The organism is Accumulibacter sp. (assembly GCF_036625275.1).
In the GTDB taxonomy this organism is placed as follows: Bacteria; Pseudomonadota; Gammaproteobacteria; order Burkholderiales; family Rhodocyclaceae; genus Accumulibacter.
In genome coordinates, this window is sequence record NZ_JAZKUD010000005.1 from 57,672 (window position 1) to 114,506 (window position 56,835).

Annotated in this window: 58 protein-coding genes, 1 tRNA gene and 1 other RNA gene (2 of these 60 running past the window's edge); 25 read left to right on the plus strand and 35 right to left on the minus strand. The window is 60.9% G+C overall.

Annotated features, from left to right (window positions below):
* Positions 1–1,693: the 3' portion of a hypothetical protein gene (locus V5B39_RS04080; RefSeq protein WP_332341650.1), read on the plus strand. 479 nt of this gene lie to the left of the window's left edge; only the last 1,693 of its 2,172 coding nucleotides appear in the window; its start codon lies beyond the left edge, outside the window; it ends in the stop codon at positions 1,691–1,693.
* 252 nt (positions 1,694–1,945) lie between these two features.
* On the opposite strand, the gene V5B39_RS04085 is transcribed toward V5B39_RS04080, so the two are convergent.
* The 3 genes from V5B39_RS04085 to V5B39_RS04095 all read right to left on the minus strand — a co-directional run bounded on the left by V5B39_RS04085 (position 1,946) and on the right by V5B39_RS04095 (position 5,570).
* On the minus strand, positions 1,946–2,881 hold the full coding sequence (locus V5B39_RS04085; protein WP_332341651.1) for an ADP-ribosylglycohydrolase family protein: 936 nt from the start codon (positions 2,879–2,881) through the stop codon (positions 1,946–1,948).
* Between the two features lie 150 nt (positions 2,882–3,031).
* Entirely contained in the window at positions 3,032–3,667 is a 636-nt protein-coding gene (locus V5B39_RS04090) for an indolepyruvate oxidoreductase subunit beta (RefSeq protein WP_332341652.1), read from the minus strand.
* Positions 3,660–5,570: a thiamine pyrophosphate-dependent enzyme gene (locus V5B39_RS04095; RefSeq protein WP_332341653.1), complete on the minus strand. Its 1,911-nt coding sequence runs from the start codon at positions 5,568–5,570 to the stop codon at positions 3,660–3,662. Before V5B39_RS04095 ends, V5B39_RS04090 begins: the two co-directional genes overlap by 8 nt.
* A gap of 321 nt (positions 5,571–5,891) precedes the next feature.
* On the opposite strand from V5B39_RS04095, the gene V5B39_RS04100 reads away from it, so the two are divergent.
* Positions 5,892–5,966, plus strand: a tRNA-Val gene (locus tag V5B39_RS04100).
* A 67-nt stretch (positions 5,967–6,033) separates the two neighbouring features.
* On the opposite strand, the gene V5B39_RS04105 is transcribed toward V5B39_RS04100, so the two are convergent.
* The 12 genes from V5B39_RS04105 to ylqF form a co-directional block, all read right to left on the minus strand.
* The gene (locus tag V5B39_RS04105) at positions 6,034–7,485 is read right to left on the minus strand and encodes a metallophosphoesterase (protein ID WP_332341720.1); all 1,452 of its coding nucleotides are present in this window, start codon (positions 7,483–7,485) and stop codon (positions 6,034–6,036) included.
* A 5-nt stretch (positions 7,486–7,490) separates the two neighbouring features.
* The gene (locus V5B39_RS04110; protein WP_332341654.1) at positions 7,491–8,105 is read right to left on the minus strand and encodes a serine/threonine protein phosphatase; all 615 of its coding nucleotides are present in this window, start codon (positions 8,103–8,105) and stop codon (positions 7,491–7,493) included.
* Positions 8,106–8,176: 71 nt separating this feature from the next.
* Entirely contained in the window at positions 8,177–9,439 is a 1,263-nt protein-coding gene (locus V5B39_RS04115; protein WP_332341655.1) for an inorganic phosphate transporter, read from the minus strand.
* 125 nt (positions 9,440–9,564) lie between these two features.
* Complete coding sequence (locus V5B39_RS04120; protein ID WP_332341656.1) at positions 9,565–10,248, minus strand: TIGR00153 family protein; 684 nt, start codon at positions 10,246–10,248, stop codon at positions 9,565–9,567.
* 267 nt (positions 10,249–10,515) lie between these two features.
* On the minus strand, positions 10,516–11,151 hold the full coding sequence (locus tag V5B39_RS04125) for a DUF47 domain-containing protein (RefSeq protein WP_332341657.1): 636 nt from the start codon (positions 11,149–11,151) through the stop codon (positions 10,516–10,518).
* A gap of 83 nt (positions 11,152–11,234) precedes the next feature.
* A complete protein-coding gene (locus V5B39_RS04130) occupies positions 11,235–12,248 on the minus strand; it encodes an inorganic phosphate transporter (RefSeq protein ID WP_332341658.1) in 1,014 nt (337 codons plus the stop codon).
* A 13-nt stretch (positions 12,249–12,261) separates the two neighbouring features.
* Entirely contained in the window at positions 12,262–12,900 is a 639-nt protein-coding gene (locus V5B39_RS04135; RefSeq protein WP_332341659.1) for a DUF47 domain-containing protein, read from the minus strand.
* Positions 12,901–13,064: 164 nt separating this feature from the next.
* Positions 13,065–13,724: a hypothetical protein gene (locus tag V5B39_RS04140; RefSeq protein ID WP_332341660.1), complete on the minus strand. Its 660-nt coding sequence runs from the start codon at positions 13,722–13,724 to the stop codon at positions 13,065–13,067.
* Positions 13,724–14,389: an AAA family ATPase gene (locus tag V5B39_RS04145; RefSeq protein ID WP_332341661.1), complete on the minus strand. Its 666-nt coding sequence runs from the start codon at positions 14,387–14,389 to the stop codon at positions 13,724–13,726. Before V5B39_RS04145 ends, V5B39_RS04140 begins: the two co-directional genes overlap by 1 nt.
* A 233-nt stretch (positions 14,390–14,622) precedes the next feature.
* Complete coding sequence (locus V5B39_RS04150) at positions 14,623–17,316, minus strand: LuxR C-terminal-related transcriptional regulator (RefSeq protein WP_332341662.1); 2,694 nt, start codon at positions 17,314–17,316, stop codon at positions 14,623–14,625.
* A 131-nt stretch (positions 17,317–17,447) separates the two neighbouring features.
* Positions 17,448–18,344: an acyltransferase gene (locus V5B39_RS04155; protein ID WP_332341663.1), complete on the minus strand. Its 897-nt coding sequence runs from the start codon at positions 18,342–18,344 to the stop codon at positions 17,448–17,450.
* Positions 18,345–18,347: 3 nt separating this feature from the next.
* Positions 18,348–19,277, minus strand: a complete 930-nt coding sequence (gene ylqF, locus V5B39_RS04160; protein WP_332341721.1) for a ribosome biogenesis GTPase YlqF — start codon at positions 19,275–19,277, stop codon at positions 18,348–18,350.
* Between the two features lie 117 nt (positions 19,278–19,394).
* On the opposite strand from ylqF, the gene V5B39_RS04165 reads away from it, so the two are divergent.
* The 4 genes from V5B39_RS04165 to nadB all read left to right on the plus strand — a co-directional run bounded on the left by V5B39_RS04165 (position 19,395) and on the right by nadB (position 23,314).
* Positions 19,395–20,216 carry a class I SAM-dependent methyltransferase gene (locus V5B39_RS04165; RefSeq protein WP_332341664.1) on the plus strand — a complete coding sequence of 274 codons (822 nt, stop codon included), beginning with the start codon at positions 19,395–19,397 and terminating at the stop codon, positions 20,214–20,216.
* A gap of 76 nt (positions 20,217–20,292) precedes the next feature.
* On the plus strand, positions 20,293–20,610 hold the full coding sequence (locus V5B39_RS04170; protein ID WP_332341665.1) for a hypothetical protein: 318 nt from the start codon (positions 20,293–20,295) through the stop codon (positions 20,608–20,610).
* Positions 20,611–20,743: 133 nt separating this feature from the next.
* A complete protein-coding gene (gene galU, locus V5B39_RS04175) occupies positions 20,744–21,652 on the plus strand; it encodes a UTP--glucose-1-phosphate uridylyltransferase GalU (RefSeq protein ID WP_332341666.1) in 909 nt (302 codons plus the stop codon).
* 72 nt (positions 21,653–21,724) lie between these two features.
* Positions 21,725–23,314 (plus strand): L-aspartate oxidase, encoded by a 1,590-nt coding sequence (gene nadB / locus V5B39_RS04180; RefSeq protein ID WP_332341667.1) that lies wholly within the window; start codon positions 21,725–21,727, stop codon positions 23,312–23,314.
* Here the strand turns inward: nadB and V5B39_RS04185 are convergent.
* From V5B39_RS04185 to V5B39_RS04225, 9 genes are all read right to left on the minus strand, one after another.
* Complete coding sequence (locus V5B39_RS04185; protein ID WP_332341668.1) at positions 23,280–23,720, minus strand: protein YgfX; 441 nt, start codon at positions 23,718–23,720, stop codon at positions 23,280–23,282. The genes nadB and V5B39_RS04185 overlap by 35 nt on opposite strands.
* A gap of 79 nt (positions 23,721–23,799) precedes the next feature.
* A complete protein-coding gene (fabF, locus tag V5B39_RS04190; protein ID WP_332341669.1) occupies positions 23,800–25,038 on the minus strand; it encodes a beta-ketoacyl-ACP synthase II in 1,239 nt (412 codons plus the stop codon).
* A gap of 108 nt (positions 25,039–25,146) precedes the next feature.
* Entirely contained in the window at positions 25,147–25,383 is a 237-nt protein-coding gene (gene acpP / locus V5B39_RS04195) for an acyl carrier protein (RefSeq protein ID WP_034899680.1), read from the minus strand.
* Between the two features lie 118 nt (positions 25,384–25,501).
* Positions 25,502–26,242, minus strand: a complete 741-nt coding sequence (gene fabG, locus V5B39_RS04200) for a 3-oxoacyl-ACP reductase FabG (protein ID WP_332341670.1) — start codon at positions 26,240–26,242, stop codon at positions 25,502–25,504.
* Between the two features lie 5 nt (positions 26,243–26,247).
* Positions 26,248–27,189 (minus strand): ACP S-malonyltransferase, encoded by a 942-nt coding sequence (fabD, locus tag V5B39_RS04205; RefSeq protein ID WP_332341671.1) that lies wholly within the window; start codon positions 27,187–27,189, stop codon positions 26,248–26,250.
* A 99-nt stretch (positions 27,190–27,288) separates the two neighbouring features.
* The gene (locus V5B39_RS04210) at positions 27,289–28,248 is read right to left on the minus strand and encodes a beta-ketoacyl-ACP synthase III (protein WP_332341672.1); all 960 of its coding nucleotides are present in this window, start codon (positions 28,246–28,248) and stop codon (positions 27,289–27,291) included.
* A gap of 1 nt (position 28,249) precedes the next feature.
* Positions 28,250–29,263 (minus strand): phosphate acyltransferase PlsX, encoded by a 1,014-nt coding sequence (plsX, locus tag V5B39_RS04215; protein WP_332341673.1) that lies wholly within the window; start codon positions 29,261–29,263, stop codon positions 28,250–28,252.
* 63 nt (positions 29,264–29,326) lie between these two features.
* Positions 29,327–29,506: a 50S ribosomal protein L32 gene (gene rpmF, locus V5B39_RS04220; protein ID WP_332341674.1), complete on the minus strand. Its 180-nt coding sequence runs from the start codon at positions 29,504–29,506 to the stop codon at positions 29,327–29,329.
* A gap of 21 nt (positions 29,507–29,527) precedes the next feature.
* The gene (locus V5B39_RS04225) at positions 29,528–30,031 is read right to left on the minus strand and encodes a YceD family protein (RefSeq protein WP_332341675.1); all 504 of its coding nucleotides are present in this window, start codon (positions 30,029–30,031) and stop codon (positions 29,528–29,530) included.
* A gap of 116 nt (positions 30,032–30,147) precedes the next feature.
* On the opposite strand from V5B39_RS04225, the gene V5B39_RS04230 reads away from it, so the two are divergent.
* A complete protein-coding gene (locus V5B39_RS04230) occupies positions 30,148–30,732 on the plus strand; it encodes a Maf family protein (RefSeq protein ID WP_332341676.1) in 585 nt (194 codons plus the stop codon).
* A 30-nt stretch (positions 30,733–30,762) separates the two neighbouring features.
* Entirely contained in the window at positions 30,763–31,473 is a 711-nt protein-coding gene (locus V5B39_RS04235) for an SAM-dependent methyltransferase (RefSeq protein WP_332341677.1), read from the plus strand.
* An 86-nt stretch (positions 31,474–31,559) separates the two neighbouring features.
* Here the strand turns inward: V5B39_RS04235 and V5B39_RS04240 are convergent, their stop codons facing one another.
* From V5B39_RS04240 to V5B39_RS04250, 3 genes are read right to left on the minus strand one after another with little or no spacing between them, the layout of a single operon-like run.
* Entirely contained in the window at positions 31,560–32,513 is a 954-nt protein-coding gene (locus V5B39_RS04240) for a S49 family peptidase (RefSeq protein ID WP_332341678.1), read from the minus strand.
* Positions 32,510–32,875, minus strand: coding sequence for a Rieske (2Fe-2S) protein (locus V5B39_RS04245; protein ID WP_332341679.1), 366 nt, complete (start codon positions 32,873–32,875; stop codon positions 32,510–32,512). The genes V5B39_RS04240 and V5B39_RS04245 overlap by 4 nt, the downstream gene beginning before the upstream one ends.
* Entirely contained in the window at positions 32,872–33,882 is a 1,011-nt protein-coding gene (locus V5B39_RS04250; RefSeq protein ID WP_332341680.1) for an RluA family pseudouridine synthase, read from the minus strand. Before V5B39_RS04250 ends, V5B39_RS04245 begins: the two co-directional genes overlap by 4 nt.
* 401 nt (positions 33,883–34,283) lie before the next feature.
* Here V5B39_RS04250 and V5B39_RS04255 point away from each other — a divergent pair, with 401 nt between their 5' ends.
* Positions 34,284–37,115, plus strand: coding sequence for a ribonuclease E/G (locus tag V5B39_RS04255; RefSeq protein WP_332341681.1), 2,832 nt, complete (start codon positions 34,284–34,286; stop codon positions 37,113–37,115).
* 145 nt (positions 37,116–37,260) lie between these two features.
* Here V5B39_RS04255 and V5B39_RS04260 read toward each other — a convergent pair whose 3' ends face one another.
* From V5B39_RS04260 to V5B39_RS04270, 3 genes are all read right to left on the minus strand, one after another.
* Positions 37,261–38,229, minus strand: coding sequence for a hydrolase 1, exosortase A system-associated (locus V5B39_RS04260; protein WP_332341682.1), 969 nt, complete (start codon positions 38,227–38,229; stop codon positions 37,261–37,263).
* Positions 38,226–39,035 carry a hydrolase 2, exosortase A system-associated gene (locus V5B39_RS04265; protein ID WP_332341683.1) on the minus strand — a complete coding sequence of 270 codons (810 nt, stop codon included), beginning with the start codon at positions 39,033–39,035 and terminating at the stop codon, positions 38,226–38,228. The genes V5B39_RS04260 and V5B39_RS04265 overlap by 4 nt, the downstream gene beginning before the upstream one ends.
* 112 nt (positions 39,036–39,147) lie before the next feature.
* Positions 39,148–39,843 (minus strand): GNAT family N-acetyltransferase, encoded by a 696-nt coding sequence (locus V5B39_RS04270; protein WP_332341684.1) that lies wholly within the window; start codon positions 39,841–39,843, stop codon positions 39,148–39,150.
* 298 nt (positions 39,844–40,141) lie between these two features.
* Here V5B39_RS04270 and V5B39_RS04275 point away from each other — a divergent pair, with 298 nt between their 5' ends.
* The 14 genes from V5B39_RS04275 (at position 40,142) to V5B39_RS04340 (ending at position 50,924) form a co-directional block, all read left to right on the plus strand.
* On the plus strand, positions 40,142–40,615 hold the full coding sequence (locus tag V5B39_RS04275) for a 4Fe-4S dicluster domain-containing protein (protein WP_332341685.1): 474 nt from the start codon (positions 40,142–40,144) through the stop codon (positions 40,613–40,615).
* A gap of 12 nt (positions 40,616–40,627) precedes the next feature.
* Positions 40,628–42,475 (plus strand): aldehyde ferredoxin oxidoreductase family protein, encoded by a 1,848-nt coding sequence (locus tag V5B39_RS04280; protein WP_332341686.1) that lies wholly within the window; start codon positions 40,628–40,630, stop codon positions 42,473–42,475.
* 1 nt (position 42,476) lies between these two features.
* A complete protein-coding gene (locus V5B39_RS04285; protein WP_332341687.1) occupies positions 42,477–43,727 on the plus strand; it encodes an NAD(P)/FAD-dependent oxidoreductase in 1,251 nt (416 codons plus the stop codon).
* Complete coding sequence (thiS, locus tag V5B39_RS04290) at positions 43,727–43,981, plus strand: sulfur carrier protein ThiS (protein ID WP_332341688.1); 255 nt, start codon at positions 43,727–43,729, stop codon at positions 43,979–43,981. Before V5B39_RS04285 ends, thiS begins: the two co-directional genes overlap by 1 nt.
* Before the next feature lie 3 nt (positions 43,982–43,984).
* Positions 43,985–44,260 carry a hypothetical protein gene (locus tag V5B39_RS04295; RefSeq protein WP_332341689.1) on the plus strand — a complete coding sequence of 92 codons (276 nt, stop codon included), beginning with the start codon at positions 43,985–43,987 and terminating at the stop codon, positions 44,258–44,260.
* An 18-nt stretch (positions 44,261–44,278) separates the two neighbouring features.
* Positions 44,279–44,377: signal recognition particle sRNA small type (gene ffs, locus V5B39_RS04300), an RNA gene on the plus strand.
* 104 nt (positions 44,378–44,481) lie between these two features.
* A complete protein-coding gene (gene dnaX / locus V5B39_RS04305; protein WP_332341690.1) occupies positions 44,482–46,053 on the plus strand; it encodes a DNA polymerase III subunit gamma/tau in 1,572 nt (523 codons plus the stop codon).
* Positions 46,054–46,076: 23 nt separating this feature from the next.
* The gene (locus V5B39_RS04310; protein ID WP_332341691.1) at positions 46,077–46,400 is read left to right on the plus strand and encodes a YbaB/EbfC family nucleoid-associated protein; all 324 of its coding nucleotides are present in this window, start codon (positions 46,077–46,079) and stop codon (positions 46,398–46,400) included.
* Positions 46,400–47,002: a recombination mediator RecR gene (gene recR / locus V5B39_RS04315; protein WP_332341692.1), complete on the plus strand. Its 603-nt coding sequence runs from the start codon at positions 46,400–46,402 to the stop codon at positions 47,000–47,002. Before V5B39_RS04310 ends, recR begins: the two co-directional genes overlap by 1 nt.
* Before the next feature lie 100 nt (positions 47,003–47,102).
* Positions 47,103–47,699: a ubiquinol-cytochrome c reductase iron-sulfur subunit gene (gene petA / locus V5B39_RS04320; protein WP_332341693.1), complete on the plus strand. Its 597-nt coding sequence runs from the start codon at positions 47,103–47,105 to the stop codon at positions 47,697–47,699.
* A gap of 3 nt (positions 47,700–47,702) precedes the next feature.
* Complete coding sequence (locus tag V5B39_RS04325; RefSeq protein WP_332341694.1) at positions 47,703–49,022, plus strand: cytochrome b; 1,320 nt, start codon at positions 47,703–47,705, stop codon at positions 49,020–49,022.
* 13 nt (positions 49,023–49,035) lie between these two features.
* On the plus strand, positions 49,036–49,746 hold the full coding sequence (locus V5B39_RS04330) for a cytochrome c1 (protein WP_332341695.1): 711 nt from the start codon (positions 49,036–49,038) through the stop codon (positions 49,744–49,746).
* Between the two features lie 95 nt (positions 49,747–49,841).
* Positions 49,842–50,438 carry a glutathione S-transferase N-terminal domain-containing protein gene (locus V5B39_RS04335; RefSeq protein WP_332341696.1) on the plus strand — a complete coding sequence of 199 codons (597 nt, stop codon included), beginning with the start codon at positions 49,842–49,844 and terminating at the stop codon, positions 50,436–50,438.
* Positions 50,439–50,507: 69 nt separating this feature from the next.
* Complete coding sequence (locus tag V5B39_RS04340) at positions 50,508–50,924, plus strand: ClpXP protease specificity-enhancing factor (RefSeq protein WP_332341697.1); 417 nt, start codon at positions 50,508–50,510, stop codon at positions 50,922–50,924.
* Between the two features lie 142 nt (positions 50,925–51,066).
* Here V5B39_RS04340 and V5B39_RS04345 read toward each other — a convergent pair whose 3' ends face one another.
* Together V5B39_RS04345 and V5B39_RS04350 are read right to left on the minus strand one after the other, a co-directional pair.
* Entirely contained in the window at positions 51,067–51,597 is a 531-nt protein-coding gene (locus tag V5B39_RS04345) for a DUF2062 domain-containing protein (RefSeq protein ID WP_332341698.1), read from the minus strand.
* A 62-nt stretch (positions 51,598–51,659) separates the two neighbouring features.
* Positions 51,660–52,916, minus strand: a complete 1,257-nt coding sequence (locus tag V5B39_RS04350) for a glutamate-5-semialdehyde dehydrogenase (RefSeq protein ID WP_332341699.1) — start codon at positions 52,914–52,916, stop codon at positions 51,660–51,662.
* Between the two features lie 222 nt (positions 52,917–53,138).
* Between V5B39_RS04350 and chrA the strand changes: the two genes are divergently transcribed.
* Both chrA and V5B39_RS04360 read left to right on the plus strand, forming a co-directional pair.
* On the plus strand, positions 53,139–54,344 hold the full coding sequence (gene chrA, locus V5B39_RS04355) for a chromate efflux transporter (RefSeq protein WP_332341700.1): 1,206 nt from the start codon (positions 53,139–53,141) through the stop codon (positions 54,342–54,344).
* 233 nt (positions 54,345–54,577) lie between these two features.
* Positions 54,578–54,829: a hypothetical protein gene (locus V5B39_RS04360; protein WP_332341701.1), complete on the plus strand. Its 252-nt coding sequence runs from the start codon at positions 54,578–54,580 to the stop codon at positions 54,827–54,829.
* A 19-nt stretch (positions 54,830–54,848) separates the two neighbouring features.
* On the opposite strand, the gene holA is transcribed toward V5B39_RS04360, so the two are convergent.
* The 3 genes in view from holA to V5B39_RS04375 are tightly spaced (at most 19 nt apart) and all read right to left on the minus strand, a layout consistent with a single transcriptional unit that may run on beyond the window.
* Complete coding sequence (gene holA, locus V5B39_RS04365; RefSeq protein ID WP_332341702.1) at positions 54,849–55,853, minus strand: DNA polymerase III subunit delta; 1,005 nt, start codon at positions 55,851–55,853, stop codon at positions 54,849–54,851.
* A 9-nt stretch (positions 55,854–55,862) separates the two neighbouring features.
* Positions 55,863–56,375 (minus strand): LPS assembly lipoprotein LptE, encoded by a 513-nt coding sequence (gene lptE, locus V5B39_RS04370; RefSeq protein WP_332341703.1) that lies wholly within the window; start codon positions 56,373–56,375, stop codon positions 55,863–55,865.
* A gap of 19 nt (positions 56,376–56,394) precedes the next feature.
* Positions 56,395–56,835: the 3' end of a leucine--tRNA ligase gene (locus V5B39_RS04375; RefSeq protein WP_332341704.1), read on the minus strand. Its footprint extends 2,265 nt past the window's final position; only the last 441 of its 2,706 coding nucleotides appear in the window; the start codon falls outside the window, past its right edge — the gene reads right to left on this strand; it ends in the stop codon at positions 56,395–56,397.

The window sequence follows — 56,835 nt, forward strand, 5'->3', positions numbered from 1 at the left end:
CGACTTGCGGGAATTGACCTCGGATCGAGCGATCAACCTGAGCAGAGTGACGGGTTTCGAGATTGCCATCGTCCGTTGCGCCGGCTGCGAAGTCGCGGACAATCCGTCGAATGACCCAGGTACCGAAGAGCATGCCGGAACCCTCTACCTCGACGAGTTTGCGGCTGTCGACCTGAAACCGGGTGGGGCCCACCGTTTGCCCGCCGCCAGCGGTTTTGCGACGGTCTCTCGGAACGCGGCGGTGCGCAGCAAAGCCGCCAATGCGCTGCTGGCGCAGGTTGCGCCGTCCGCAGCGGGCAAGGATCTGCTGCCCGCGTGGTTTCCCGAGACGACCCCCAACTTCAACAGCTACGCCCAGGCCGAAGCGCTCCTGGTATTCGTTTACGAGTATCAGTACACGGGCAAGACGGCTTTCCTCGAAGCCGCGAGAAAACTGGCGGCCCGGCTGATCGCCTTGCAGATTCCCGCCGGCAGGGTGCAGGCAGGGGCCTGGTACTCGATGTATGTTTCGCAGACCGGCGTGCTCAGGGGGCCCGATCGCGCGTCGCAACCGATTCCCTGCGATGGCCATGAAACGCTGATACAGGACATCGATACCTGTGAATGGGCCGGCAACGTCGGATGGGTGCTGATTGCGCTCAACAAACTGCGCAACAGTGGTCTGTACGCGGATACCGTCGCGCTCGACAACGCGATCGATCGCGGGGCCGCGTGGCTGATCGGCCAATTTGGCCGCCATCCGGCGTATCCGAACCTGATTTCGTTGGGTGTCGAAGGAAACATCTCGGCTTACTTCGGCCTGCTCGCCGCAGGACGTTCGCAGGAAGCAGCGCGGCTTGGCAGTGCCATTTTCCAGTTCGGCTGGGATGCCGTCCAGCGACGCATGAAACCCGGCGTTCTGCCGGCTGATGCGGCCAGCGCGATCGACGTCAGCGGCAGTTGGGGAGCGACCTTTCTGCGCGCGATCGGCAAGACCGAGGAAGCCCTGGACTCGCAGGCTTACGCCGCTTCGATCCTGCGCGTCAGTTCGTTCGACGCAACGCACCATGGGTACGGCGACATCGCCGGACCCTATACGCCTGCCGTCGAGTTTTCCGCACAGGCCGTGGCTGCCGGCATCCCCGATGCGGATTTCGTCCTGCAGCAGCTTTCCTCGCTGCAGATTCCGTCCACGGCCAGCTACGCGGGCGCCTTCCCAGGCGCGCAGGATCATTGGTATGGCGGTCCCTTGACGCCATGGAATACGACGATGGCCGGTGTTTCGCCAACCGCGTGGGTGTATTTCGCACAGTATCGCGATCCCCTCATCGATCTGCTGCAGCCGGCTCTGTCGCTGTCGGTCAGTCCTGCGACGGTGGGCGCCGGAGCCACGGTCACGCTATCGGCGCGCGTGACTCCGGGGACGACATCGGCCAGCGGCGACGTTTATATCGCGCTGCAAGTCCCTGGAGGGTGCTCAGCGACTTTCTGCAAGACGCTATTCTGGCTGGGGGAGTCGAACTTCGTCACGACTGTGCAGCCGCTGCTGCGCAGTTGGCCGATCAGTCCGTTTGCTGGACCGATCTTCAGTTACACTTTCAACGGCAGCGAACCGGCCGGCACCTACCGCTGGCTGGGCGCCTTCGTCGAACCGGGGACGCCGCTCAAACCGATCTCCGACATCACGCAACCGTCATTCGAGTTTCGACCCTGAGGGTGCTTTGACAAAGATGCGCGTCTCCTGCAACAGGCCAGCAGTAAAGATCCACCCTCTACGCAGTTGCCGGGATGGCGGGATGGCGGGATGGCGGGGAAAGCGGGAAGTTCGAGGCCCTTGCGGGCAGCTTCGATGACGGTGCCGAGATAGCGCCAGGCGCATGCCTCGCGGCGGCGGCAGGTTTATCAGACCTTCCCTCTCCGGCATTGCGTCGGTTCGTTGTTGAGTCGCCACATTATGACATAAAAATTACTGCTGGGGAAAATGTTGAGAGGGTGAATCTTTACTGGCCGGCAGCAGTTTCTCGGCCATCCTGCCGATCATTTCGCCCATGGCCAGTTTTTTCAGCCATTCCTGTGGAATCCCGGCCTCGCCGTAGAAGGCGCCAGCAATCTGCCCGGTAATCGCCGCGGTGGTATCGGCGTCATCACCGAGATTGGTCGCCATCAGCACAGCATCACGGTAGTTTCCGGTCTGTTGGAAACACCACAGGCTCGCTTCGAGGCTCTCGACCACATAGCCGCTGCCCTTGATCTGGGGGCGCGACTTGGCGCGGTAGTCACCGGCAGCGATCATCGCGAGCTTCGGTGGTAACGCACCCGCGTGCTCGGGCGCGGCGAGAACCGCCTCCTTGTCGGCGCCGTTCAGCGCGCGCACCAGCATTTCGCCGAACAACCGGCTGGCGGCGATACATTCCTCGGCGCCATGCGTGGTGCGCGATTGCTCGCCGCAATACTGCACGGCCAACTTGATGTCGTCGAGGTAACGGATCGGCACTGGTGCCAGGCGCATGATGCAACCGTTCCCGGCGCTGTGCGGGTCGGTCGAGCCGCACAGCGGATTGCCGTAGCGCTGGAACTGCCGCAGAGCCTGGCTGACGGTACCGCCGATATCGAAGCAGCGGCCGTTGCTGCTCATATAGCCGTTCTGCGCCCAGTCCTGATAACGGAGCATCTGGTCCTGGGGATCGAACCCCCTGGCCACCAGGCTGGCGCCGAGGCACAAGGCCATCGATGTGTCATCCGTAAACTCTCCGGGATTGAGCCGGAACGGCCCGCCACCGACCATGTCGGTGACTTCCGGGAAGCTGTCGCGACGGCGGAATTCGACAACGGTGCCCACGGCATCGCCAGTCGCCAGTCCCAGCAGCGCACCGCGTGCGCGATCGATTCGATCTGTATTCATTCTTGCTCCCCGTGTATTGGTCGGCCTACCGGGTTCAGGAAGACACCCACCTGTTCTGTTGCCCCATGATTTTGGCGTCGGCCGTGGACTTGAACTCCACGGTCGGGTCTTCGTTCAGGGCCAGCCACACGAGAACACTGGCGCCAAGCATCAGGCGGCGTCGGCCTCGGCTTTCGCCGCCGCTTCGGTGGCTGCGCGACCGGCGGCGAAAGCGCGCTGGTTGAGTTCGACGAGTGCCGCTTTCTTGTGCGCAAAACGCTGGAGGATGCAGCCCTCGAGGACCTCGGCCGGAAAGGGCAGGTAGTCCGAGATGGCGCCGAGCATGACCGTATTGCCCAGCCGGATGTCGCCGAGTTCCTGGGCAATCTGTGAAGCGTCGAAGGAGAAGACCTGTGTTCCGGCGGCACGCATTGCGGTCACCGGATCGTCCGGGTAATCGTAGAGACCCAGCTCGACGATCGGGGGCACCAAGCGGCCGGAGTTCATCAGCACCAACCCGTCGGGACGCAGCATGTGGCGCCAGCGCATCGCTTCGGCGGCTTCGAAACCCAGCAGGACATCGGCGGTGCCGGGCGTGATCTGCGGCGACAACACCTTTGCACCAAAGCGCAGGTGCGACGAGACCACGCCGCCGCGCTGCGCCATGCCGGCGACTTCGGTTTTCTTGACATCATGGCCGAGCGCGATCGCCGCTTCGGCAAGGATCTCGGTGGCGGTCATCACCCCTTGGCCACCGGTGCCGACGACGAGAATGTTGGTGGTGGTGAAGCGGTTCGTTTCAGACATCTTGAGGAGATCCCGCCAGCTCGCTGCCCTTCCTGACGACCTTGATCGGCGTCGCCAGGGCATCGACATGCACGATCGCATCGGGTGCACAGGGCTGGAGGCACAGGCCGCAGCCGGTACAGGCAGCACTTTCGATGCGCACGAAAGCGAGATCGACTTCGCGTCCGCTGGCCTTCCTGACCCGGTCTCGACGCGTGACATGGATTGCCGGGCAACCGACATCGACACAGTTGCCGCAACCCGTGCACTTGTCGTCGATCACCCGGTATGGCCTGAGTGCGTGGTAGTCCTTGATCAGTACACAGGGCTGGTTGGTGATGATGACCGAGGGCTCGGGAATTTTTGTCTCTGCACGCAGGGTCCGCAGCAACACCGGCAATTGGTAGGCATCGAGCACATGCACACGTTCTGCCCGTACTCCGAGGGCCTTGACCAGCGTGGCGAAATCGACGCGCGGAGCTTCTGCGCCATGGATGTCGCGGCCACTGCCGGGATTGTCCTGCCCGCCGGTCATGCCGATGGCTCGGTTGTCGAGTAACAGGACGGTGACGTTGCCACGGTTGTAGACGATGTCCAGCAGGCCCTGCATGCCCATGTGCAGGAAGGTCGAATCGCCGATCACGGCCACGATCTTCTGGTCCTTCTCGACCTCGCTGCGCCCTTTGTCGAGGCCCAGCGCCATGCCCATCGAAGCGCCCATCGAGATGCACACGTCGAGCGCGTTCCATGGTTGGCCGAAGCCCAGCGTGTAGCAGCCGATGTCGCCCGAAATGGTGACATTGCGCAACTGCGAAAGCGTGTAGTAGACACCCAGGTGCGGGCATGCGACGCACATCGTCGGCGGTCGGGGAAAGACCCTCATCGGCACCGCCTTTGCCTGTTCGGATACCGGCTTGCCAAGCAGGCGGGCGACTGCCGGCTTAAGCACCTGCGGCGACAGTTCACCGATCAGCGGCAGAAAATCCTTGCCGCTGACGATTATTCCCTGCGCCTTGAGTTCGGTCTCGATCAGGGGCTCGACCTCTTCGACGACCAGCAGTTGTTCGCACTCAAGAGCGAAGCGGCGCAGAAGGTCAAAAGGCAGCGGGAAGGTGAAGCCAAGTTTGCAAACCGGCGCGTCGGGGAAGCTCTCGCGCACATGCATGTAGGCCGGACCGGAGGTGATGAAGCCGACGCGGCGATCGCTGCCCGGTTCAATGACGTTGAGCGCGGAGTTTTCGGCCTCGGCGCGCAACCGGCGTTCGCGTTCGAACATCAGCGGCAGACGCCGACTGGCACCGCTCGGCACCATCACCCAGCGGTTGACGTCCTTGGTAAACCCGGCGACCGCACGTTCATTGCGCTCACCCATGCTGACCAGTCCTTTGACGTGACAGATGCGGGTCGTCAGACGCAGGATCACGGGGACCTCAAAGCGCTCCGAGAGTTCGAAGGCGGCCAGCGTGAAATCATGCGCTTCCTGCGAGTCGGCCGGTTCGAGCAGGGGGACATGCGCAAAACGGCCCCAGTAGCGCGAATCCTGTTCGTTCTGCGACGACGAGAGTCCAACGTCGTCGGCGATCGCGATCACCAGACCCGCCGTGACGCCGGTCAGCGTCATTGTCATCAGGGCATCGGAAGCGACGTTCATGCCGACATGCTTCATCGCACAGAAGCTGCGCGAACCCGCCATGGTGGCGCCGAAGGCCACTTCGAGAGACACTTTCTCGTTGACCGACCACTCGGTGTAGATATCCGGATACGTCGCCACATATTCGAGCATCTCGGTCGCAGGGGTTCCCGGATAGGCTGCCGCCACCCGTACCCCGGCCTCCCACACGGCCCGCGCCACCGCTTCGTTGCCCGACATCAGCCGCCGCCTGGTTGCCTCGGGTGGGGAGGATATTGCTGCTGCGATGCTCATTGCTTCTTTCTCCTTGCATAGAAAACATTCCCGGGAACAGCCTAAACCTTAGCAGCTCAAGGGGCCGTTCGGGGTGACCTAGATCAATTATTATGATGCGCATCGCGATTCCGGGTGTTCTGCCGAGCGGTGTGATGGACATGAAATCACTTCCGATCGGATTGACCGGGCTACCGACTTGTGATGTAATCCGGCTTCCTGTCGATACGCTAGACGGTTCCGGAATCTGATCGTCTCGATCCGTGTAGCGACAGCTGACTCCTGCTGCGGCCTGAGTGGTCAAGCGGAGTGGTCAAGATCTCGCGATGCCTTCATCGCTCTGGGCGATTAACTCAGTGGTAGAGTGCCACCTTCACACGGTGGAAGTCAGTGGTTCGAACCCACTATCGCCCACCAGAAAAACCAGATTAGATCATCGGTGGCGCGGCGGCATGCAGCGCCTGAGACGGCCAGCCTTCGTTGCTCAGTCCGGCGCCGGGTCGAGCGCATTGATGATCGGCGTCAATGCGTCGACCGGGTAGCGCAAGGGAACCATGGTGTCGCCGATGCGGGTGAAGACGCCGACCTGATCGGGATTGGCGCTGAACAGCACATGGTGGTTGGCAATGCCATCGACGTTGAGCCACAAGGTATTCTCACGGTCGATCGGTGTATGGCCAACGATCAAGGGAGTTTCCGGGCTCACTCGCAGGCATTGGCGAAAGCGTTTGACATCGCGTCGGTGATAGCCCTGTGGCCGGTTCGACCGCTGCAGGCGGTTGTTGATCAACTCGATGATCAGCCTCGGATGACGATGGATTTGCACCAGCATCTCGGTGTCGACCTTGCTCGTTGGCGGGGCCGCATGACAGGCGACGAAATCGTCGGAGGCCACCACGTAAGGCAACAACCGGTAGAACTCCTCCATGGCCTTCAGGTAGGCCGCCCCGCGTCGTTCACCGAGTTCCCTGGCCCACAGCAGGCCCTGTGGAATGCCGTCCTTGGACATATCCTCGGAAAACGAATCATGGTTGCCGCGAACATAGAACACCTGTTCCGGAAAGCGCCGCTTGAGCCGGAAAATGAGATCCATCATCAGCATCGAACTCTCCATCTCCCGCAACTGCCCGTCGATTTCGGAATGTACCGCATCGCCGATAATCACCAGCGCGGCGGTGCCTTGCTCGAGCGCGTCGAGAAAAGCATTCTGGCTCAGGATCGTCAACAGGTTGTCGATCTGGGCATGCATGTCGGCGACGATAATCGGCGTGAGCTTCGACGGCAACAGCAGCAATCCACCCGGTAAACCCCGCTCATCGATCGGACGATAAATCTCTTTCCGCAATAGCCGATTGACCTCTTCGATGAGTTGCATCGCCTCATCCTTGGGTAATAGCGCGATCGGACCACCGAAGATCTCGCGTAGCCGCCGCCAGAGTCTCTCGCGAAGCCAGCCGTCTTCTGCAGGAGCGGGTCCGATTCGCGTGCCGGCGTCACTCAAATTACGAAAAACCAGCGCATCGCGTCCGTGGATCAGGACCAGGTGCTCTTCATCGACAGCCGCCGGGTAATCGAATAGCGCTTTCTGGAGCATGTCTGCCGAACCCAGCGACAACCAACTCTTCGGCGTCAGGCGCAGAAAACCACTGATCCGGCGACGATGGACGCTGGGATCGACGAGGATGAAGTTGCCCAGTCTGACCGGCTCGCCACGCGCGTTGAGACGCGTCTCAGGGTAGAGATGCAGGCGTTTGTCGTTGAGACCAAGCGAGATCTCGATCGGCAGACCACCAAGGGGAACCCGCACCTTGCTGCTCCCCAGTCGGTACGAGTCGCCGAGCCGGAGGTCACGCCCCCAGCCGAAGCCCAGTCTGGCAACAACCCCTTTTAGCCACGCCAACAAGCTCGACAGCCTGAACGAGCGCCGGGCAGCCATTGTCCTCACGGCTGTGACTGCGGATCGGGAAAACGACTCGGGTGGCCATCCGCCCCCTCGCGGAGATACACCTTGAAGCCCTTGCGGTGCAAAAATTCGGCGACGCTGCGGAAAACGGCGAGCTGGGCAGTACAGATCCGGAGACTGAGTTGAGCATCGACCGGATGGGTGCTGTGACGAGCCCGCTCGACCCGGCGCTCGAATACCAGCTCGGGAGGCGGCAGCATGAATTCAAACACATAGCGACGATACCAGTCGACCGAGAAGAAATAGCGCTTGCGGGGTGGCAAGACGATGCGATCGAAATCGACGGGGGGTAGCGGATCGCGATCGAGGAACTCGGCATCAAAAACCGAGACCGCATTGGCCAGACCCTGAAACGGGAGTCCCAGATGAATCTCGCGTGGCCGCACCGAGAGGATCTCGGATCGCCACCAATGCTTGCGGCCCAGATCGAGATAGCCCTCTTCAGACCAACCGCCAAGACGCACGATCAAGGTGCTTTTGCCGGCACCAGGCGGGCCAGTCACGAGAATCTGGCCAAAGCGGATGTCCTCCGGGAAATCGATCCCCTTGAAGCGCTGCAGCGATTTGATGGGCAAGGTAGGCAGTTCCGGCATGGCTGCAGTTTCAATCGATCAGTGAACGGCGCGCGGCAGGCAGTATCCGGCGGCAAGAGTCGCCCTCATATTCATGCAAGGACGGCATTCAGGAGATGGAAGATGATGGCCCCCAGAAGCGCCCCAACCGGCACCGTGATGAACCAGGAGACGACAATGCCACCGATCACACGCAGGTCGAGGGCGCCGATCCCGCGGGCAATACCGACACCCATCACCGCCCCCACCGCGATGTGCGTGGTGGACACCGGCAAGCCCAGGCCGGAAGCGGCCACTGTCACAAAAGCGGTCGCCACGGTAGCGCAATAGGCTCGGGTTGGCGTCAACTCGGTAATCTTGTGGCCTAGGGTGGCCATCACCTTGTAACCGTAGGTCGCCAGACCAGCCACCATGCCGAGGCTGCCGAACAGCAACAGGAAGGGCGTGATTGGCGAACCGGCGGATATTTCCCGGCTCACGAGGATCTGAATCGCCGCAGCCATCGGGCCAATCCCATTGGCCACTTCGTTCGAACCATGCGCGTAAGCCATCGCCGCGCCGGTGAACACCATTTGCGGAATGAACAGCCGCTCGACGCTGGCGTGCTGGAAGGCCCGGTCGACACGCTCGTCGAATTGGATGCGGTTCATCATCAGCCGGGCGGCAAGGGCCAGGACGATGCCAATCACGATCGCAAGGAGCTGACCGGAGAATACGCGGAAATGGATGTCCAGATGCTTGAGGCCCTGGCTGATGGTGACCAGAGACACCATCCAGCCGACCAGGAAGACATATACCGGAGCCCACTTGCGCGCCCGGGCGATCGGGTTAACGGTGTTGAAAATCAGTTTGCGGATGCTCATGGTCAGCAGCAGGGCCACCGTACCGCCAAGGACCGGCGAGATCAGCCAACTGGCGACGATTTCGCCCATCATTTCCCAATGCACGGCATGCACGCCGAGGGCGGCAACGCCCACTCCGCACACGGCACCGACGATCGCGTGCGTCGGTGCCACCGGCCAGCCGCGCATGCTGGCGACCATCAGCCAGATCCCCGTCGCCAGCAGCGCCCCGATCATGCCGAACACCAGCAGATGGGGCACCGGTTCGAAGAGCCTGCCGTCGATGATGCCGGTCGAAATCGTGTCGGCGACCTCTCCACCGGCCAGATAAGCGCCGCAGAACTCCATGATCGCGGCCAGGACAAGCGCCTGTCTGACGGTGATCGCACCCGAACCAACCGATGTGCCCATCGCACTGGCGACCCCGTTCGCGCCGATTCCCCAGGTCATGTAAAGCCCCCCGGCGAGGGCCAGGACATATAACAAGGTTTGATGCTGATCGATGATTTCCATACTACCGCCTTTGCTGGCGGACCCTCTTGCAGGACATCCGAACCAAACAGCCGGAATTCGGATGGTTGAAGTCGAAAACGGGCGGGCCTGAAAACGGGCGAGCCTTCTTTCTGGATTCGTGATCGTCAGCGGGAGATCAGCAGGCGCAGCCGATCACCGACCTTTTCCGCGTAATCGGCCAGATTGCCCACCCACTGGATCAACTGGTACCAGAAGATCACCGACACCGGCTTGAGCCTGTCCTCCTCCGCGAACAGGGCACGGGCCAATGCCATTCCCATCAGATCCGTATCGGATTCCATGTTTCTCAGTTCGACAAGCATCTCGTCCACCTGGCTGGCCTCGCGACTACGGAAAGTGGTTTCATGCAGCAGCTCATCCAGTTTCTCGATGATCGCATGCGCCTGCCGGCAGGTATCGATGCAGCGGGCCACGAGTCGCATCAGCGGTTCGGCCATGCCTGGGAGCATCTCCATTCTGCGTTCCACCAGCAAGCCGGCGATATCCTGTGCCGTATTGGCGATGGCATCCTGTGCCGACAGAAGTTTCAGCAGGTCCTGCCGGCCCATGGCCAGGCGCGTGCTGCGCGGTAGATGCTCGCAGATCTCGTTCCTGATCGTGTCAGCCTCACGTTCCTTGACAAAGATGTGGTTCTTGCGTTCTTCAAGCTGTTCCTGATCGTCGTCAATCAGGGCCTGGAACAGCGGCAGCACTTCCTCGACGCATTCCATCACGATGCGCATGTGCTGTGGCAGCGGTTTGAACGGTGACTTGCCGAACAGGGCGGCCATCGGGTTGCTGGGTAACATGGGCGTTCTCCGCGAAGGCAGGTGAACAAATCCGGAAGGAAGGTCACGCCGAGCCGGACGGGGTGGAGGTGACATTCGCAACGGGGTTTACCCTCTGCGCCAGCCTCCGCCGCTACTGCGCGAGCGAATTGTAGTCCGAAGTTCGGTTCACGGGAGATGGCAGCGTAGTCAAGAACGGGGAGACGAGGAACCTCTCGATTTTCGGAAATTGCCAAAGGAAACGCCCCGTTGCCGGGGCGTTGTGTGCGCAAGGCCGGTCATCAGGTCTCAGGCATTCTGGATCAGAATCTCCTCGAGCATCTGGGCCGAGGCCTTGCAAGCACGAAGGACCTTCTCCTGAAGCGCATAGAACTCCCGCAAGGCCAGCGCCCGCAGGGCGGCCTGTTCATCGCCCTCGTTCTGGAACAGGGTCTTGATCGCCCGCTGCATGACCAGGTCGGACTTCTCTTCGATGCGTTCGATTTCGACGCATAGATTCACGCTGACCTCGCTGCGCTCCTTTTCCTTCAGGGCGGCAATCGCGCGCGTCAGGCGTGAGCAGGCATCCACGGCCATCGACGCAAGCTCGCGTGACTCGGCATTGGCCGCGCCGATGTGGTAGATGTTGACCGCCTGCGCGACATCCTGCACCGCATTCATGATCCGGTCGATATCCAGCGTCAGTTCGTAGACCTGATCGCGGTTGAGCGGGGTGACGAAGGACTTGTGCAGCATCAGCAGCAGGTCGGCCTTGATCTGGTCGGCACTCGCTTCGTTCATGTTGACTTCCTGGATCAGCGCGGCAACCTCCGCTGCGCTGACCCCGAGGTCGTTGATCAGGCGCAGCATCGAATTCGCACCGGCCAGAACCCGCTCGCTGTGTGCCTCGAGCAGCTCAAAAAACTGGGTTCGCTTGGGTAACATATATAACTCCCTTGATGATCATCTGTTGTTCTGCGACGCCCCGTTGCCGGGGCGTCCGTTCCATGCCAGCACCCTTCGTTGGGCTACAGGAACTTGGTCCCGATGTACCAGAAGATTGCCGCGATCAGGCCCGCAGCCGGAATCGTCAGCACCCAGGCGACGAGCAGGTTCATGGTAATCGCCCAGCGCACCGCCTTGACGTCGGTCGCCGCACCGACGCCGATGATCGCGCCGGTGATGGTATGCGTCGTCGACACCGGAATGCCGCCCAGTGTCGCCAGGCCCAGCGTGATCGCACCGCCCATCGAGGCGCACGAGCCGCTGACCGCATTGAGCTTGGTGATCTTGGTGCCCATCGTCTTGACGATTCGCCAGCCACCCAGATACGTTCCCCAGGCAATCGCGAAGTAGCACGAATAGATCACCCAGGTCGGCAGCGTCGCCACGTCCTTGGTCGCCACGCCGGCAGTGATCATCAGCAGCCAGATGATGCCGATCGTTTTCTGCGCGTCGTTGCCGCCGTGGCCCAGGCTGTACGCGGCAGCGGCGATCAATTGCCCGCTCTTGAAGAATTTCCCGGCCTGATAAGGCGACGTGTTGCGAAAGATCCACGACACCAGCACCATCAACAGGCCACCGATGATCACTCCGACCAGTGGCGAAATGATGATGAAGGCGAGGATCTTGCCAAAACCCTCCCAGACGATCGGCGCTCCCGAACCGGCCTTGGCGACGGTTGCTCCGACCAGACCGCCGACCAGCGCATGCGAGGACGAAGACGGAATGCCGTAATACCAGGTGATGATGTTCCAGGCGAGCGCCCCGACCAGCGCCCCGAAGATCACGTAATAATCGACAAAACTCGGGTCGACGGTGCCCTTGCCGATCGTCGCCGCCACCTTGAGCTGGAATACCCACAGGGCGGCGAAGTTGAAGAACGCGGCGAACAGTACCGCCTGTTTCGGTGTCAGGGCGCCGGTCGCAACGATCGTCGAGATCGAGTTCGCACCGTCATGAAACCCGTTCATGAAGTCGAACGCCAGCGCCACTGCAATCAGCAGCCCCAGCGTCCAGATGCTCATATTTAGGCCTTCCATTTCGCGCTACCTCTCAGGAGTTCTCGATCAGGATCTCTTCGATCATTTTGGCCGCGTCCTGGCAGCAATCGAGGACGGATTCCTGCAGCGAGTAGAACTCCCGCATCTTCATCGTCTGCCAGACGTTGGCTCCCTCCTGGAACAGCGCGGTGATCGCCTTCTGCTGCACCTTGTCGGCCTTGGTTTCGATTTCCTCGATTTCCTTGCACAGGTTCAGGGTTTCCTCACCACGCCCCTTTTCGCCCAGAGCCGCGACCGCACGGTTGAGGCGCATACAGGCATCGGCACTCAAGGAAGCCATTTCGCGGGCCTCGACCGTCGACTGCTTGATGCCGTACATGTCAATGGCGTTGGCTACCGATTGCAGGACATTGAGCGTCATGTCGAGTTCGCTGATCAGCGAATGGATCTGGTCCCGGTTGATCGGCGTGGTGAAGGACTGGTGCAGACGAGCGATCACCTTGGCCTTGATCTCATCGGCATTCTTTTCGTTGAGATTGACCTCCGCGACCAGCGCCGCAGCGTTGCCACTGCCATCGCCCAGGCCATTGATCAGACGCAGGGTTGCATTGGCCCCGGCAGCGACCTTTTCGGAATGCGCCGCGAGAAGCTCAAAGAATTCCCGGCGTTGCGGCATCAGACTACTAAACATACGACCTCCCTTGGTTATCTGCCCGTTCGAGCAGCGTACAGTTAAAACATGCCGACGATGGTCGGCACCACTTATCCACAAATTCTCTCAGGCAATGGCCCACCAGCGAGCTGATCCGACACCGCGGGGAAAGACGCCAGGCAAGCCATTGCTTCCATGCTCGATCAGTTCTTCTTCTTGCCTTTTTCGGGAATGCTAACCGCGGCGAGCAAAGCTTTCATCTGCTCAACCTTTTGCTCGGCAAACAGGCGCACTGCAGCGCGCAGGATGTCGGACTTGCTCGCTGCCCAACCCGCGGCCTTCGACAACTCGGCGCGCACGGCATCAATGGCCGCCTCCTCGCTCTTGAGCAATTCCACCGTGTAGCGGACGAGTTTGTCGCCCTTTTCCTTGGCCGCCTTTTCAATCTTTTCCAGCGCTTCCTCCAGCCCGGCGGTCTTTTTGCCGGTCTCGGCGGCGGCTTCGACCTTGGCCTGAGGCTTGGCCGCAGCGGCTTTCTTGCTGCCCGACCTGGCCTTTGCAGCCGCAACAGATCCTTTTGCCGACCTGGTTTTCGCCGGCGCCGCCTTTTTCGCGGCCTTGCCGGGAGCTTCCACAACGGCTGCCGGCGTCACTTCGTCCGCTGGTTTGGCTGCAGACTTGCGCACCGGTGCCGTTGCCGCCTGGGTTTCTGGCGCGGCAGCGGCGGGAGCCTCGGGTTCCTGCGGGGCGACCAGCGCAACATCGGTGGCCACCAGACGCTCGGCGAGCGATTCATCCTCCTTCTTGAGACTGGCGCGCAAAGCGGTCTTGTTGCTGTTGGTAGTACGTGCGGGTGTAGTCATCAGTTTTCTCCCAATTGTTTAAGAACGGCAGCGATCAGCTTGCGAACCTCATCCTGAGCGGCGTCGGCCCCGGAAGTCAGTTGAAAAACCGATGCGCCGATCACGGCACTTTGCGCATAAGCGTTGCGCTGGCAGAGCATAGCATCGAGAATGGGCAAGGTAAATTCATGCAATAGTTCAAGCACATCCGTAGCCAGAGCGGTATTTTGTACACGGTTGGGGAGAATGCAGCCGTGCAGGCGATGGCTTTGCTCCATGCGATTCAGGATCAGCCGCTCGACCGCCAGCGTCGACCACAGGTCGGTTGGGCTCGGCACGGCCGGTACGATCGCCAGATGCGCCACCGCCAGTGCGGCCAGCGTAGACGGATGGTAGATCGACGGCGGTGTGTCGAGAACCACATAATCGGCCTCGGTCTGCAGTTCTGCGACATGTTTGATCAGTTCCAGGCCGGACATCTTGCGAACATCGAGTTGCAGCTCCGAGTCGAGCAAGGGCGCCGACTCTGCCCAGCGCAACGCGCTTTCCTGTGGATCCAGGTCGACCAGCAGCACCGAAGCGCCAATGGCGTGAAACCCCCCTCCGAGCTGTATGGCAACAGTCGTCTTGCCAGCGCCCCCCTTTTGCGAAACCACAGCGATCACCCGACCTAATGACAAAGACATTTATCGTACCTTTGGGAAGAACTTTCTTACGGTGATCCGCATAACCCACGATTATGCCATCGCGAGAAAAACGGACAAGCCGAAATGGGCCCGCAATGGGCCATGAAATGGGCCATTTTTTGACGAATGGCCCGCGTCCTTGATTAAGGTCAAGGAAAATGGGCTTACACCCAGTCATGACAGGAAACCTGCCCCTGCAAAACCCGATGCTGGCAGCCTGGGCAAGAAAGCGCTCAAGCGTCGGCAAGGAGGTTGAGCGTCCTGGCCTTGAAGACGGCTTCACGACGGCTTGAAGCGCGCAGCTTGCGATAGATGTTCTGGGTATGCCGCTTGACCGTCGCCCGTGAAATGCACAACTCCTCCGAAATCTCGATGTTGCTCAACCGGACAGCGAGCAGTTTGAGGATCTTCAGTTCACGGCGGGTAAGGTCTGCCCCCACCTGCTGGCGTCCCGCATTGACCAGCCAGTCGTCGTCGAACGCGGCGAGGATCTGAGCGACGTAACGGACATTGGCGGCATGGCCGACAATCCCCTGGCTGGTTTGCAGTCGTTTCAGCGGTGGCACGAGTTCCTGCCCAAGATCGACGAACAGCCGGACGAAACCTCCGGGCTGCGCAAGCACGACGGCACGACCCAGCAGCTCGCAAGCGGCCGTCTCCTCGCCGTGGAGATGCCGCAGCAGCGCCTTCAGCGCCAGGACCTCGATCAGGAAACGGACGTTGTGCCTGGCCATCAGCTCGGTTTCCAGCAACTGCAGGAGGCGAGCTGCCTGCTCATGGCTTTCGGCACTTCCCTCGGCGATCCACACGCGGGCCAGCGTCAGATGGGGTGCGTTGCAGAAGCGGTAGACAAACTGGATCGGACCGGGATCGAAGTTGCGTGCCCATTCCCGGGCCGCATCAGTCCGCCCCTGGCGCAGCGCCAGATCGGCCTGGCAGGCTTGCGCACGAAACAGGGCTGGCGAATCGCCGTTGCGCCGCAGGTGCTCGCAAACCGTATCGACAAGCTCGCGCGCCAGATCAGTCTGGCCAAGCGCCTGATAGACTGCCGCCAGCACGAAGGAAACTTCGGTTCGGTAGCCGGGGCGCGGTGCCGATTTCGGGGCGAGTGCCGGCAGCAGCGTGGCCTCGGCCAGCGCCAGCTCGTTGCGCTGATACTGGACCAGGCCATGGAAGTAGCGCCCGAGGACCGGGCTGCCTGCGCCAAGCAAACGATCTCCACAGAGCGGGTAGTACTGGTTGGCCGTCCACTGCAGTGCCGACAGGTCGGCAGCCATCCAGTCGATGAAGCACAAGGTCGCCAGCAACGGCGCCTGGGAAACGTCGATCGGCCCCGACGCCCGTGCCAGCGCCGCATGCAGACTCTGACGAGCGCCGACCAGGTCACCGCACATCTGCCGGGCTCCGGCGATGACTGCCTGGGCCAGCACGCGGGCTTGCGCACACTCCCTCGGCAGGCCGCCCTGCAGCGCCTGCTCGGCAGCACCGGTAGCCCTGTCCGCCTGTCCTTCGAGGTAGTGCTGCAGGCTGCGCAGCGCCAACACGTTGCCACGCAGCGCAGCGACGGCGGGCAGACCATCGGCAGCACTTTCGAGCAACACCTCGATCCGGTCGAGAACCGCCGGGGTCTCGACATGCCGCCCCTGGTGATACATCAACCAGGCCTTGAGCAGCAGCAGTTCGGGGTCTTCCTCGACGGTACCAAGTGGCAACAGACGCAGACAATGTTCGAGTCGTGGCCGCTGCTCCAGGTTGAGGAGTCGCTGGCCATGACGCGCCAGCAGATGTCCTGCTGCAGCTGCGCCGGCTGCAGCCAGCGCCTGCGGAATCGCTTCTTCGAGCAGATCTTGCGTTTCGAACCAGGCTGCCGCACGTCGATGCAGTTCGGCAATCTCGCTCGCCGGATACTGCAGGCCGAGCTGCCGCTGCAGAAACTCCCGGAACAGACGCTGATGGCGATACCAGTACAGGCGATCGTCGATGGCAGTACAGAGCAGCGCGCCGCTCGACATCCTCTGCATGAATGAATGCCCATCGCAACCTTCCCCGAGAACGGCATCGCACAGGGGCGCACAGAAACGGTCGAGAATCGAGGTCCTGAGCAGGCAGTCGCGTGTGGAAACGCTTTGTTCGGCGAGCACTTCCTCGCAGAAATATTGCTCGACCTCGCGCGTACTGCCGCTGAAGTGGTGCTCCAGCACATCGACTACATCGCGCTGTCTTCGCAGCGCTCGGGCCGCCAGGCGAACACCAACCGGCCAGCCCTCGCAGCAGGCCTGTAGTCTGTCCAGCGCGGCTGCCGAAATGGGGTGTCCGGTACAGCGCTCGAGCAGGACTGCCGTTTCACGCTGCCCCAACTGCAGGTCACGCATCCGGATTTCGTTCACCTCTTCGCGGACGCGCAGCGCGCCCAGGGACAAGGGGGGATCGTTCCGGGCGATCAGCAGCAGATGCAGAGCACTCGCCGGATGCTCCAGCAGGCGATCGAGCAGGGCGTGTATCGGTGGCGAATCGATGCGCTGATAGTTGTCGAGCACCAGCACCAGCGGGGCCGGCAGTGCTGCCAGATCATTGCTCAGACTGCCGACAAGATGCGTCCACGGTGCTTGCTGCACAGCATCGAGATGCGCCAGCGTTTCGGCGCAGGCATCGGGAACCACCGTGCGCAGTGCGGCGGCGAAGTAGTGGATGAAAACGATCGGATCGCTGTCATCGTGGTCGAGCGAGAGCCAGGCAGTCTGGCCGTTACGGCCAGCGAGCCAATGCGCGACAAGCGCCGTCTTGCCATAACCGGCGGGCGCCACCAGCAGGGTCAATGGCCGGCTGCTGCCAGCCTCTAGTAAGGTCAGCAACTCGCTGCGCGCGACGAAGTCACCGATCTCCCGGGGACGCTGCAGCTTGCTACGGACGATCTGGGGCGATGGCATTTCTGATCTGAAGCGAAAGAGTACGATGATACGTCAGGCAATCGGCACTGCGGGAATTGCGCATTCATTTTGGCGCCATGCGAGCGGCGGCCGTTGCCTGACAGGGGCGCGAGGTCAGGGATGGCGCCCGGTCAGTGGCCGGCGAGCAGTCTTTCGATCTGCACGTCCTTATCGTGCCAGATCTGCTGCATCCACTGCTGGAAGGCCTCGCGAATCGCCGGGTCGTTGGCGTAGTCTCCGGTGGCCAGATGCCTTGGCACCGCGAGCTTCTGGACGCGAACCTGCACGCGCCTCATCCTGCCGCAGAGGAACGCCCAGAAATTCGGAGCCCCGCCAGGATAAACGATGGTCACATCGAGAATTGCGTGGAACTTGTCGCCCATGACATTCAAGGCCAGTGCAATTCCTCCGGCCTTCGGCCTCAACAGATGACGATACGGCGATTGTTGCCGCTGATGTTTGGTCAGCGTGAAGCGCGTCCCTTCGCAGAAGTTCATCACGCTGGTCGGGATCAGCGAAAACCTTTCGCAGGCCAGGCGAGTCGCCTCCTGGTCGAGGGCGCGCAATTCCGGGCGCGCCCTGAGCACTTCTTCACTATGGCGGCGCATGAACGGGAAATCGAGTGCCCACCAGGCCAGACCCATCACCGGCACCCAGCGCAGTGGCTGCTTGAGGAAGAATTTGAGCAAGGGAATGCGTCGCGTCAACAGATGTTGCAGGACGAGGATATCGGCCCACGATTGATGATTGCAGTTGACCAGGTACCAGCCGCGCGGGTCGAGCCCCTCGATCCCCTGGACATCCCAGTGCGCCTTCTGGGTCAGCGCCATCCAGCCACTGTTGCAGACGATCCAGGCTTCGGCAATGCGCACCAGTACCGGGTCGAGGCGCAGGCGAACGGCTCGAAACGGCAGGAGCAGCTTGCAGCCAGCCAGGCATACCAGGATCGGCACCCAGAAGAACGAGTTGAGCGCCAGCAGCAAGAAAGCGATCAGGCCGATCAACGGCGCCGGGAGGAAATTCAGCATCGCTCAAGCGTACGCGGCCGGCAAGCCGTTGTCCGGCACCGGCTCAGGGGTCGCCGTCTGGGCCCGTGCAGCCGCCAGCATGACGCTGCGCGTCGCTGGCGTCTCCAGGCTGATGCGGCCGAGCAGACCGTCCCGGTAATCCTGCAGCAGTGTCTTCGCCGCCCTTTCGAGATCGGCTGCCCCGCCACGGACGCGCAGGCCGCGGCGTCTGGCGATTTCGGCGATGACCGTCACGGCATCGAGGGGCTCGCCCGTATCGACCGGGAAGCCGTAGCGCTTCGCCAGCAAGGCCGGGTAACGTGCCAGCAGCAGCCCGGCGAGAAAGGTCGCCACTTCCTCGTCGATCATTGCATTGCGACCGACGGCATGGCTCGCGGCGAGCATCAGGCCGTCGCTTGGATGTTCGATTTTCGGCCACAACAATCCGGGCGTATCGGTAATCGAGTGCCGCACATCGAGCAGCGAGGTCTGCTGCGCGCGGGTCACTGCCGGTTCGTCGCCGACCTTGGCCAGTTTACGCTGGAGAACGACATTCATCAGCGTCGATTTGCCGACATTCGGGATGCCCATGATCATCATCCGCAGCGGCTTGGTGTTTTCGCTGCGATGCGGTGCCAGGGCCTCGCACAGGCCGGGAAGGCGAGCCACCTCGCCGGGCTTCCTGCACGACAGCGCCACCGCGCGCACGCCCTCCTGCCGGTTGTAATAGGCGATCCACGCCTGCGTCACCTGCGGGTCGGCCAGGTCGGCCTTGTTCAGGACCTTCAGGCATGGACGCTGGCGATGCAGACGAAGCTCGCGGACCAGTGGATTGGTGCTCGCCTCGGGCAGGCGCGCGTCGACCACCTCGATGACCACGTCGATCGACGCCATCGTCTCGGCCGCTTTCTTGCGCGCCGAGGTCATGTGACCGGGATACCACTGAATGGCCATGAAGGGTCCGATGATCTGAAAGATAGTCAATTATCCCACCGCTGCGGCCCGTCCGGCGCTTGCAACAGCATAAGGCGCTAGAATGCAGCTCTTTCTCATCCTGCGTCAGGAAACCGCTTGTCGGCAATCCCCGAAATCAGACCCGGACAGTCGATCGAGCTGCTCAAGGCGTTGCACATCCTGACCCGCGACGGCAAGCTCAACCAGGACAGCCGGCGCAAGCTCAAGCAAGTCCATCACCTCTGCCATTTCATCGAACCGCTGCTTGCCGAGATCGTCGCCAGTGGCAGCAGCCTGACGCTGGTCGATCACGGCGCGGGCAAATCCTACCTCGGCTTCCTCCTCTACGACCTGTTCTTCAGTCACCGCGACAAGGGTCACATTTACGGTGTCGAGTCCCGCGCAGAACTCGTCGAGCACGCGCGCAGTCTCGCCGGTCGACTCGGTTTCACGCGCATGTCCTTCCTGAACCTGCGCGTCGAGAACGCCATCGCGTCGCCTGAGCTGCCCGCGCGGGTGGACATCGTCACCGCGCTGCACGCCTGTGACACCGCTACTGACGACGCAATCCGCTTTGCCCTCCACAAGCAGGCGAAGTTCATCGTTCTCGTCCCTTGCTGTCAGGCCGAAGTCGCCGGCGTGCTGCGCCGCAGGAAAGGCGAATCCCTGGCGCAAACGCCACTGTCGGAAATCTGGCGGCATCCCATCCACACCCGCGAATTCGGCAGCCAGCTGACCAATGCCCTGCGTTGCCTGCAGCTCGAAGCGCAGGGCTATCAACTGACGGTGACCGAGCTCGTCGGCTGGGAACACTCACTGAAAAACGAACTGATCATCGCCAGGCACACGGGTGTCGCGCGCAGCAACGCCACGGTGCGGCTCGAACAAATCCTGCAACAACTTCACCTCGACGAGTTGCGTGCGCGTTTCATCTACTGAAGAAAGCAAACCGGCAGGCAAGCGGCTGCAGGTCAGCCACTGCCACCACGCTTCGGTCACCACTCAAGGACGGTCAATGGAAAAATGGATCATCCGCGCCGTTGCCGCGATCTGCGCCGCCGGAAGTACCGCTCTGTTCTGGACCTTCGGCATCTTCCTCTCCGTACCCTGGCGGGAAAACCGAATGCTCTCGCTCGACAGGGTCGAATGGCAGGTACTTGCGATCCCGCTGATCGTCGGCCTGGCCGTCGCCTGGGGTGCCCTGCACATCCTGGCGATGGCCGACCGTACCGGCCGTCCCAGACTGTACCTCGCGCTTTGCGTCACCCTGCTGATCGCCTCGCTGTTGGCAGTATCCGGCGGCATGTCGTGGACCGCCGCGCGCATCCCCTGACCCAGGCTGACCGCTCTGCCCTGGGAGACCGGCCCGCAGTGGAAAAAATCGATGCGGTGCCGGGAAAAGAGCGGCATCCTGAGGTGTGGAAACGATAGAATGGCGCGCTAACCATACCCCACCGGAGTTCATCATGACCAGGCTGGAAGTCGATTGGGTGGTAAAAAAAGCGGTATTCCCGGTTGCGGGTCTCGGCACGCGCTTCCTGCCGGCCACCAAGGCCAGCCCGAAGGAAATGCTCGCGGTGGTGGACAAGCCCCTGATCCAGTACGCAGTTGAAGAAGCCTACGCGGCCGGGATTCGGCAAATGATCTTCGTCACCGGTCGCAACAAGCGTTCGATCGAAGACCACTTTGATACTGCCTACGAGCTGGAGGCAGAACTTGCCGCCACCGGCAAGGATGAGCTGATGGCACTGGTGCACTCGATCAAGCCGGATGACATGGATTGTGTTTATGTGCGCCAGCCGCGAGCCCTGGGCCTGGGACACGCGATACTCTGCGCCGAGCGACTGGTTCAGGGGGAGGCCTTTGCCGTTCTCCTGGCCGATGACCTGATGATCGGCACACCACCGATCATGCGACAAATGACCGAATTGTTCGCCGAACGCCAGTGCAGCATTCTCGCTGTCCAGGAGGTGCCGGAGGATCAGACCAACCGCTACGGGATCGTCAAGGGCGACCCGCTGTCGCCCGATCTGGTGAATATCAAGGGCCTGGTCGAGAAACCGCACCCGAGCGCTGCCCCTTCCAATCTTGCGGTCGCGGGCCGCTACATCCTGACCCCGGCGGTGTTTGACCTGATCCGCGCGCAGCCACGCGGTGCGGGTGGCGAAATCCAGCTCACCGATGGGATTGCCGCCCTGCTGGCCAGCGAGCAGGTTCTGGCCTACCGCTACCACGGCCAGCGCTACGACTGTGGCAGCAAACTCGGCCTGATGCAGGCCAGTGTCGTGCTCGGGGAAACTCACCCTGAACTCGGGCCTGAGTTCTCGGCCTGGCTGAAGAACCGACAGGAACCGGCATCACTGCCGACATTCTGAACCGCGGCGCCGGGCTTGTCGTCGTGTTTTCCCGTGCTATAGTTGCAGCCCTTTCTGGCAGGACGAACTCTCTTGGCGCTCCGCTTTGACGTTCTCATCATTGGCAGTGGTCTGGCTGGACAAGCTGCAGCACTTCGGCTGGCAGCGACTCACAAGGTGGCTCTGGTCAGCAAGCGCAGTCTTGAAGACAGCGCCTCGAGCTGGGCGCAGGGCGGCATTGCGGCCGTGCTCGACAATCGCGATTCGATCGAGGCGCACATTCGCGACACGATCACCGCCGGGTCATTTCTCAATGACCCGCGAGCGACTCGCTTCGTCATTGAAAACGGTCGTCGCGCTGTCGACTGGCTGATTGCACAGGGCGTTCCCTTTACACGCGATGACGACGGCTACCATCTGACCCGCGAGGGAGGCCACAGCGCACGGCGCGTGATTCACGTCGCTGACGCGACCGGGCTCGCGGTTCAGAACACACTGACCAGCCTGATTCGCCAGCAGCCGAACATCACGGTCCTCGAACAGCACATCGCCATCGACCTGATTACCGGTGACAAGCTGCGACTCGGAGACTCGCGCTGCTATGGCGCCTATGTACTCGACAATGCCAGCGGCGAAGTCCTGACGCTGGGCGCAAGACACACCCTGATCGCTGCCGGTGGTGCCGGCAAGGTCTATCTCTACACGACCAATCCGGACACTTCGACCGGCGACGGCATCGCCATGGCCTGGCGTGCCGGCTGCCGTATCGCGAACATGGAGTTCATCCAGTTTCATCCCACCTGCCTCTACCATCCAGAAGCCAAGTCCTTCCTGATCTCCGAGGCAGTCCGCGGCGAAGGTGGACGCCTGTTGCTGCCCGACGGCACCCGCTTCATGCCCTGGCACGATGCGCGCGCCGAACTCGCCCCCCGTGATGTGGTGGCCAGAGCGATCGATTTCGAAATGAAGAAGCGCGGCCTGGATTGCGTCTATCTGGATATCTCGCACAAATCAGCGGATTTTCTCGGCGAGCATTTCCCGAACATTCTGGGGCGCTGCCTCGACCTGGGAATCGACATCACCCGTCAGGCGATTCCGGTCGTTCCCGCCGCGCACTACACCTGTGGCGGCGTCGTCACCGATCTGCGGGCGCGCACCGACCTCCCCGGCCTCTACGTCGCTGGCGAGGCCTCGTGCACCGGCCTGCACGGCGCCAATCGTCTGGCCAGCAATTCGCTGCTCGAATGCCTGGTTTTTGCCGAAGCCGCGGCCAACGACATTCTCGAACAGCCTGTCAGAGATTTCCCGCAGCTTCCGCCCTGGGATGCCAGCCGTGTCAGCGATCCGGATGAAGAGATCGTGATTGCTCACAACTGGGATGAACTGCGCCGCTTCATGTGGGACTACGTCGGTATCGTCCGCACCAACAAGCGACTACAGCGCGCGCAGAACCGGATCCGCCTGCTGATCCGTGAAATCGACGATTTCTACTCGCACTTCCGGGTCAGTCACGATTTGATTGAACTGCGCAACCTCGTGGTCACTGCAGACCTGATCATCCGCTGTGCGCTGCGTCGCCACGAAAGCCGGGGGCTGCACTTCAGTCGCAATTATCCGGAGACCCTGCCGCGCGCGCGCAACACCGTGCTCAGACGCCGCCTGCGGCCTGATCGCCAGGATTGACACGGACACGCCAACGCAACCACAAGCGCAGCAGGCGGAATTGCCCTGCCGGCATGCTGTCGGGCAGCAGGACCAGGCTGGACAACCGGCTGCGATCGTTATCCCGTGTGCGCACGATGATCAACTGGCTGAACACAGCCGTATCGGCTTGCGGCGAGACGAAAATGGTATCGCCATCGTCAGACAGGAGTGTCAGTTCACCACGCTCACCGAGGCGCAAACCGACGATTTTCGACGGTCGCAGCGCGTGCCATAGCGACAGCGCAACGACCAGCAGCAGCCCTTGGCGTGTTGCCGATGGCCAGGGCAGGACCCACAGACAGGCGCCCGCCAGAACGTGCAGCAAGACCATCAGGAAGGACAGAAAACGCGAGCGGCACAGCTTGATCGTGATCGGGAATTGCACTCTGGCACCCTGCCGCTACCCTACCGCAGCAGCACGACCGCGTTATCCCGGCTACCGCCCCGTGAGCGGATGCCGGGATCTAGAGTCGTTTGAATGCAACGGTGGCGTTGGTACCACCAAAGCCGAAGGAGTTCGAGATCCCGACGTCGATCTTCATCTGACGCGCCGTGTTGGCACAGTAATCGAGGTCGCAGGACTCATCCTGGTTGAAAATATTGATCGTCGGCGGCGAGACCTGATGGTAGATCGCCAGTATGGTAAACAGGGCCTCGATACCGCCTGCGGCACCCAACAGATGGCCAGTCATCGACTTGGTCGAGTTGACTACCAACTTGCGCGCATGCTCGCCGAAAGCCCGTTTGACGGCAATGGTCTCGGCCTTGTCGCCAAGCGGTGTCGAAGTCCCGTGTGCATTGATGTACTGCACTTGATCCACATTCAGTCCAGCATTTTGCAAGGCGTTTACCATGCAACGCGCCGCACCTGCTCCGTCTTCGCAGGGTGCAGTCATGTGGTGGGCATCGGAACTCATGCCGAAGCCCGCGAGTTCGCAGTAGATCCGGGCACCGCGCGCTTTTGCATGCTCATATTCCTCGAGAACCACGACGCCGGCCCCTTCACCGAGCACAAAACCGTCACGGTCCCTGTCCCATGGGCGGCTGGCCGTCTGCGGATCGTCGTTGCGCGTCGAGAGGGCTCGCGGCGCACAGAAACCTCCTAGGCCGAGTTTTGAGATACAGCCTTCGGACCCGCCGGCAATCATGATGTCTGCATCGCCGTATTCGATCAGACGACCAGCGTCACCGATGCTGTGCGTGCCCGTCGCACAGGCGCTGACCAGCGAGAGGTTGGGACCTTTGTAACCACACATGATCGACAGGTTGCCGGAGATCATGTTGATGATCGAACCGGGAACAAAAAACGGCGAAATCTTGCGCACGCCGCCCGCAGCAAAGTCGTCACAGGTGTTTTCGATCATTGGCAGGCCGCCGATCCCCGAACCAATCGACACGCCAACCCGCTCCGGCGCTACAGACTGCGCATCGAGACCGGCATCCCGTATGGCTTGCAGTCCCGCCGCCATTCCATAATGGATGAAGACGTCCATCCGGCGCGCTTCTTTCGGCGAGAGATACTGGCCAACATCAAAATCACGCACCTCACCAGCGATGTGCACGGGGAAGCCAGTGACATCAAAACGAGTTACCCGGCCAATTCCCGAGCGTCCCGCAAGAATGTTCTGCCAGGCTTCTGCGACGGAATTACCGACCGGAGAAATGATGCCTAGGCCTGTGATGACGACTCTGCGACGTGCCAACTTGAACTCCGACGATCGATATACGTGCAAAAGGGGATTTCCTCTTCACTCATCCACCCTGCCGGACGCTGCCACTACAGCGAGCTGTCCGCAGGATTCCTGGCCCCCTTACTTCTTGTGAGCGGTCACGTAGTCGATGGCCTGCTGCACGGTGGTGATCTTTTCTGCTTCATCGTCCGGAATCTCGCACTCGAACTCCTCTTCCAGCGCCATCACCAGTTCCACCGTGTCCAGCGAATCAGCTCCAAGATCATCGACAAACGAAGATTCGTTCTTGATGTCCGCTTCATTGACACCGAGTTGTTCTGCGACGATCTTTTTGACACGCTGCTCAATATTTTCCATCAAAGTCTTCCTTCTCAAGGTTCAAATGTAAAACAAAACGCACCATTCTAACAAAACGGCTGCAAGTTACCAATGATCACACCCCGAACCGCCGTCAGCCCTCGACTGACGGCAGGTGTCAACCCATGAACATGCCGCCGTTAACGTGTATCGTCGTACCGGTGATGTAAGCCGCTTCCGCCGACGCCAAAAAGGCCACCGCGACAGCCACTTCATGGGCCGATCCGAAGCGACCGAGCGGGACATTCACGAGCAGTGCTGCCTTCTGCTTGTCGTCGAGGGCCCTCGTCATGTCCGTATCGATCAGCCCGGGCGCCACGCAGTTGACGGTGATATTGCGACTGGCGAGCTCTCGAGCCAGTGCCCGGCTCATGCCGGTGACGCCAGCCTTAGCGGCGCAGTAATTCGCCTGACCGGAATTGCCGGCATGACCGACGACCGAGGTCACGTTGATGATCCGCCCGTACCTGGCCTTGATCATGCCGCGCATGACCGCCCTGGAAAGCCGGAAAACGGCTTTCAGATCAGTATCGAAGACGGTATCCCACTCGTCGTCCTTGAGACGCAACGCGAGGTTGTCGCGAGTAATACCGGCGTTGTTGATCAGGATCGATACCGGGCCATAGGTCTTCTCGATATGGCCGACCAGGGCATCAATCTGTCCAGCATCGCGCACCTCGAGGAGCGCTCCTTCACCCTGGTGACCGGCGTCGTTGAGGCATGCTGCGATTTTTGCAGCGCCTTCGGGGCTGGTTGCCGTCCCGATCACGGTCGCGCCCAGGCGACCCAGTTCGAGAGCGATGGCCTGACCGATACCCCGTGACGCGCCGGTCACCAAGGCCACTTGTCCTTCGAGCATGGTGCTTACTCCAGGTTGGTGACGGCAGCTTCCATCGCTGCCCGATCAGCCAGTGCGATACTCGTCAACTGGTCTGCACAGCGCTTGCTGAGGCCTGCCAGAACCTTGCCAGGTCCGCACTCGGCGACCGTCGTGATGTCCATGGCGGCCATTTTCCGGATCGTTTCGACCCAGCGCACCGGTGAGTACGCCTGCCGAACCAGAGCGTCCTTGATCCGGTCGGGATCCGATTCGATCGCCACATCTACATTGTTGATGACTGGCATCTGTGCGGCGGCAAAATTCAACTCGGCCAGTCGGGTGGCCAGCTTGGCAGCCGCCGGCCGCATCAGCGAGGAGTGAAAGGGCGCGGAAACCGGCAGCAACAGCGCGCGCTTGGCGCCACGCGCCTTGCATTCGGCGCAGGCTCGTTCCACCGCCGCCTTGCTGCCAGCAATGACGGTCTGTCCGGGCCCATTGTAATTGACCGGTTCAACCACCTCGGCAGCGCTGCCTGCGGCTCTGGCTTCGGCACAGGCGATGGCAATCTTGTCGTCATCGAGGCCGAGAATGGCTGCCATGGCCCCCTCGCCCGCAGGAACCGCTTCCTGCATCGCCGCTGCACGCAGGCGAACCAGGGGAACGGCATCCTTGAAAGCGATCACGCCGGCAACCACCAGCGCGGTGTATTCGCCGAGACTGTGCCCGGCAACGACGGTCGGTAGCTTGCCGCCCATGTCGAGCCACAGGCGATAGACCGCCACGCCGGCGCTCAGCATCACGGGTTGTGTATTGACGGTCTGTGCCAGGGCCTCTGCCGGACCCTCGGCAAGCAGTTGCCAGAGATCCTGGTCAAGCGCCGCCGACGCCTCGTCGAAAGTGGCCCGTACCACCGCAGAGTCGCCGTAGGCTGCCATCATGGCGACTGCCTGCGACCCCTGACCGGGAAAAACCAACGCGAAAGTCATGCATACTTCCTTCAATTTGAAAGGCGCGTCAGCGACTCACGAACACACTTCTCACGCAAGCAGACAAAGGGTCGGGGAGCGCCTGGAAAGTCATGGCCGTCAGAGTTCAAGCAGAACTGCGCCCCAGGTAAAGCCACCGCCCACCCCTTCGAGCATGATCTTCTGTCCGGCCTCTATGCGTTGATCACGAATGGCCACATCCAGAGCCAGAGGAACCGAGGCCGCCGAGGTGTTGCCGTGCCGGTCCACGGTGACAATGACCTTGTCCATCGGCATTTTCATTCTTCTGGCCGTGGCTTCAAGGATGCGAATATTGGCCTGGTGCGGAATCAGCCAGTCGATCCCTGACGAGGCAATGCCTGCCGCCTGACAGCACTCCTCGCCGACTTCCGCAAGGACACGCACGGCAAACTTGAACACCGCCTGCCCATCCATCCGCAGGAAAGGATCGCCAGTTACCCGACCGCCACTGACACTACCCGGAACCGACAGGATGCCGTGGTGCGCGCCGTCGGCATGCAGGGCGGTTGCCAGGATTCCTGTTCGATCAGACGCCTCCAGCACCACTGCACCGGCACCGTCGCCGAACAAGACGCAGGTGGCACGATCGGACCAGTCGAGAATGTGCGAGAAGACCTCGGCCCCGACCACCAAGGCCCGTTGATGACTGCCCGAACGGATAAACTTGTCGGCAATCGCCAGCGCGTAGACGAAGCCGCTGCAAACTGCTTGCACGTCAAACGTCGTAGCTCCATGATTCCCCAGTTTGCCCTGCAGCAAGCAAGCGGTACTCGGAAAAATGAAATCCGGGGTCGAGGTCGCCACGATGATCAGGTCCAGATCGGAAGCCTCAAGACCTGCGGCAGTCAGCGCCCGACGGCTCGCCTCCAGGCCCAGATCGCTGGACGTCTCGCCGTTGTCCGCAAGATGACGGTACCGTATGCCGGTGCGACTGGTGATCCAGTCATCGTTGGTTTCGATGCCACGGCGCACGAGATCGTCGTTGCTGACGGGGGGGCCGGGCAAAAAACTGCCGGTTCCGGTAATGCGGGAGAACATGCTAGGCGGTCTCCTGAAGCGGTTGTTGCTGCGCAATGCGTTCGCTGATGCGTGCAAGAACGCCACTGCTGGCCTCTTCTGTAGCACGCTGCAGCGCACGCGTAAAAGCCAGGACATCAGCCGAGCCGTGGCTCTTGACCACGATACCCTTCAAGCCGAGCAGGGTGGCTCCGTTGTACTGGCGGTGGTCAACCCGCTTCTTGAACTGGTTGAGTACCGGCATGGCGAACACCGCCGCCAGCTTGGTAAACAGATTTCGCCGGAATTCCTGCCGCAGGAAAGTCGCCAGCAGTTGTGCCAGACCTTCCGATGCCTTCAGCGTGACATTGCCGACAAAGCCATCGCAAACAATGACGTCTGCCTCGCCTTTGTAGAGTCCGTCACCTTCGATATTGCCGACAAAATTCAACCCCGACCCCCAGAGCAACTCGGCGGCCCGCTTCGCGACATCATTGCCCTTGATATCTTCCTCGCCGATGTTGAGAATCCCGACGGTTGGTCGATCCCGATGCTCGATGGCAGAAACCAGCGAGGCGCCCATGATGCCAAACTGCAGCAGATGCCCGGGGCTGCAATCCACATTGGCACCGAGATCAAGCACATGCGTATGCCCGGTGAGCGTCGGCAACACTGCACAGATCGCCGGTCGATCGATACCAGGCAGCATCTTCAGGACGAATCGGGAAATGGCCATCAGCGCACCGGTGTTTCCGGCCGAAACACAGGCATCCGCTTCACCCTGTTTGACCAGATTGATGGCGACACGCATCGATGAATCTTTCTTGGTCCGCAGCGTCAGCGCCGGCGACTCATCCATCGTCACCACTTCCGTGGCATGGCGTACGGTAATCCGACCGACCGCAGCGTCGCCCAGGAAAGGACGAATGCTCTCGGTCAGACCCACCAGAATGACGCGCACATCAGAATGATCGCGCACGAACTGGATGGCTGCCGGAACGGTCACACAGGGACCATGGTCCCCTCCCATGCAGTCGATGGCGACGGTAATGGTCATGCGCTGGCCGACCAGGACTGGCAACTCACGATCACGGGAAGGCGCCCACCCAACCCCGAAGGATCATTCGCCGGCGCTTTTGATGACTTTCTTGCCCCGATAAAAACCTGTTGGGCTGACGTGATGACGCAAATGGACCTCGCCTGTCGTCGGTTCGACAGCCAGGGGCATGCCGCTCAGGGAGTCGTGCGCACGATGCATGCCACGCTTGGAAGGGGATTTCTTGTTCTGTTGCACAGCCATCACAAACTCCTAGAATCAAACTTACTCGGCCTTGCCCTGCAGGCCGGCCAACACTGAAAACGGCGACACGATTGCCGACCCCCGAGCCGCATCAGGCGGGAGACAATCGTCGTGGCGTGGTGCGATCGGAAGGGCAAGCAGAATTTCATCCTCGATCAATACGGCCACATCGAGTTCCTTCTGATTGGGTAGAAAGTCCCTGGAGTCATCTTCCAGCTCTTCCTGCGTCAGGTCGCCATCGCTATCGATAAATTCAAGCAGACTACGTACCTCGATCGGGTGTTCAATTGTTTCGAGGCAGCGTTGACAGCACAACGACATGACACCGTCAACCTCCACCAGAAACTGTGGGCGATTGTAAGGCCCCATTTGCCCCTTGATCCGGTACGTCAGAAAGCCATCGGAAGCGGTTAACAAATCGAGCAATCGAGTCAGCGCGGCGACCGGCAGCTCGCCTTGCAACGAACCTCCTTCATTGGCAAAAACCCGGCTGTCAATCACCTCGATCACAACTCGTCGCGACACAAGGGGCGCATGATATTATCTTCGGCTTTTGAAGTCAAAGCGGTGACGCTGCAAATCGCAGTATTTGCCGGTTTTTCCGCCTTGCTCATGTCTTTTGCACTGAAGTTGATCCGCCGATGCCCAAGCCGCAACTCATTCTTGCTTCGACCTCCCCGTTTCGCCGTGCTCTGCTGACACGTCTCGGATTGCCGTTCGAGACTGCCAATCCGGCCGTTGACGAAGCCCTGCTCGCGGGCGAAAGCCCCGAGGCAGGCGCCCTGCGCCTGTCGGAAGCCAAGGCCCGCGCTGTCGCAGGCCAGCACCGCGACGCCCTGATCATCGGCAGCGACCAAGTGGCCTGTCTTGACGGCCAGATTTTCGGCAAACCGGGAACGCACGACAGTGCGCTACGCCAGTTGCAGGTCATGCGCGGCCGCCGCGTGAACTTTTTCACCGGTCTGTGCCTCCTGAACGCCAGAACCGGCAATGCCCATCGGCGTGGTGTAGCGACACTGGTCACCTTCAGAAACCTGACCGACGAGGAAATCGAAAGCTACCTGCACAAGGAAAAACCGTACCACTGTGCCGGCAGCGCCAAATCGGAGGGGTTGGGAATCGCCCTGATTGCCAAAATCGACGGCGAAGACCCGAATGCATTGATCGGACTGCCGCTGATTGCGCTCTGCGACCTGCTGCGAATCGAGAACGTCTCGGTATTCTGATCGTCAGCAGATCGTTCGGAAGCCCATTTCATGAAAACAGGCCGGCTTTACCTGATCCCGGTGCCACTGGGTCAAGCGCCGGTGACGGACGTACTGCCAGAACCCGTTCGGGCCTGCGCACAAAGACTCGTGCATTTCGTTGCCGAGAACGCCAAAACGGCGCGCGCCTTCCTCAAGTCGCTGCCTGCCGATACGCCTTTACAGCAGATCGAGATTCTGGAACTCAACGAACATACCGCAGCCAGCGCGCTACCCCGGCTTCTCGCCCCGGCTCTGGCGGGCAACGACCTTGGACTGATCTCCGAGGCCGGCTGCCCTGCGGTTGCCGATCCGGGCGCCGCCCTGGTTGCGCTGGCCCATCAGCGAGGGATACCGGTCGTTCCCATGATCGGTCCCTCGTCGATCCTGCTCGCCTTGATGGCTTCGGGACTGAGCGGCCAGAGCTTCGCGTTTCATGGCTACCTGCCGAGCGGCACTCAAGAACGCGAAAAACGCTTGCGCGAACTGGAAAAGGAGTCACGACAGCAGCAGCGTACCCAGATCTTCATTGAGACTCCCTACCGTAACCCCCAGGTGCTTGCCGCACTCGTCAATACCTGTGCGCCGAGCACGCGCCTCTGCGTCGCGACCGACCTCACGCTCGCCGGGGAACAGATCACGACTCGACTCGTTTCCGAATGGCGGCGCCAGCAGCACCCCGAGATCAGTCGCCGGCCGACGGTATTCCTCTTGCAGGCCTGATGGTCATGACTTTTCCGGGCACCCCTGATCATCAAGGGGTTCGTGGGTCGCTGATGCAGCTCTCACCTTAACGCGTACGTTCGGGGTCAACGAAACAGCATCTGGCTGGAGCCCAGCAGCGTGCCCGCCACACTCTGCGCCGCATCGGCACGCAGACGCTTGGCAAAGCGCTCGGCGATATTTTCCTTGATGGTGAACTCGACGATCCGCTCCGCCTTGATCACGTCTCGCGCCACCGAGCCAACGGTGCCAAGCCCATCAGCGAGGCCCAGACTGATACTTTGATTGCCGGTCCACATCAGGCCACTGAACATTTCCGGTGTTTCCTTGAGTCGCGTGCCACGTCCTCGTCTGACGACCTCGATGAACTGCTTGTGGATCTCGCGCAGCAACACGCGCGCGTGCTCCTTCTGCTTCGCGTCCTGCGGCGAGAAAGGGTCGAGGAAGCCCTTGTTCTCCCCGGCGGTCAGCAGCCGACGTTCGACGCCGAGCTTGTCCATCGTTCCGGTAAAACCGAAACCGTCCATCAGCACGCCGATCGAACCGACGATACTGGCCTTGTCGACAAAAATCTTGTCCGCTGCCACAGCAACGTAGTAGCCACCGGAAGCACAGAGATCTTCGACCACGGCGTAAAGCGGAATCTGCGGGTGTTTGGTACGCAAGCGGCGAATTTCATCATGAACGATACCCGCCTGAACAGGGCTGCCACCTGGGCTGTTGACCCGCAGGATAACGCCCGCCGTACCCTTGTCCGCGAAAGCGGCTTCAAGTGCGTCGTTGACATTCTGTGCGCTGGCTTCGCCCTGGGCTTCGATGGTGCCATGCAGATGGATGACCGCCGTATGTCGACCATCGGCAAGTTGCTCGGATCCCCCCCAATCAACGACCAGCACCAGAACGGCGATCAGGTAAGTCAAGCCGGCCAGCTTGAAAAAAATACCCCAGCGCCGCTTTGCCCGCTGCTCGTGCAGCGCCGCGAAAGCGACCTTTTCCAGCAATTGCCGTTCCCAGGATGGTTCGTGATCAGGGGTACTCAAGATGTTGTTCGCTCGCTGGGAATGAAATAGATCGCGCCATCACGCTCTTCGACGGGCAGCGGCGTCAGTCCTTTGCCGTTACAACGGCCACCCAGGCAGCGTCCGTCTGCCGGCGAGTAGAGCGCGCCATGCGTTGCGCAGATCAAGTATACCTTGGAATCATCGAAGAATTCGTTGGGCTGCCAGTCGAGCTCGATGGGAACATGCGCACAGCGATTGTAGTAGGCAAAGACACGTCCCTGAAAGCGCACCGCAAATGCCGGCGCTTCGGCGCCTTCATGCCTGACCGTAAAGCGAACCCCCGGTCCGCCGTCCAGCAAATCACCGGAAAAACAGATCAGGCGGGCAGCCAACACATTCAAATCAACCCTCCCAGTTCAACCTTTTCGCCGTAATCCTGCTTCTCCTTCGCAGACATGCTGTGCACGAAGCCCTGCAGCGCCGCCGGCAGTGCCGCTTCGAGCACCAATTCCCGCCCCTCCAGCGGATGCGGCAGACGCATCCGCGATGCGTGCAGAAACATGCGCTTCAGCCCTTCCCGGGACAGCGCCTTGTTCAGCGCAAAGTCCCCATACTTTTCGTCACCGGCGACCGGAAAGCCCAGATGCGCGAGATGCACGCGGATTTGGTGCGTACGTCCGGTTTTCAACTGGGCCTCCAGCAGGCTGAAGCGTTCCCAGCGCGCCACGAGGCGGAAAATGGTATGTGTGGTCTTGCCCTCTTCGGAGACGCGCACCCGTCGCTCACCCGATGCCTGCAAGTACTTGAGCAAGGGTAGTCGAACGTTGCGCAGCGGATCCATCCAGCGACCGCAGACCAGAACCAGGTAACGTTTGTCAGCGTCTCGGCCTTTGCCGCCAAGAGCGCTGGTACGGAACATTTCCTGCAGGGCCAGGAGTGCCGAGCGTTTCTTGCCCAGCAACAGGATTCCCGAAGTCTCGCGGTCAAGCCGATGCGCGAGTTCGAGAAAACGCGCCTGCGGCCGCTGCCGTCGCAGCGCCTCGATGATCCCGAAGCTTTCGCCACTGCCGCCGTGCACGGCGATACCGGCCGGCTTGTCGACGACCAACAGGCCTTCGTCTTCAAAAATAATGGGAAGATGCACCTTGAATTCGGCGCCAGCGATCACTTCCTGTTCGATTCTGGCGATTCGCAACGGCGGGATACGCAGCACATCGCCACGCTGCAGCCGATAGGAAACTTCCGCACGGCGACCATTGACCCGTACCTGACCGCTACGCACGATGCTGTAGACGTGGCTCTTGGGCACCCCTTTGCATTTCTTGAGCAGCAAGTTGTCGAGGCGCTGTCCGTGCTCATTCTCGGTAATCAGTGCTTGGGTCACAGAGTTTTTGCTAACTTCGGCCATTTTGAATATACTCGACCCGATTTGCGTTTTGGGTTGAAAGAGGCGCTGACCCGTGAGACCGTCGAGCGACGCCGATTTGTATAGCCATTGCGACGCACTTTCCGGCAGGCTGCAGCCACCTCCCTTGCGCCGACCTGCGCAAGATACTCGACGCCAATCACCTGGTTAAGTACGCTCACCACGAAGTAGCGATACTACTTGAACTGCGCGCGCCTGGCACCTGTGGAGCGGCCCTGGCAGATTCCCGAGTCCTTGACTTTCGAGGCCCGACGAGCCATCGAGTCGGCAAGATACCCCTATTAGTTGCACGCGCGCGATGCTTCCCAAGCCTCCCGCACAACTAATCCGTTCATGCCTGCACAAGGCCCCTGCCCCCGAGAAAGCGCGCGGGAGCCCAAATCATGAAACGCATGCTGTTTAATGCAACACAGGCCGAGGAACTCCGTGTTGCCATTGTCGACGGTCAGAAGCTCATTGACCTGGACATCGAATCGGCAAACAAGGAACAGAAAAAGAGCAACATTTATAAAGCAGTCATTACCCGCATCGAGCCCAGTCTCGAAGCGGCGTTTGTCGATTACGGATCGGAACGACACGGCTTCCTGCCCTTCAAGGAAGTTGCCCGCACCTTCTTCCAGCCTGGTGTCGAATCCAGTCGCGCCGGCATCAAGGAAGCGCTGCGCGAAGGCCAGGAGCTGATCGTCCAGGTGGACAAGGACGAACGCGGCAACAAGGGTGCCGCGCTGACGACCTTTATCAGCCTTGCCGGTCGATACCTGGTGCTGATGCCGAACAATCCACGCGGTGGTGGTGTTTCGCGCCGCGTCGAAGGCGACGAGCGTACGGAACTGCGGGAAGTGATGGATCGGTTACAGGTTGTGCCGGGAATGAGTCTTATTGCCCGTACCGCAGCGATTGGGCGCAACGCCGAAGAACTGCAATGGGATCTCAATTATCTGCTGCAGTTGTGGAAAGCCATTGAGGCCGCAGCCCAGCAGCAGAGAGGGGCGTTCCTGATCTACCAGGAGGGCAGTCTGGTCATCCGCGCCATCCGTGACTACTTCCAGCCCGATATTGGCGAAATCCTGATTGATACCGACGAAGTCTTTGAGCAAGCCCAAAAGTTCATGGAACATGTGATGCCGGGGACCGTCAATCGTATCAAGCGCTATCGCGATGATGTCCCGCTGTTCTCGCGCTTCCAGATCGAACATCAGATCGAATCGGCCTACTCCCGCCAGGTCACCCTGCCTTCGGGCGGGGCGATCGTCATCGACCATACCGAAGCGCTGGTTTCCGTCGATGTGAACTCGGGTCGCTCGACGCGCGGGGCCGACATCGAGGAGACGGCGCTGAAGACCAACCTCGAGGCCGCAGAAGAAGTGGCCCGCCAACTGCGTTTGCGCGATCTCGGCGGTTTGATCATCATCGACTTCATCGACATGGAGAATCAGCGCAATCAACGCGAGGTCGAAAACCGCGTTCGCGAGGCGCTACGTTTCGATCGGGCGCGCGTGCAGACCGGCAAGATCAGCCGTTTCGGCCTGTTCGAGCTGTCGCGCCAGCGCCTGCGCCCGGCACTTGCCGAAACCAGCTACATTCCCTGTCCGCGGTGTTCGGGAACCGGCCACATCCGCAGCACCGAATCGGCCGCTCTGCACATCCTGCGCATTCTCGAAGAGGAAGCGATGAAGGACAATACCGCCGCCGTGCAGGCGCAGGTTCCGGTCGATGTCGCCACCTTTCTGCTGAACGAAAAGCGGGCCGAAGTGCAGGCCATCGAACAGCGGCACAAGGTCAATGTCATGCTGATCCCCAACATCCACCTCGAAACGCCGCAGCACACGTTCGTGCGCCTGCGCCAGGACGAAGCGGCTCCGGATTTGCTGCAACAAGCATCGTACCGGATGGTTGCGCTGCCGACAGAAGACGAGCACAAGAACGTTGCGTCAGCCGGCGAAACCAGAGCGCCCCGAGCGGAAGCAGCGATCAAGGGAGTGACACCGTCACAACCTGCGCCGATCGTCGCCGAAAGGGCATCGAGCAATGTCGAGAAACCCGTCACGGCAGGCAACCATTTCTGGAAGAAAATCATTTCCTGGTTCCGTCACAAGCCGGCTGCCGTTCCGGAGCCATCACAACCGACGCGTGCTGGCGCGTCTGCGCGCGACTGGCCGCGCGACAATCGCCGCAGCGGGGGGCGGGGACCTCGCCGTGACGAGACGCGCGATCTGCCCGAAACGCGCGTCAATCGAGAGAGCAGGGAAACACCGCCACAGCCCCCCCCAACCATACGCAGCGAAGCGCAGAGACCACGCGAAACGCGTGCGCCGCACGAACCGAGCGTGGCACGCGAGCCGCGTCGCCAGCGCAGCGAACGTAAACCACAAAGCGCGGCATCCGTCACGGCAAGCACTGAAGCGATGCCGGTCGCTCCGGTCGCGCCGCCTGTGCGTGCCGTTCCCGTGCCGGAGCAAATTGGCGACGACTCCGGCAACATGCCACGTCGCCGCGGTCGTCGTGGCGGACGCCGTGAGCGCAGCGAACGAATCGAGGCCCCGGTCGAGGCTCAGGACCTGGCCATCGCTGCAGCGAGTCCCGCGATGGCCAACTCGGTCATGGCAGGCTTAAGCGTCGAACCGGTCGCAGAGGTGCCTGGCGAATCTGGTACGGTGCTGGCTGCACACGACAACACTCGGCCAGCGACCGCCGTTGCCGGTACTCCGCCAACCATTGCTGAAATTTCCCCGACTGCTGTGGCATCCAGCGAAGCATCCTGTCTCGTGGTAGTTCCCACCGCACTGGTCGATGCCAGCGGCGCAGGCGATACTCCGGAAACGGTCGAAATCACAGCGACTGCGGTGACACCGGCAGACCTGCAAGCAGCCGCGTTCGTCACTACTCCGCCAATGACCGACGCCCAATCGGTAGTCGTAGCGCCGTCCGGCGTCGAATCCCAGGCGGCGGTCTTGGCCGCTGCGGACATTGACCTATCTCCTCCCCTAGCGGAGGCTGATGAGCCTGTCGAGCCGCCTGTCACCATCCCAATCGCACCCTCTATCCAGCAAGTGATTGCAAGCAGTGGTCTGATCATGATCGAGACCAGAAGAGACCAGGTTCAGGCGTCGTGGCCAGAAAGCGACCCCATTGCAGCGCCCATAGTGCCACGCCGCAGACGAGTCAGCGTGGTCATTCCCGATGAGCCGCTGGTCATGATCGAAACGCGGAAGTAGCAGAAGACCGGCCAGAAGGCCAGCCGCCAGTTCTGCGGGAGGGCCGGGGATTCCCCCATCGCGCGCGACCGGGCGTGTCGATCAATCCCGGCCCCGGAGGTTTCCCCGCGGTCATCTGCCAACGACCGCGGGAGATTTTACGATACTACCGCTCGAGACCGGCTTTTGCACCAGACCGATGAGCTAACAAGCCGCCAAGGCAGCTGGGCAATGAACCGGCCAAAGCCGGTTCACGCGGTTTCTCGCTGCACTTGCCAGAATCCTCTCGCTGAAGCCAATCCGTGACCGCCGTGGCTACGCAATTGCGCCAGGCAGTCGATGAAAAGGTATGGTCAGCGTCGTCAATGGCGACGAACGTCGCATGGCTACGCTGCAATGATGCCTGCCAGGCACGATCGGTTTTCAGGGCCTCGGCAAATTCCCGCGCAGTAAAATCGTTACCGCTGAGGATGAGCAATACCGATCCCCGAAATCGCTCAAGGCCACGTGCCATTCTCTTCTGGAATGGGAGCGCTTGATCGTCACTTGACAAGGCATTGGTCTGACGCGCTGCCCGGATGCTGGCAAGGAATCCCTTGAGTGACCGACCCCATGCCAGGTTTCCCGTGAGCAATTTACGCCAGAAGTCCGCTTGCAGAAGCCGTTGACCGTAGTGATGCTTGAGGTGGGCCTTTGCCAGACCTGCTTCGGTACGGACCCAGGGGTTGAGCATCACCATTCCGGTCACTCGATGATCCTGGGTGGCATCCCAATACAGCAGACTGGCCGATGCTGCATCGCACAATCCCCAGAGGACGATTTGCTGCAGCTGAGGGCAGGACGCCATGAATGCGTTGATGGCAGCAGCAATATCCGCATGGATGTGTTCGAAATTGCGAATCTCCCCGGTGCTGTCACCCATGCCCCGGTAATCGAAACGCATTGCCGGGTAGCCTGCTTCCGCCAGGGTACGCGACAAAAGGACGAACTGGCGATGACTGCCTGCGCGATATTGAGGTCCCCCAACAATGATCAGCACCCCTTTCCGTGCCGCTTCCCCAGAGGGAGAGGTAATGATGCCAAGCAGGTTTTCGTCGGCACACGGAAAGACAATGGCTCGTTCTGTGAATTTCATTGCCAGGACTCCAGTACCGCCAGGGTTGCCGTAATCAATGCGGGAGCGTCCTCGATCTCGCTGGTCTGCCAGAAACCTGGGCCATTCACCATCCGGGCATCCAGTTTGTAGGCCGCAGCTTCCCAATGTGCGATGTATTTCGTGGAAACCGGAGAGAGTGTGGCACCCTCGCGAGTCGACAACTCCAGCCATGCAGCCCGTTTGCCAATAGCGCCGGGGGGTTTGAGTTCAGTGGCCTCCAGGCTCTCGACAAGCTCTGGAGAAAAGGTGTAGCCGGCGATTTCAACAGACTGGCCAGTCGATAATTGCTGCCGCAATTGGTCGGAAATGGTTTTCGCCTGCCCCGAGGTCAGCACCGAGGCCATCTTCAGGCGCATGAACTGTTGCCAATGTTGTTTGCCGGAGACGACCGGCTGCCAGAAGATGAAATTGGCGGGCTCCTTGAGCCTGGACGCAGCGCTGGCTGCCAGCAGGCAGCCAGCGCGCAGGCCCCAGAAACACACCGGTGCATCGTTCCGGGCACGCAGCCAGCGATGGGCCAGATGAACATCGTCCTCCCAGTCCTGCCAGCGCGCTTCTGCGAGGTCGCCTGAGCTGTCTCCACAGCCCAACAGGTCGATCTGCAGGACATCGTAGCCAATTCTGGCCATCGCCCTCGCCTGCAAGGCAGCCATGCGGCGAGATTTGTTCATTTCCTCGGCAAATGGATGCAGATAAATGATCGCGCCACGCGTCCGTCCATTGGCTGTTGGGTGATAGAGGCAGAAACGGGTCCCTTTCTCTGCCGGAATAAAAAATGGCTGCAAGGCTTAATCGTCCACAAAACTAATATGGTTATCACAACGGCGCAATCCCGATCAAGCGATGCGTTACCCATGGCCGAACGCGCAGGAATACCACCTGCTTCATCACGGTGACTCAGGGCCTTGATCGTAGCGAGACATGCACACTGGGGCGACCAGCACCATTCCAGCTGAAGTTGACGAATGGTTTGCAGGACATCAGAGCCACCTGCAGCGATCCGATGCAAATGAAAGTCAAGGTTTCAAGCACACTGATGCCCAGGCGTCGATGGGACTGAAGGGACTGCCGGTTGAACGCCGATATCCGCGAACAACTCCAGTCCACCCCCAGGGCTGCCAGACGCTCGTTTGCCGCATCCCAAAGGCGCGCAAAGGTTCTTCCCATTCTGAAACGCGGTTCGACGTGCACATCGTAATCCCAGACAGTCGAGTCTGGTTCACTCAGGATGAAACGGCAATGAACCTCATCCTCCTCGTAATGGTCTCGGGCATACCACAGAAAGCCGGCGAAGACTCCCTTGTTAACCGCCGCCAGGCAGACATGTCCCCTGGCGAAGCGCGATTTCAGAACTTCCGGTGGGCGTGGAAACGCCTCGACAATCGCCTCATGTGCTGCAATCTCGACCACCTTTTCCACTGCGGAGGGCCGGCAGACCGGGATGAACTCGCGGGAAACCGGTTGGGCGACGATATGGTAACGGATCAGGCGGCTACGTCCACCGCTGAGACCCTGCAGTACCCGGCCAAGAAGATAGAGCATCCCGTTGATGAAGCCCAGGTCGCCAATCGCCGATTTCAAAGAATTGAACATTTAACGCATTCCCCTTTTTCTGTTTTTGGTGTTCAAACCTTGCTCCTGACGGTCAGAGTTATTCAATCGACCCCTACTATAGAACGAAGGCTACGCTTTTGGCCGTGACGTATCTCCCACATCATCGCAAGAACATATTCGACGATCATGGATCGCTTATCCCGGCCTCACGTGCCAAATTGCTGCAGCGCAACTTTCATAAATGCCTGGCGTTGCCTATAGTGATCATTCCAGTCGCGGTCGGCGGTGCGACGTCATTCAACAGGATCATCGATCACTCAACGGAGGAGACGACGTCATGCAGAAGTCCTTGCACATCGATCCGGGCAAATGCACCGGTTGCTTGCAGTGCGAAATGGCCTGCTCTTACGAGCACACCGGGATCTTCAACCCGTCCAAATCGCGAATCAAGGTTTTCGACTTCCACCACGAAGGACGCAAGGTGCCCTATACCTGCACACAGTGCGCGGAAGCGTGGTGTCTCAATGCCTGTCCGGTCGAGGCGATCAAGATCGACCATGGCAGCGGCGCCAAGGTGGTCCTCGACGCAGTCTGCGTGGGCTGCAAGGTGTGCACGATTGCCTGTCCGTTCGGGACGATCAACTACAATCACGACTCGGGAAAGGTTCAGAAGTGTGACCTCTGTGGCGGTGATCCAGCCTGCGCCACGGCTTGCCCGACCGGCGCCATCACCTACATTGATGCGGACTGGACGGGTCTGCAACGGATGCGTCAGTGGGCACAGAAAACCGACAGTGCGGCACGCCTTTGAGGAGGAGCGATCATGGCTTGGACACGCAAGATTCTTCGCGTCAACCTGACCCAGGGAACCTGCAGCAGCGAACCGCTGAACATGACCTGGGCAGCACAATATCTTGGCCAGCGCGGGCTGGCCAGCAAATACCTGGTCAGCGAGATCGATCCGAAGGTCGACCCGCTGTCCCCGGACAACAAGCTGATCTACGCGACCGGCCCGCTGACCGGCACGATGGCGTCGACCGGCGGCCGCTATTCGGTGATTACCAAAGGCCCTCTGACCGGTGCGATTGCTTGCTCGAATTCGGGAGGCTATTTCGGAGCCGAGCTGAAATCGGCGGGCTGGGACATGGTCATCTTTGAGGGCAGGTCGCCGCAACCGGTCTATCTGCACATTGAGAACGAGCAGGCAACCCTGCTGCCTGCAAACGACCTGTGGGGAAAGACTGTCTGGGATACCGAAGGCACCCTCAAGAAACGTCATCAGGATTCGCTGCTGCGGGTATCGAGCATCGGCCGTGCCGGGGAAAATCAGGTCCTGTTCGCAGCGATCGTCAATGACCTGCACCGCGCCGCCGGCCGCTCCGGCGTCGGCGCAGTGATGGGGTCAAAGAATCTCAAGGCGGTCGCCGTGCGCGGCACGCTCGGCGTGGGCAATATCGCCGATCCCAAGGCTTTCATGGCGGCGGTGACTGCCGGCAAGAAGGTGCTGGCAGAGAACGCGGTCACTGGCCAGGGTCTGCCGACCTATGGCACGCAGGTGCTGATGAACGTCATCAACGAAATGGGCGCCTCGCCAACGCGCAACCACCGCGATGTGCAGTTCGAAGGGGCACGCAAGATTTCGGCGGAAGCGATGCACGAAAAACGCGCCACCGACGGCAGGACACATCTGGTCACCAATCAGGCCTGCTTTGGCTGCACCATCGCCTGCGGCCGGATCTCACGGATCGACGAGACGCACTTCTCGGTGCAGACCAAACCGGAATATTGGGGTGCCAACGGTGGCCTCGAATATGAGAGCGCCTGGGCACTGGGCAATGCCAATGGCGTCGACGATCTTGAGGCCCTGCAGTACGTCAACCTGCTGTGCAACGAAGACGGCATGGATCCGATCTCGTTCGGAGCGACGGTCGGTGCGGTCATGGAGCTTTACGAACTGGGTATCCTGACCAGGGACGAGATCGGCCTCGACGCACCCTTCGGCTCCGCCGCCGCCTTGTGCAGACTGGCAGAAATGACGGTGCGCGGCGAAGGATTCGGCAAGATCGTCGGGCAGGGATCGAAGCGTCTGTGTACCCAGTACGGCCGGCCGGAGTTGTCGATGACCGTCAAGGGACAGGAGTTTCCGGCCTACGACGGACGCGCACTGCAGGGCATGGGTCTGGCCTATGCGACCTCGAACCGCGGTGCCTGCCACCTGCGTGGCTACGTGGTTTCCAGCGAGGTATTCGGCATTCCGGTCAAGACCGACCCCAGGGACACCGACGGCAAACCTGAACTCCTGAAAGCCTTTCAGGATGCCACAGCGATCGTCGATTCGAGCGGTCTGTGCGTGTTCACCACCTTTGCGTGGACCCTGAACGATATTCAGCCTCAGATTCAGGCTGCTTGCCCGGGCGACTGGTCGCTCGAATCGCTGCTGGCGATGGGCGAGCGAATCTGGAACCTCGAACGCGACTTCAACCTGGCGGCGGGCCTCACCGGCCAGGACGATACCCTGCCGCCGCGCCTGCTCACCGAACCGTGCAAGACCGGTGCTTCGAAGGGCATGGTGGCCGAACTCGGGAAAATGCTGCCAGAGTATTACCGCCTGCGCGGCTGGACCCCGGACGGCGTCCCGACGACGGCTACGCGCGCGCGTCTGGGTCTCTGAGGTGACTCGCCACGTCATCATCGGCAACGGCCCGGCTGGGGTCGTTGCTGCCGAGACCCTGCGGCGTGCCGATGCAGAGGCCGGAATTACACTGATTGGCGATGAAGCCGGGCCACCGTATTCCCGGATGGCGATTCCCTACCTGCTGATGGGAAAGATTGACGAAGCGGGCACCTATCTGCGCAAGGATGCGGATCATTTCGAACGTTTGCGTATCCGCATGCTGCTTGGCCGGGTGGCTGCCATCAATAGCGGCGCACGCACGCTCCGACTGGCTGATGGTGGCATCCTTCCCTACGACCGCCTGCTGATCGCCAGCGGCGCGCAGCCGGTTCGCCCGCCGGTTCCCGGTATCGATCTGCCGAAGGTCTTGTCATGCTGGACACTGGCCGATGCACGGGCAATCGTCGCCGGCATCGGCCGGGGCGTGCGTGTGCTGCAGATGGGTGCCGGTTTCATCGGCTGCATCATCATGGAGTCGCTGGCAGCACGCGGCCCGCAGCTGACGGTCGTCGAGATGGGCGACCGGATGGTGCCGCGGATGCTCGATGCCGTGGCCGGGGCAATGCTTCGCCGCTGGTGCGAGGCGCGGGGGGTGCGCGTCCTGACCGGCCGGCGGGTGGTGGCGATTTCGTCGGCGGGCGAAGCGCTGCTGGTCAGGCTCGACGATGGCCAGACGCTGGAGGTCGACGTGCTGATCAGTGCGACGGGGGTCAAGCCGAACATCGCATTCCTCGATGGCAGCGGTGTCGCAGTCAATGCCGGGGTGCTCGTCGACACGACGCTGCAGACCAGCATCGCCGGTATTTACGCGGCCGGCGACGTCGCGGAAGCGGTTGAGTTCGGTACCGGCCTGCGCGTTGTCAATGCCATCCAGCCCGATGCCGTCGAGCAGGCTCGGATCGCGGCACTGAACATGGCTGGTCAGTCGGCAACCTTGCCGGGCACCTTTGTGTTCAACATTCTCGACACCCTGGGGCTGATTTCCGCGTCCTTTGGTCAATGGCAGGGCATTGCCGGTGGGGAAACCGCGCAACTTCTCGACGAAACCCGGTTTCGTTACCTGCGCCTGGCGTTTGACGGTGATCGGCTGGTCGGCGCCAATTGCATCGGCCATACCGAGCACATCGGGGTACTGCGTGGACTGATTCAGGGACAGGTGCGTCTCGGAGAATGGAAAGATCGTCTGCTTGCCAACCCCCTGCAACTCAGCGAAGCCTATCTCGCCAGGGGGTTGGCCATCGCGCACTGATGGAAATCACCTTGAAGCTGTTCGCTTCGCTTTCCGATTACCTGCCCGCGACGGCCCGGCGGACCAATGCCCTGTCGCTCGACGTTGCCGACGGGTGCAGCGTCGCCTCGGTCATTGATGCTTGGGCGTTGCCGCCGCGCCTGGTGCATCTGGTCCTGGTCAATGGCGAATTCATCCCGCCGCAGTTACGCGCCGAGCGCTGCCTGGCGCCGGGTGACGCGCTGGCGATCTGGCCGCCGATTGCCGGCGGCTAAGCCGTGACCCATTTCACGATGACCTTGACGCTTCGTGAATTCGAGCGCCAATTGCAGCCGCTGTTGAACAGCTGGACAGCCGAGCCGCAAGCGCAGGGTTGGCACCTCAGGCGTCCAGAGCGCAGCGTAGTCATCTCCTGCCGGCAGCGGCCGGCGCTGCGGCTTGGCGTCCTGCTGTTGCCGCGTCTCGACGTGTCAATTGCCTGCAGCGGCAACGCCGACCAGGAAGCCGATTTCATCGAAGAGTTCCTGCGCTATTTCCGGCGCAGCGGCGGCTGATGTGATAGCATTCCCAGTGGCGGGTCTCCCCGCATCGCAGGATGGTGAACCTGGTCAGGTCCGGAAGGAAGCAGCCACAGCCGTCTGATGTGAGTGCCGGGGGCAAGGCTCGCCACCCTCCATCCCCTTCTGCCGCCGACCTTTGCCCAGATTTGCCTCGAACCCACTGCGGTCAACAACTTCAGTGGGTCCGGTGACGCCATCTGCTAGAATCCCCGCCCATGAGTTACCAAGTCTTGGCGCGCAAATGGCGCCCGCGAACGTTTGCCAGCCTGGTCGGGCAGGAACACGTTGTCCGGGCATTGACGCATGCGCTGACCGAAAAACGTCTGCATCATGCCTATCTGTTCACCGGTACGCGCGGGGTCGGAAAAACCACGCTGGCGCGCATTCTTGCCAAAGCGCTGAATTGCGAAAGCGGTGTTACGGCAACTCCCTGCGGCGTTTGTTCTGCCTGTCGGGAAATCGACTCCGGGCGTTTCGTCGATCTGCTCGAAGTGGACGCGGCGACCAATACCAAGGTCGACGAAATGCGGCAACTTCTCGAGAACGCAGTCTATGCGCCAACGCGTGGCCGCTTCAAGGTCTATGTGATCGACGAAGTCCACATGCTCTCGAACTCGGCCTTCAACGCCATGCTGAAGACCCTCGAAGAACCTCCGGAGCACGTCAAATTCATTCTTGCAACCACCGATCCGCAGAAGATTCCGGTAACCGTGCTGTCACGCTGCCTGCAGTTCAACCTCAAGCAGATGACACCGCCGCTAATTGCTGGCCACCTCAAACACATTCTCGAAGTCGAGGCGATCAGCGCCGAAGCAACTGCCCTGCAACTGCTTGCGCGCTCGGCAGCAGGCAGCATGCGCGATGCACTGTCGCTGCTCGACCAGGCGATTGCGCATGGTTCGGGCAAGATCGAGGAAGCGCAGGTGCGTGAGATGCTCGGTGCGGTCGATCTTGACCACCTGTTCTCGATTGCCGACGCACTGCTTGCCGGAGATGCAGCAGCCATGCTCCAGGTGGCCGATGACATGGCCACGCGCAGCCTGTCCTTTGACGCAGCACTGCAGGAGATGGCCAGCCTGTTCACCCGTTTGCAGATTGCCCAGCTCGCCCCTCAGGCGATCGCTGACGATTTGCCGGAGCGTCCGCGCCTGCTCGAAATCGCGGCCAGGCTCGATCCGGAGTTCGTTCAGCTCGCTTACCAGATTGCCGTGCATGGCCGTCAGGAATTACCCTTGGCTCCTGATGAACAGGCCGGTTTCATCATGACGCTGCTGCGTCTGTATGCTTTTCGTCCTGCGTTCGACGATGAATCTGGCGGAAGACGGCGAGGTCCCGAGCCTGCTGGTCGCCTGCTGGTGGTGCCCTCGACGCAGGCGCCGGCGCCAACCGTAGCGCCTGCAGAAGCTGGTGCCGGGGCCGATTGGCATGACATTCTCGCCGCCCTCAAACTTGGCGGCATGGCACGGGAACTGGCACAGCACTGTGAATTGCGCGAACTGGGGAAGGCGCGGATGGTCCTCAGTCTTTCTCCGACGCACCGCCATGTGCTGATAAAACCCGCACAGGACAAGCTGCAGCAATCGCTTGCCGAGCATTTCGGCCGTCCGTTGCAACTGGCGATCGAACTTAAAGAAGGCTCGGGAGATACGCCCGCCGCTGCCGCACAACGCGACCACCGTGAACGCATGGATCGCGCCATCGCTTCGGTCGAGCAGGATGGCTTCGTGCGGCAGGTCATCGAGACATTCGACGCCACCCTGATCGAATCTTCCATTAAACCCATTTAATCGTTCACCGCGAGGCAAGCAAAATGATGAAAGGCGGAATCGCCGGCCTGATGAAACAGGCTCAGCAGATGCAGGAAAACATGAAGAAAGCCCAGGAAGAGCTCGCGCAGCTCGAAGTCGAGGGGCAATCCGGTGCCGGCATGGTCAAGGTGCTGATGACTGGTAGCCATAATGTGAGAAGGGTTACAATCGACCCTTCGGTGATGGACGACCGGGAGATGCTCGAGGATCTCGTTGCCGCCGCTTTGAACGACGCCATGCGGCGCGCCGAGGAAGCTTCCCAGCAACGGATGGCCGGTTTTTCTGCGGGACTCAATCTGCCACCCGGGTTCAAAATGCCGTTCTGATGAATACCCCGTCGAGCCTCGAATCATTGATCGAGGCTTTGCGCTGCCTGCCGGGTGTGGGTCCAAAATCGGCACAGCGCATGGCTTACCACCTGCTGCAGCACAATCGCACCGGTGCCCAGCGTCTGGCTGACTCGCTGCAACGGGCTCTCGGTGCACTCCGTCATTGCCAGCGCTGCAACACCTTTACCGAGTCCGTAATCTGCGCCCGCTGCCTCTCGCACAAGCGTGACCCCAACCTGCTCTGCGTCGTTGAAACACCGGTGGACATGAACATGCTCGAGCAGACGCACGCCTATTCGGGCTTGTACTACGTGTTGATGGGTCGCGTTTCACCGCTCGATGGCATCGGTCCTGGCGAGTTGCACCTCGAGCGCTTGCTGGCTCGTGCCTGCGATGGTGTGGTGCGGGAAGTGATCATCGCCACCAATTACACCAATGAAGGGGAAGCAACTGCGCACTACCTCTCCGAATTGCTCAAAAGTCGTGGCATCAGCGTATCGCGCATCGCACGCGGTGTGCCGGTCGGCGGCGAACTCGAATATGTCGATGCAGGAACCCTGGCGCAGGCCCTGCGTGAGCGTCGACCGCTTGCTGGTTAAGCGTTTGAGGCGTTTTGCGATTCAATTCGAACTGGATTCGACGTATAATGCGGCGGTTTAGTTCGTACCAACTTTTCATTACGTTCTAGGGATCAGCGCTATGAGCAATGAGAGCAAAGTGGACTGCGGAAGGCGGCGACTGGTCGTCGCCACTGCTGCGGTCGGCGGGGTGGGGGCGTTAGCCGCGCTCGTACCTTTCCTGTCCAGCATGCTGCCATCCGAGCGTGCCAAAGCGGCCGGCGCGCCGGTCGAAGTCGACATTGGCAGCCTTGAACCTGGCCAGATGATCACCGTTGAATGGCGAGGCAAACCGGTGTGGATCTTCAATCGCAACCCGTCGATGCTCGAAACGCTGCCCAAACTCAATGACTCGGTGGCCGATCCGAAGTCCGAGAAGAATATGCAGCCAGCTTATTGCAAGAACGAGACGCGCTCAATCAAGCCGGAAATCCTGGTGGCGGTGGGCATCTGCACGCATCTGGGCTGCTCCCCCTCGAACAAGTTCAAGAAGGGTACCGACGAAGGCATGGACAGCAGTTGGCTGGGCGGTTTCCTGTGTCCCTGCCACGGTTCCACTTTCGACTTCGCTGGCCGTGTCTTCAAGAGCAAGCCGGCACCGGACAATCTGGAAGTGCCGCCGCACATGTACCTGTCCGACAAGCGGATTCTCATCGGCGAAGACAAGAAGGGGGCTTAAGCAATGGCATCGAATACCAATTTCGAAAAGTACAAGTCCGATGGTTCCCTGCAGGGAAATCTGCTTGAGTGGTTTGATGCCCGTTTCCCGGCCACCTCGATGTGGCGCGGGCACCTCTCCGAGTACTATGCGCCGAAGAATTTCAACTTCTGGTACTTCTTCGGCTCACTGGCGATGATGGTGCTGGTCATCCAGATCCTGACCGGCATCTTCCTGGTGATGCACTACAAGCCCGACGCCTCGCTCAACGCCAATGGCATTCCGGTGGCTTTTGCCAGTGTCGAATACATCATGCGCGATGTGCCCTGGGGCTGGCTAATTCGCTACATGCACTCGACCGGCGCTTCGGCGTTCTTCATCGTCGTGTACCTGCACATGTTCCGTGGCATGCTGTACGGCTCGTACCGGCAGCCACGCGAGCTGATCTGGGTCTTTGGTACGCTGCTCTTCCTGTGTTTGATGGCCGAGGCTTTCATGGGCTATCTGCTGCCCTGGGGACAGATGTCCTTCTGGGGTGCGCAGGTGATCGTCAACCTGTTTTCCGCCATTCCGCTGATCGGTGAACCGCTGTCGATCTGGATTCGTGGCGACTTTGTCGTCGGCGATGCCACGCTCAACCGCTTTTTCTCGTTTCACGTCATCGCTGTGCCGCTGGTGTTGCTTGGCCTCGTCGCCGCGCATATCCTGGCACTGCACGAAGTCGGTTCGAACAATCCGGACGGCGTCGAGATCAAGAAGCGCAAGGACGTTCACGGCAATCCGCTCGACGGCATTCCCTTTCACCCGTACTACACGGTCAAGGACATTGTCGGCGTAGTGGTGTTCCTGATGGTCTTCTCGATCATCGTTTTCTTCGCTCCCGAAGGCGGCGGATACCTCCTTGAGTACAACAACTTTCTGCCGGCCGATCCACTCAAGACCCCGCCACACATCGCGCCGGTCTGGTATTTCACCCCCTACTACTCGCTGCTGCGCGCCATGGTCTGGCCGCTGTTCGGAATCGACGCCAAGTTCTGGGGGGTGGTGGCGATGGGTGCCGGTGTCGTCATTCTTGCCTTCCTGCCCTGGCTTGATCGTAGTCCGGTCAAGTCGATCCGCTACCGCGGCCCGATCTTCAAGACCCTGCTGACCTTGTTCGTGATCTCTTTCGCGATCCTGGGTTTCCTCGGCACGAAGCCGCCGTCCTACGCTTTCTTCGGCGTCATCCCCGGTGCACCTGTGGCGCAGGTGCTCAGCGCTTTCTACTTTCTCTATTTTTTGACCATGCCCTGGTGGTCAAGGATCGACAAGTACAAGCCGGAACCCGATCGCGTGACGATGTAAAGGACTGCACAAAATGAAAAAACTGCTTATGGCATTGCTCTTTACCCCGATCATCGCCCTCGCCAGCGGCGCTAGCGTACATCTTGACAAGGCACCGGACGTGCAGGGCGACAAGGCTGCCCTGCAAAGCGGCGCGCGGACTTTCGTGAACTATTGCCTGAATTGCCACGGCACAAGTTTTGTCCGCTATAACCGCCTGACCGATCTCGGTCTCACCGAGCAGCAAGTCAAGGAAAACCTGATGTTTACTGCAGTCAAGACCGGCGAGACGATGCGCATTGCCGCTCGCCCCGATGAGCAGAAAGTATGGTTCGGCGCAGCACCTCCGGATCTCTCGCTGGTGGCACGCGCACGCGCGTCAGAAGATGGCAGCGGTGCCGACTGGCTGTACACCTATCTGCGTTCTTTCTATGTTGACGAAGCCCGCCCGACCGGCTGGAACAACACCCTGTTCGCCAATGTCGGTATGCCGCACGTCCTGTGGCAATTGCAGGGTCAGCAGGTGCTGAACAAGGAACACCACCTGGAACTGGCTGTGCCCGGCACGCTGACCCCTGCCGAGTATGACAAGCAGGTCGCCGATCTGGTGGGTTTCCTGGTCTGGATTGCCGAGCCTGATGCCGGGTTCCGCAGGAAGATCGGTTTCGGCGTTCTGGCCTTTCTGGTGGTGCTTTTCGCCTTCGCCTATCCGCTGAAGAAAGCGTACTGGAAAGACGTCAAGTAGCAGCAGCGCCGGGGTTTCACCGCGGCATCGCCGGCGAGGGCGCGACAAACGCCCGTAGCCACCGCGATGCCGATTCGTTTTTGAGGGTATTGATCATGATGAATCTCTATTCGGGAACCACCTGCCCGTTCAGTCACCGCTGCCGTATCGTCCTTTATGAGAAAGGGATGGATTTCCAGGTAATCGATGTCGATCTTTTCGCCAAGGCTGAAGAAATTGCCATCATCAACCCTTACGGGCGGGTGCCGGTACTCGTAGAACGCGACCTCATCCTCTACGAACCGAACATCATCAATGAGTACATTGACGAGCGCTTTCCGCATCCGCAGCTGATGCCGGCCGATCCGATCATGCGCGCGCGCGCGCGCCAGCTCCTGATCACCATGGAGCGAGAGGTCTTCGCCTACATCGAGCCACTCGAAAAGAACAACAAGGCTGCCGAACGCTCGCGCCAGCAGATTCGTGATCGCCTGACCGAAATGGCCCCGGTGTTCGTCAAGCAAAAGCACATGCTCGGCGAAGACTTCTCGATGCTCGATGTCGCCATTGCGCCACTACTGTGGCGGCTCGACCATTACGGCATCGAGCTGTCGAAGGTGGCAGCACCATTGATGAAGTACGGCGAACGGATTTTCAGCCGTCAGGGCTTCATCGATGCGCTGACGCCCTCCGAAAAAGCGATGCGCAAATAGCCGCCGGCGATGACTTGCACAAGCATCTCCCGGCTTGCCTGCCCCAACACCCCTTGAGGGAGTGTGAACGTGGACCTGCCGTCGACCAAACCCTACCTGATCCGCGCCATCCACCAATGGTGTTGTGACAACGGTTTCACCCCCTATCTGGTCGTTGCCGTCGATGCTCGCACACGCGTACCGCGCGAGCATGTCCGCGACGGCCAGATCGTCCTTAATGTTGGCTATGATGCCACCGCCCATCTCAGCATGGGTAACGACAGCATCTCATTCCAGGCTCGTTTTAGTGGCGTGGCTCGCGACATCGCGATTCCGATTGGCAACGTATCCGCGATCTACGCCCGTGAAAATGGCGCTGGCATGGCTTTCGAACCCGAAGACGAAACCGCTTCCGAAGATACAGCCGGCAGCGAGCCCGACCAGGATAGCCCACCGGATCCGCCTCCGCCGCCAGTCAGCCGTGCCCGATTGCAGCGCGTCAAGTAAGCGACGCTTGGCCTTGGCCGATGCCGGGTTTTCCGATTATCCAGCACCGCGATGCACTCCTCGATCGGCGGGTGGCTGGAGCCATCCAGCCAGAGCAACCGTTGATGCCGCTAGGACGACGTTCTGCGACAGTTCGCCGGCATTACTGTTGCGATCGCCAACGCCGGGCATTGATCAGATACGCTCGCCAGACAGCCTGGGTCGTCAGATAGCCAAGCACAGCCAGGCCGGTAGCAAGAGACAACAGGCCAATCGCCAGTGGTTTGGCGACCGCAAGCATCCACATTTGCATCGCTGAGGTCCAGCCTGAGAAATCGCTGACCGAAAAGTCCGGCGGCGAAACGAAACTGCTGCTGTCGCCAGTCAGCAGCCTGCCGAGTTGATAGGCGACCAAGTACAGAGGAACGATGGTGAAGGGGTTGCTGTAGAGCGTGACAAGCAATGCGAGCGGCAGGTTGACACGGAAGATCAGCGCCGCGATCGCCGCGCCAGGCATCTGCAGCGGCCCGGGAATCAGTCCGCAGAATAGCCCCGCCGCGACCGCACCCGCAGCCGAATGACGGTTGAGATGCCACAGGCTCGGGTGCAGCAGGAAAGATTGGAACGGCCGCAACCAGCGATTGTTGCGAATCGAGTCGTGGTCAGGGAGGTGTTTTTTGAGCAGGCGGCGCATGACGCGAATTATCGCAACTAAGCGGGCGCACCAAGGCAATCGTTACACAGATGGCATGACCGTCAGGCGCGCACCTCGCCGTTACCGAGAACGATCCATTTTTGACTGGTCAAACCTTCCAGACCGACCGGGCCACGTGCATGAATCTTGTCGGTCGAGATGCCGATTTCGGCACCCAGCCCGTACTCGAAGCCATCCGCAAAACGCGTCGAGGCGTTCACCATCACCGAAGCCGAGTCGACTTCGCGCAGAAAGCGCATCGCCGACGTATAGTTCTCGGTGATGATGGCGTCGGTGTGATGCGAACCATAGCGATTGATGTGTTCGATCGCTTCATCGAGGCCGGCCACTACCTTGACCGAAATGATCGGCGCCAGAAACTCGCTGGCGTAATCTTCTTCGCTTGCCGCTCGCGCCTCCCTGACGCGGTCGACGGTTTCCGGGCAACCGCGAATCTCGACTCCTTTCTGCGTCAGCATCGCAGCGATCGGTGGCAGCAGGCCGGCAACGACCGAACGCGCCAGCAGCAGCGATTCGGCAGTATTGCAGGTGCCATAGCGCTGCGTCTTGGCATTCTCGACGATCTGCAACGCCTTTTCGGGGTCGGCGGCATCGTCAAGATACACATGGCAGTTGCCGTCGAGATGCTGGATCATCGGCACGCGGGCTTCGGCCAGCAGGCGCGAGATCAGTCCTTTGCCGCCGCGCGGAACGATCACGTCGACGAACTCGCGCATTCTGATCAGCTGTCCGACCGCGGCGCGGTCAGTGGTCTCGATCACCTGTACGGCATTGGCTGGCAAACCGGCGCTGGCGAGCCCTTCCTGTACCAGCATGGCGATCGCCTGGTTGCAGCGGATTGCTTCGGAACCGCCACGCAGGATCGAGGCGTTGCCGGACTTCAGACACAGGGCTGCGGCATCGGCGGTAACGTTCGGGCGGGCCTCGTAGATAATTCCGATCACCCCCAGCGGCACGCGCATGCGGCCGACCTGAATGCCACTGGGCCGAAACTTCAAATCACTGATTTCACCGACCGGGTCGGGCAAGGCGGCGACCTGTTCGACTCCCTCAGCCATCATCGCAACGCTTTTCGCCGACAGCGCCAGGCGATCGAGCAGGGCCGGTTCGAGGCCGGCAGCACGCGCTGCAGTCAGATCATCGTGATTGGCGGCAAGCAGCGTGTCACACTCGCGCCGAATCGCCGTGGCAATGCGGTAGAGTGCCATGTTCTTGGCCTCGCTGTCGGCACGTGCGATCAGCCGCGATGCAGCGCGGGCACGGTAGCCGACGGTCTGCATGTACTGCTCGATATCCATGAGACTTCTCTGTTGGTTGGAAGAATCGATTATAGCCACCGTCTGCGTGCATGCGTGTGATTTTGAGAAGGCAACTGTACTGACAGTCATGACCGTAGCCTGAATGTCGGCAAGGCCGCAGCTCCGATCAGAACGAGTTCCACCGTGGGTTCCCTGGTATCGTGTTCCGTTATCGAATCCCGATTATTATCTTCCAACACTGTTACAGATCAAGATGCGACCATGACCGATCCCCTCAAGACTGACCGCAGCCCTTGGGCTGTCTTTCTGATCTTCCTCCGACTGGGCCTGGCCTCTTTCGGCGGTCCGATTGCCCACCTGGGCTACTTCCGCGATGAATTTGTGACGCGGCGGCAGTGGCTGACCGAGCGCAGCTATGCTGATTTGGTTGCCCTCTGCCAGTTCCTGCCGGGGCCTGCCAGCAGTCAGGTCGGGATCGCGCTCGGGCTTTCCCTCTCCGGCTATGCCGGGGCGTTGGCTGCCTGGGCGGGCTTTACGCTGCCGTCAGCGATTGCCTTGATCCTGTTTGCACTGGGCATGGCCAGTTACGGGGATGCGATGCCGTCTGGCGTACTACACGGCTTGAAGGTGGTGGCCGTGGCGGTGGTCGCACAAGCGGTATGGGGGATGGCTCGTAATCTCTGTCCAGACGTACCGCGCATCACCATCATGGCGGCTGCGACCTGCTTTGTGCTTCTGGTGTCGTCTGCCTGGGGGCAGGTGGGGGTTATCGCCATTGCGGCGGTCATTGGCCTTTTGCTGTTCAAGCCTCAGCAGGAAGCAGCGCATGACTCTCTGCCGATTGCCATCCGGCGTCGCGTTGGCTTGTTCTGGCTGATGCTGTTCGTGGCCTTGTTGGTGGGGTTGCCGCTGCTGACGAACCTGTTCCCGAATCAGGCGCTGTCGATGGGGGATGCCTTCTACCGTGCCGGTTCACTGGTCTTTGGTGGTGGGCATGTCGTACTGCCGCTGCTGCAAGTCGAGGTCGTGCCGACTGGCTGGGTCAGCAACGACGCATTTCTGGCGGGCTACGGTGCCGCGCAGGCTGTCCCTGGCCCGCTTTTCACCTTTGCGGCGTTTCTCGGTGCTTCGATGAACGAGGCACCCTCCGGCTGGTTGGGTGGCCTGATCTGTTTGCTGGCAATCTTTGCGCCATCTTTCCTGCTGGTCGTGGGAGCCTTGCCATTCTGGGAGCACCTGCGTCGTAATACCCGCACGCAAGCAGCGCTATCGGGCATCAATGCGGCCGTGGTTGGCCTGCTGTTGGCGGCCCTCTATCAACCGGTATGGACAAGCGCGATTCACATGCCGCAAGACTTTGGCCTGGCACTTGTAGCACTGGTTGCCTTGATGTTCTGGAAGCTGCCGCCCTGGCTGGTTGTCGTCGGTAGTGGGGTTGCTGGCGGTCTGTTGGGCACGGTTCTGTGAGGTGCAAAGGATACTGGCCGCTGTGGTTGGCGACCATATGAAATTGAAATCATCATCAAGGCCAGGGATCTGTTCGGAGAGCTGATTGAAGGCAGATGATGATGCCGCTACGAGCTGTAGTGCAGACGACGCCTGATATTTCGTGCAATCGTCTTCTGAAAACGACAATGCGTCAAGGAACCACTGCAAAGGAATGCACTCTCAGACCTATTGCCACTTGTCTGCCGCCAATCATGAACAAAAAACTGATACTGCCTGCTGAAGTGAAAGTTTGCGCGACCTGCAGCTACTGGGATGGTGAGCGGATGGTCGATACCGAGTTGCGCCTGGTGGTGATCGGCGAGGATTGTCGGGGTGAGTGTCTGGTGCAAAGCAAATTCAGCCGCGGACTCAACGACGTGCGTCGGGAAACTGCCGGTTGCGCATGGGAACACCTGGCACCGGACACCGCGTCAGCCGACCTGGAAAGCGGCAACAGCCACTGAAGCCCGACACCGCGGCGTTTCAGGCGGCGGTGATGTACAGACCGAGTTGTCGGAACTCGTCCCAGACATCGCCGCCCGCAATGCCCTTGATCATCCGGTCGATGCGCGCGGCGTGCGCCAGTGCAGTCGCTGCGCGCTCGCTGTCGATCCGCTGCAGCGCGCGTTTGACCAGTGCCTGACGCGTGCCCCATAGCCGAGCATCCTTCAACAGGGCGTCCAGCGGCTGGCGTCTCGCGAGTCCCGCAGCGATCTGCGCCAGCAGGCGCACTTCCTCGGTCATCGCCCAGAGCACCAGGAGCGGGGCTTCCCCTTCCTGCTGCAGGCCATCGAGGGTACGCGTCAGGCGCGCCACATCACCGGCGAGCATCGCTTCACGCAGGCCATCAAGGTCATAACGGGCGACGTTGAGCACCGCCTCGCGAATTTGCTCCAGGCTCAGGGCGCCGGGCGGGTAGAGCACCCCGAGCTTGAGGATTTCCTGATGCGCCGCCAGCAGGTTGCCTTCGACCCTTTCGCTAATGAACCGCAGGCCATCGGCGGTAGCGCTTTGCTGCTGGCGGCGAAGGCGGCCAGCCAGCCACGCCGGCAATTCGGCCAGTGCCGGCGCGAGCAGCTTGACCACCGCCCCGGCGCTGGCCAGAGCGCCCATCCAGGCGGATTTCTCGTCCCGCCAGTCGACGTCGTTCATGGTGACCAGAAGCAACGAATCCGGAGAGGGACGCGTGCAATACTCTTGCAAGGCTGCGCTGCCCTCGCGTCCCGGTTTGCCGGTCGGGATGCGCAGGTCGATCAGCGTGCGCCCCCCGAACAGCGACAGGTTGCCTGCGGCATGGTAGAGGTCGTTCCAGTTGAAACCGGCGATTGCGGTGAGCACTTCGCGTTCGTCGAAGCCGCGTCGGCGGGCGGCCGCGCGGATGGCATCGGCAGCCTCGATGACTAGCAGAGGTTCGTCGCCATGGACCAGGTAGACCGGTTGCAGATCGCGTTCGAGATGTGTGGCGAGCTGATTGCCCTTAAGGTTCATGCGGCAGCCTTACTCGGGAGCGGCTGCAAACACCGGTTTGCTGGCCGCCAGCCGGCGCATCAACTGCTGCACCAGGTCATTCTCCATGTCGCGCCAGAGCAGCTTCTCCTCCTGTTGCTTGGCCAGCACGTTGGAGTCATCGTAAGTGAGGTCGCGGACCAGTTCGATGCTGCTCGGCGCGACCAGGTCGCGGCCCTTGTCGTCGGTGATCCGATAGGTGTAGAGGTAACGCAGGCGCAGTTCGCTGACGCGGCCCGTGCTCGATACCGAAAGAATCACCCGGTCTCGAGATTCCGCTCCCGGTACCAGGGTCGCCTGTGCGTCACTCGCCGTCAGCGCCACGCGCGTCGTTCCCGAGGCGCGGATGGCACGCTTGAGGCTGACGGCGATGACCGAATAGTCGGGCATGGCAATGAAAAGGCTTTCGTAGGGCAGCGAATAAGCGCCCCGCAACTGGAAACCGCAACCGGCGAACAGAACCAGCGCCAGGACCAGCCCCATGGAGTATCGCGCTGCACGCATCGGACACTTTCGCAAGGTTTCAGGCGACGATATTGACCAGGCGACCGGGAACCACGACCAGTTTTTTGGGTGCGGTGCCGGCCAGATGCTTCTGTGCCGCTCCAGAGGCCAGCGCAGCGCTTTCGATGCTCGCCCGGTCAGCACCCACCGGCACCCGCAGGCTGCCGCGCAGTTTGCCGTTGATCTGCAGCACCAGTTCGATTTCGTTCTGCACCAGCGCGTTTGCATCAGGTTTCGGAAAGGCCTGGCCGGAGAGCGTGTGGCCGGGTCTCAAGGCAGCATAGAGCGCTTCGCAGATATGCGGCACGATCGGGTTGAGCATCAGCGTCACCGCTTCGAGGGTTTCCTGCCTGACGGCGCGTGCGGCGGCCGAGTCGTCGGTGATGCGGCCATAAGCGTTGAGCAACTCCATGACCGCGGCAATGGCGGTATTGAACTGCTTGCGCCGCCCGTAATCGTC

Coding starts and splice junctions, on each gene's coding strand:
- recR (WP_332341692.1), top strand. CDS start 46,400: ATGAATACCCCGTCGAGCCTCGAATCATTGATCGAGGCTTTGCGCTGC.
- V5B39_RS04150 (WP_332341662.1), bottom strand. CDS start 17,316: ATGCCATCGCCCCAGATCGTCCGTAGCAAGCTGCAGCGTCCCCGGGAG.
- thiS (WP_332341688.1), top strand. CDS start 43,727: ATGGAAATCACCTTGAAGCTGTTCGCTTCGCTTTCCGATTACCTGCCC.
- V5B39_RS04250 (WP_332341680.1), bottom strand. CDS start 33,882: ATGGCCGAAGTTAGCAAAAACTCTGTGACCCAAGCACTGATTACCGAG.
- V5B39_RS04110 (WP_332341654.1), bottom strand. CDS start 8,105: ATGCCGGAACTGCCTACCTTGCCCATCAAATCGCTGCAGCGCTTCAAG.
- rpmF (WP_332341674.1), bottom strand. CDS start 29,506: ATGGCTGTGCAACAGAACAAGAAATCCCCTTCCAAGCGTGGCATGCAT.
- V5B39_RS04085 (WP_332341651.1), bottom strand. CDS start 2,881: ATGAATACAGATCGAATCGATCGCGCACGCGGTGCGCTGCTGGGACTG.
- V5B39_RS04105 (WP_332341720.1), bottom strand. CDS start 7,485: ATGGCTGCCCGGCGCTCGTTCAGGCTGTCGAGCTTGTTGGCGTGGCTA.
- V5B39_RS04115 (WP_332341655.1), bottom strand. CDS start 9,439: ATGGAAATCATCGATCAGCATCAAACCTTGTTATATGTCCTGGCCCTC.
- V5B39_RS04260 (WP_332341682.1), bottom strand. CDS start 38,229: ATGAAATTCACAGAACGAGCCATTGTCTTTCCGTGTGCCGACGAAAAC.
- V5B39_RS04170 (WP_332341665.1), top strand. CDS start 20,293: ATGGAAAAATGGATCATCCGCGCCGTTGCCGCGATCTGCGCCGCCGGA.
- V5B39_RS04310 (WP_332341691.1), top strand. CDS start 46,077: ATGATGAAAGGCGGAATCGCCGGCCTGATGAAACAGGCTCAGCAGATG.
- plsX (WP_332341673.1), bottom strand. CDS start 29,263: ATGACCATTACCGTCGCCATCGACTGCATGGGAGGGGACCATGGTCCC.
- V5B39_RS04275 (WP_332341685.1), top strand. CDS start 40,142: ATGCAGAAGTCCTTGCACATCGATCCGGGCAAATGCACCGGTTGCTTG.
- V5B39_RS04360 (WP_332341701.1), top strand. CDS start 54,578: ATGAACAAAAAACTGATACTGCCTGCTGAAGTGAAAGTTTGCGCGACC.
- V5B39_RS04235 (WP_332341677.1), top strand. CDS start 30,763: ATGAAAACAGGCCGGCTTTACCTGATCCCGGTGCCACTGGGTCAAGCG.
- fabD (WP_332341671.1), bottom strand. CDS start 27,189: ATGACTTTCGCGTTGGTTTTTCCCGGTCAGGGGTCGCAGGCAGTCGCC.
- V5B39_RS04120 (WP_332341656.1), bottom strand. CDS start 10,248: ATGTTACCCAGCAACCCGATGGCCGCCCTGTTCGGCAAGTCACCGTTC.
- V5B39_RS04125 (WP_332341657.1), bottom strand. CDS start 11,151: ATGTTACCCAAGCGAACCCAGTTTTTTGAGCTGCTCGAGGCACACAGC.
- V5B39_RS04350 (WP_332341699.1), bottom strand. CDS start 52,916: ATGGATATCGAGCAGTACATGCAGACCGTCGGCTACCGTGCCCGCGCT.
- fabG (WP_332341670.1), bottom strand. CDS start 26,242: ATGCTCGAAGGACAAGTGGCCTTGGTGACCGGCGCGTCACGGGGTATC.
- V5B39_RS04090 (WP_332341652.1), bottom strand. CDS start 3,667: ATGTCTGAAACGAACCGCTTCACCACCACCAACATTCTCGTCGTCGGC.
- V5B39_RS04135 (WP_332341659.1), bottom strand. CDS start 12,900: ATGTTTAGTAGTCTGATGCCGCAACGCCGGGAATTCTTTGAGCTTCTC.
- V5B39_RS04335 (WP_332341696.1), top strand. CDS start 49,842: ATGATGAATCTCTATTCGGGAACCACCTGCCCGTTCAGTCACCGCTGC.
- V5B39_RS04130 (WP_332341658.1), bottom strand. CDS start 12,248: ATGGAAGGCCTAAATATGAGCATCTGGACGCTGGGGCTGCTGATTGCA.
- V5B39_RS04230 (WP_332341676.1), top strand. CDS start 30,148: ATGCCCAAGCCGCAACTCATTCTTGCTTCGACCTCCCCGTTTCGCCGT.
- V5B39_RS04145 (WP_332341661.1), bottom strand. CDS start 14,389: ATGTCTTTGTCATTAGGTCGGGTGATCGCTGTGGTTTCGCAAAAGGGG.
- V5B39_RS04330 (WP_332341695.1), top strand. CDS start 49,036: ATGAAAAAACTGCTTATGGCATTGCTCTTTACCCCGATCATCGCCCTC.
- acpP (WP_034899680.1), bottom strand. CDS start 25,383: ATGGAAAATATTGAGCAGCGTGTCAAAAAGATCGTCGCAGAACAACTC.
- V5B39_RS04325 (WP_332341694.1), top strand. CDS start 47,703: ATGGCATCGAATACCAATTTCGAAAAGTACAAGTCCGATGGTTCCCTG.
- chrA (WP_332341700.1), top strand. CDS start 53,139: ATGACCGATCCCCTCAAGACTGACCGCAGCCCTTGGGCTGTCTTTCTG.
- ylqF (WP_332341721.1), bottom strand. CDS start 19,277: ATGGCCATTCAGTGGTATCCCGGTCACATGACCTCGGCGCGCAAGAAA.
- dnaX (WP_332341690.1), top strand. CDS start 44,482: ATGAGTTACCAAGTCTTGGCGCGCAAATGGCGCCCGCGAACGTTTGCC.
- V5B39_RS04280 (WP_332341686.1), top strand. CDS start 40,628: ATGGCTTGGACACGCAAGATTCTTCGCGTCAACCTGACCCAGGGAACC.
- V5B39_RS04210 (WP_332341672.1), bottom strand. CDS start 28,248: ATGTTCTCCCGCATTACCGGAACCGGCAGTTTTTTGCCCGGCCCCCCC.
- V5B39_RS04155 (WP_332341663.1), bottom strand. CDS start 18,344: ATGCTGAATTTCCTCCCGGCGCCGTTGATCGGCCTGATCGCTTTCTTG.
- V5B39_RS04345 (WP_332341698.1), bottom strand. CDS start 51,597: ATGCGCCGCCTGCTCAAAAAACACCTCCCTGACCACGACTCGATTCGC.
- V5B39_RS04140 (WP_332341660.1), bottom strand. CDS start 13,724: ATGACTACACCCGCACGTACTACCAACAGCAACAAGACCGCTTTGCGC.
- holA (WP_332341702.1), bottom strand. CDS start 55,853: ATGAACCTTAAGGGCAATCAGCTCGCCACACATCTCGAACGCGATCTG.
- galU (WP_332341666.1), top strand. CDS start 20,744: ATGACCAGGCTGGAAGTCGATTGGGTGGTAAAAAAAGCGGTATTCCCG.
- V5B39_RS04255 (WP_332341681.1), top strand. CDS start 34,284: ATGAAACGCATGCTGTTTAATGCAACACAGGCCGAGGAACTCCGTGTT.
- lptE (WP_332341703.1), bottom strand. CDS start 56,375: ATGCGTGCAGCGCGATACTCCATGGGGCTGGTCCTGGCGCTGGTTCTG.
- V5B39_RS04095 (WP_332341653.1), bottom strand. CDS start 5,570: ATGAGCATCGCAGCAGCAATATCCTCCCCACCCGAGGCAACCAGGCGG.
- V5B39_RS04270 (WP_332341684.1), bottom strand. CDS start 39,843: ATGTTCAATTCTTTGAAATCGGCGATTGGCGACCTGGGCTTCATCAAC.
- petA (WP_332341693.1), top strand. CDS start 47,103: ATGAGCAATGAGAGCAAAGTGGACTGCGGAAGGCGGCGACTGGTCGTC.